The following is a 56,307-nucleotide window of genomic DNA, read 5'->3' as shown; positions in this document are numbered from 1 at the left end:
TCTTTGACCATGCGATCGATCTTCTCGCCGATACCCTTGGCCGCAAGGCCCAGGTGCACTTCGAGGATCTGACCGATGTTCATACGGGATGGTACGCCCAACGGGTTCAGTACGATGTCGACCGGACGGCCGAACTCGTCATGAGGCATATCCTCGACCGGACAGATCTTGGAGATAACACCCTTGTTACCGTGACGGCCCGCCATCTTGTCACCCGGCTGGATGCGACGCTTGACTGCCAGATAAACCTTGACGATTTTCAGTACGCCCGGTGCCAGATCATCACCCTGGATAATCTTGCGACGCTTGTTCTCGAATTTCTTGTCGAACTCGGCTTTCAGCTCAACGTGCTGTTCAGCGATCTGTTCCAGTTCGGTCTGCTTGCCTTCGTCTTCGATGGCCAGTTCAAACCACTTGGAGCGATCGAGCTTGTTCAGACGATCTTCGCTGTAACCGGCGGCCAGCAGCAGGTTGCGGGAACGGCCGAAAATGCCGTCTTCCAGGATCTTGAACTCTTCGGTCAAGTCCTTCTTCGCTTCCTTCAGCTGCATCTCTTCGATTTCTTTGGCGCGCTTGTCTTTTTCCACGCCATCGCGGGTAAAGACTTGCACGTCAACCACGGTACCGTACACACCGTTCGGTACACGCAGGGAGGAGTCCTTCACGTCGGACGCCTTCTCACCGAAGATGGCGCGCAGCAGCTTCTCTTCCGGCGTCAGCTGGGTTTCACCTTTCGGGGTTACCTTACCGACCAGAATGTCGCCGCCCTTCACTTCGGCACCCACGTAGACGATACCGGACTCGTCCAGCTTGGACAGAGCGGCTTCACCCACGTTCGGGATGTCAGCAGTGATCTCTTCCGGACCCAGCTTGGTGTCACGGGAGATACAGGCCAGTTCCTGGATATGGATGGTGGTCAGGCGATCTTCCTGAACAACACGCTCGTTCACCAGGATCGAGTCTTCGAAGTTGTAACCGTTCCACGGCATGAACGCGACGCGCATGTTCTGACCCAGCGCCAGTTCACCCAGATCGGTGGACGGGCCGTCAGCCAGTACGTCGCCAGCCATGACCGGCTCACCCAACATCACGCAAGGACGCTGGTTGATACAGGTGTTCTGGTTGGAACGGGTGTATTTGGTCAGGTTGTAGATGTCGATACCGGCTTCGCCTGGCATCAGCTCATCTTCATTGACCTTCAGGACGATACGGGAGGCATCGACATAGTCGATTACGCCACCACGCTTGGCCACTACGGTTACACCGGAGTCAACGGCCACAGCGCGTTCCATACCGGTACCTACCAGCGGCTTGTCAGCACGCAGAGTCGGTACAGCCTGACGTTGCATGTTTGAACCCATCAATGCGCGGTTCGCGTCATCGTGTTCCAGGAACGGGATCAGAGCCGCTGCCACAGATACGATCTGCTGCGGGCTCACGTCCATATACTGGATCTGGTCGGCGTTCATAAAGGTGGATTCACCTTTGTGACGGCACGGGATCAATTCATCTTTCAGACGGCCATCTTCGGTGGTCGCGGCGTTAGCCTGTGCGATCACGTACTTGCCTTCTTCAATAGCAGACAGGTAGTCCACTTCGTCGGTGATCACACCGTCAATGACCTTGCGGTACGGGGTCTCGAGGAAACCGTACTCGTTGGTACGAGAGTACACGGACAGAGAGTTGATCAGACCGATGTTCGGACCTTCAGGAGTCTCGATAGGGCACAGACGACCGTAGTGAGTCGGGTGTACGTCTCGGACTTCAAAGCCAGCACGCTCACGAGTCAAACCGCCCGGGCCCAGCGCGGAGATACGACGCTTGTGGGTCACTTCGGAGAGCGGGTTGTTCTGGTCCATAAACTGGGACAGCTGGCTGGAACCAAAGAACTCTTTGACTGCGGCGGAGATCGGCTTGGCGTTGATCAGATCCTGCGGCATCAGGGTGTCCAGGTCGCCCAGGGAGAGACGCTCCTTGACCGCACGCTCGACACGCACCAGACCGACGCGGAACTGGTTTTCAGCCATTTCACCGACAGAACGGATACGACGGTTACCCAAGTGGTCGATATCGTCCACTTCGTCGTTACCGTTACGGATGTCGATCAGGCGCTTCATCACATCGACGATGTCGTCTTTGGTCAGTACACCTGCGCCAGTCTCGTCTTCACGACCCAGACGGCGGTTGAACTTCATCCGACCTACGGTAGACAGGTCGTAACGCTCGGCGGAGAAGAACAGGTTTTCGAACAGCTGTTCTGCAGCTTCGCGAGTAGGCGGCTCGCCCGGACGCATCATGCGATAGATCTCGACCAGCGCTTCCAAACGGTTGGAGCTGGAGTCGACACGCAGGGTCTCGGACATGTAGGCACCGTGATCCAGTTCGTTGGTGAACAGAACCTCGAAATGCTTGAAGCCGGCTTGGGACAGGTTGGCGATCGCTTCCAGGCTCAGCGCCTGGTTGGCGGTCACGACCATCTCGCCAGTTTGCGGATGTGCGTAGTCCTTGGCAGCAACTTTGCCAACAACATACTCAACCGGTACCTCAATTTGGGTAACGGCGTCTTTTTCCAACTGACGGATGTGACGCGCAGTCACACGACGACCGGTCTCAACCACCACGGCGCCATTGGCCACGATGTCAAAGGTCGCAGTTTCACCACGCAGACGCTCCGGCACCAGATCCATCATCAACTTGCCATCTTTTACTTCAAAACCGATGGTCTCGAAGAAGGTGGCCAGGATTTGTTCGGAAGTGAAGTCCAGGGCGCGCAGAATAATGGATGCTGGCAGTTTGCGACGACGGTCGATACGGACAAACAGGTTGTCTTTCGCATCGAACTCGAAGTCCAGCCAGGAGCCACGGTAGGGGATAACGCGAGCGTTATACAGTACCTTACCGGATGAATGAGTTTTGCCTTTATCGTGGTCGAAGAAGACGCCCGGGCTGCGGTGCAGCTGGGAGACGATAACCCGCTCGGTACCATTGATAACAAAGGTGCCGTTCTCGGTCATGAGCGGAATTTCGCCCATGTATACTTCTTGTTCCTTGATGTCTTTGACGGTGCCGGCAGCTGCTTCACGGTCGTACAGAACCATACGAAGCTTGACACGCAGCGGCGCGGAGTAGGTCACTCCACGGATCTGGCATTCTTTTACGTCAAATACCGGCTCACCCAGGCGATAGCTGACATACTGAAGCTCAGCACTACCGGAGTAACTGGTGATCGGGAAAACGCTACGGAAAGCGGCCTCTAGGCCATATTCACCTTCCGGGTCAGCCTCGATGAACTGCTTGAAGGAGTCCAGCTGAATGGACAACAGATAAGGCGTGTCCAGTACCTGGTCTCGCTTACCGAAGTCCTTACGAATGCGTTTTTTTTCGGTATAAGAGTAAACCATAGGGTTCCTCAGCTCGCTGATAAGTGACCCACTCTGTCCCGCGGGACAGCTCTGTCTCAACACCGTTTTGTGTTGGCCCGGACGAAAGAAGACAGTCCGGATTGCTGGTGCACCGAGAGTCGTAAACGGTGTGAAATGCTCTCAGTCTACAGCGCAAAAAGGCTGGTGAACAAAAATTCACCAGCCCTAGCCTGTTTTATCAGGCTAATCTACATAAATGCAGATTATTTGATCTCAACAGAAGCACCGGCAGCTTCCAGCTCTTTCTTCAGAGCTTCAGCTTCGTCCTTGGACACGCCTTCCTTCAGGTTAGCCGGAGCAGCTTCTACCAGATCTTTGGCTTCTTTCAGGCCCAGACCGGTAGCGCCACGAACGGCTTTGATAACGGCAACTTTGTTGGCGCCAGCAGCAGTCAGAACTACGTCGAACTCGGTCTTCTCTTCTACTGCTTCAGCAGCAGCCGGGCCAGCCATTACGGCAGCAGCGGCAGAAACACCGAACTTCTCTTCCATAGCTTCGATCAGCTCAACAACTTCCATTACGGACATGGAAGCAACGGCTTCGATGATTTGGTCTTTAGTGATAGACATGACAAAAATTCCTGATGTTGAATAAACTCAAACAGCCTAAATAGGCGAGAATCAAGCAGCAGCTTGTTTCTGGTCGCGAACAGCAGCGATAGTACGAACCAGCTTGCCAGCAGAGGCTTCTTTCATAGTCGCCATCAACTTCGCAATTGCTTCTTCGTAAGTCGGCAGCGTGGCCAGACGATCAATTTGTGCTGCGGCGATAAACTCACCGTTAAAAGCGCCAGCCTTGATTTCGAACTTTTGGTTCGCTTTGGCAAACTCTTTGAACAGACGAGCAGCAGCGCCCGGGTGTTCGTTAGAGAAAGCAATCAAGGTAGGACCGGTAAATGCGTCGTTCAGGCACTCGTATTCGGTACCTTCTACCGCGCGACGCAGCAGGGTGTTACGCACAACGCGCATGTACACACCGGCTTCACGAGCGGTTTTACGCAGGACGGTCATCTTGTCTACAGTTACACCGCGAGAATCGGCAACAACTGCAGAAAGAGCGCCTTTGGCAGCTTCGTTGACTTCAGCAACAATTGCCTTTTTGTCTTCGAGTCCCAATGCCATTGGCTTAACTCCTGGATTGAATCCGGGCCTATTGACCCAGTACTGACACATCCCCCCTACCTTTACAACAGAGGGGAACGATGCGGTAGCAGGATTCCAGAAGAGAAAGAATCTTTCTCGCTGGGTTTCCGGCACCGTCTACGCAGGAAACATTAAGGCTTTGCAGCCTCCTGCGGTCTTGGACGGAGGTCGAAACCCCCAACCAATCAAGGCGCAAAATTATAGATTAAATTTTGCACCTTGTAAAACCCATCAATTAGGCCTGAGCTTCCAGAGAAGCTTGGTCTACGGCAACACCGGCACCCATGGTGGTGGAGATGCTGACTTTCTTGATGAATTGACCTTTGGCGGAAGAGGGCTTGCCTTTTTTCAGGGCAACCAGCAGAGCTTCCAAGTTTTCTTTCAGCTGAACTTCGTTGAAAGAAACCTTACCCAGAGTGGTATGGATGATACCATTCTTGTCGTTACGGTAACGAACCTGACCAGCCTTGGCGTTCTTGACAGCTTCGGCAACGTTAGGAGTTACAGTACCAACTTTCGGGTTCGGCATCAGGCCGCGCGGGCCCAGGATTTGACCCAGTTGACCAACAACGCGCATTGCATCCGGGGATGCGATAACTACGTCGAAGTTCATCTCGCCTTTCTTAACCAGATCGGCCAGGTCATCCATACCTACCAGGTCAGCACCGGCAGCTTTTGCTGCTTCGGCGTTGGCACCTTGAGTAAATACGGCAACGCGTACATCACGACCGGTACCGTGCGGCAGTACAGTAGCACCACGTACGTTCTGGTCAGATTTACGAGCGTCGATACCCAGGTTGACAGCAACGTCAACGCTTTCAACGAACTTGGCGGTAGCCAGTTCTTTCAGCAGGGCAATGGCTTCGTTGATGGAGTACTCTTTGGTACCGTCAACTTTTTCGCGAATAACGCGCATACGCTTGGAAAGTTTAGCCATTGTCTTAATCCTCCACTACCAGACCCATGGAACGAGCGGAGCCTGCGATGCAACGTACTTTTGCATCCAGATCGGCACCAGTCATATCCGGCTCTTTGGTCTTGGCGATTTCTTGCAGCTGGGCAACGGTCACCTTACCAACCTTGTCTTTGTTCGGCTTGGAAGAACCAGACTTGATGCCAGCAGCTTTCTTCAGCAGGAAGGAAGCAGGTGGAGTCTTGGTTTCGAAGGTGAAGGAACGGTCGCTGTAAACGGTGATTACGACCGGAGTCGGTGAACCTTTTTCCAGCTTCTCTGTACGAGCGTTGAACGCCTTACAGAATTCCATGATGTTAACACCGTGTTGACCCAGTGCAGGACCAACGGGAGGAGACGGGTTGGCTGCACCAGCAGCAACCTGCAGCTTGATATAAGCTGTGACTTTCTTAGCCATTAGGAAAATACCTCAAAAATGGGTTCTAGCGCCTCGGAGACTTGCTCCTGCAAACGGCTCCCCAACTAATAAAGGGGCAGCGAATTATAGAGATATTCGCTGCCCCTGACAACCGTTAAACGTACAGAATTCAATCAGCCTTTTTCGACCTGACCAAAATCCAGTTCAACAGGAGTAGAACGACCGAAGATCAGTACAGAGACCTTCACACGGCTCTTCTCATAATCCACCTCTTCAACGGTACCGTTGAAGTCGGCAAACGGACCATCGGCAACTCGCACCATTTCACCCGGTTCAAACAGGGTTTTCGGACGCGGCTTGTCGTGGGCATCCTGCAGACGGTTCAGGATGGCATCGGCCTCTTTGTCGGAGATCGGTGCCGGACGGTCGGAAGTACCGCCGATGAAGCCCATTACACGCGGTACGTTACGCACCAGGTGCCATGTGGTTTCATCCATGATCATCTGGACCAGGACATAACCCGGGAAAAACTTGCGCTCACTCTTGCGCTTCTGGCCAGCACGCATCTCGACCACTTCTTCGGTCGGGACCAGTACTTCACCGAACATGTCTTCCATGCCATGCATCTTGATATGTTCGCGCAGGGACTTGGCTACACGGCCTTCATAGCCGGAAAAAGCCTGCACGACATACCATCTCATACGTTGTTCACGTTGTTCAGTCATGGCTTATCCTTACACACCGGTAATCAGGTTGACCAACCAGACCAAGGCACCGTCCAGAACGAACAGCAGCAGCCCCATCACGGCGGTCACCGCCAGCACAATCAGGGTTGTCTGAATGGCTTCCTGACGGGTCGGCCATACGACCTTGCGGACTTCCAGGCGAGACTCACGGGCGAATGCCAGTGTTGCCTTTCCCTTGGTGGTTTGCAGGGCTACTGCACCGGCAGCAGCAATGACAACGACCACACCCAGGGCGCGGACGGCAGCGACAACATCGTTGAGCAGGTAATTACCCACTACAGCGGCCGCCAGGATAATGAAAACCAGGCCCCAAAGCAGGGTATCCTTGCTTCCGCCCTGGCTCTCAGAACTAACACTCATACAACCCACCTGTATCTGACGTAACCAAAGACACAAAAGCCCCGTACGAGACGAGGTATATGGCAGGGGCGGCAGGACTCGAACCCGCAACCATCGGTTTTGGAGACCGCTGTTCTACCAATTCGAACTACGCCCCTACACAAGAAAGCCCCTATTATAGGGGCTTTGCTTTATTTATGTAAGCCAAAGATTAAGCGATTACGCTGGCTACAACACCGGCACCTACAGTACGGCCACCTTCACGGATAGCGAAACGCAGGCCATCGTCCATTGCGATCGGAGCAATCAGGGTAACAACCATCTTGATGTTGTCGCCCGGCATTACCATCTCTACGCCTTCCGGCAGTTCGATGGTACCGGTCACGTCGGTAGTACGGAAGTAGAACTGCGGACGGTAGCCTTTGAAGAACGGGGTATGACGACCACCTTCTTCTTTGGACAGTACGTACACTTCAGATTCGAACTTGGTGTGCGGCTTGATAGAACCCGGCTTGGCCAGTACCTGACCACGCTCTACGTCTTCACGCTTAACACCACGCAGCAGCGCGCCGATGTTCTCGCCTGCACGACCTTCGTCCAGCAGCTTGCGGAACATTTCAACACCGGTACAGGTGGTAGAAACGGTATCTTTGATACCAACGATTTCTACGGTCTCACCTACTTTAACGATACCGCGCTCTACACGACCGGTAACTACGGTACCACGGCCAGCGATAGAGAATACGTCTTCGATAGGCATCAGGAACGGCTGGTCAATCGCGCGCTCCGGCTCCGGGATGTAGGTATCCAGGTGGCCAGCCAGCTCGATGATCTTCTCTTCCCACTGAGCGTCGCCTTCCAGCGCTTTCAGCGCGGAACCACGAACTACCGGCAGGTCATCACCCGGGAAGTCGTACTCGGTCAGCAGTTCACGAACTTCCATCTCTACCAGTTCGAGCAGCTCTTCGTCATCAACCATGTCACACTTGTTCATGAACACGATCATGTACGGGATACCAACCTGACGACCCAGCAGGATGTGCTCACGAGTCTGCGGCATCGGGCCGTCAGTCGCTGCTACTACCAGGATCGCGCCGTCCATCTGGGCAGCACCGGTGATCATGTTTTTAACGTAGTCGGCGTGACCCGGGCAGTCTACGTGTGCGTAGTGACGGGTAGCGGTGTCGTATTCTACGTGGGAGGTGTTGATGGTGATACCACGCTCACGCTCTTCCGGTGCCTTGTCGATCTGGTCGAAGGCGAAAGCTTTACCACCGAAGTGCTTGGCCAGCACGTTGGTGATAGCTGCAGTCAGGGTGGTTTTACCGTGGTCAACGTGGCCGATGGTACCCACGTTAACGTGCGGTTTATTACGCTCAAATTTTTCTTTAGACATGATCGTCCCTCTAAACTAACGCTGAGTACGCGGTGGCAAGCTAACCACAGAACAGTTTATATGATGGATTTGAATCTGGTGGGGAAGAGAGGCTGGTGCTGACAGACAGGTTCGACTGCCGACTTCACCCTGAGGGCGTAGCTCTTGGTATCGCCTGAGCCATATCAGCATCTTGGAGCGGGCAGCGGGAATCGAACCCGCATCATCAGCTTGGAAGGCTGAGGTAATAGCCATTATACGATGCCCGCATTTCTCTAACCCAAAGAACTCAAACCGCAGAGAAATATGGTGGAGGGAGAAGGATTCGAACCTTCGAAGGCAGAGCCGTCAGATTTACAGTCTGATCCCTTTGGCCGCTCGGGAACCCCTCCAGATGCCAGATTGTCACAGTGGTAATTCTGCTTGCACCCACTGTTTTTTATCGCTTTTGCCGAGCAAACAGGCGACAGACATCCAAGCGTCGCGCATTTTATTGTAAGGATTTGGGGGATGCAACCATTGCACCTTGCAAAATGTGGATTATTGCCGGGATCCGGGCAAAAAAGTGGAGGGATTCAGGCCAATCTGGATGCGTCCCTTGTCGCTCTCCACCCCTTGGTGTATGGTCGCCGTGCCAAAGAAACAGTGATGACACCATGACGACAGAGCATAACCCCTATCTGCAATTCACCCGCGAAAAATGGGCGTTATTGCGCGATTCGGTCCCCCTGACCCTGACCGAACACGATCTGCAAACCCTGCGCGGGATCAACGAAAAGGTGTCATTGAAGGAGGTAGAGGAGATCTATCTGCCCCTCTCCCGCCTGCTCAATCTCTATGTCAAAGCCAAGCAGCGCCGTAGCCGGGTACTGGAACAGTTCCTCGGCCAGTCACGCGGCAAAGGTACTTATATCATCAGCATCGCCGGCAGTGTGGCGGGGGGCAAAAGCACCACGGCTCGCATCCTGCAGGCGTTGCTGGAGCGCTGGCCGGAGCACCCGCGGGTGGAACTGGTGACCACCGACGGCTTCCTCTATCCCAACAAGGTGCTGGAGGAGCGTGGCCTGATGCGCCGCAAGGGGTTCCCGGAATCCTACGACATCCGCCATCTGGTGGAGTTTGTCGCCAATATCCGGGCTGGCCACGAGAAGGTGGAAGCACCGGTCTACTCCCACCTTATCTATGACATCATCCCTGACGAGAAGAAGGTGGTGGAGCAGCCGGACATCCTGATCCTGGAAGGGCTCAATGTACTGCAGAGCGGTATGGATTATCCGCAGGAGCCGCACCGGGTATTTGTCTCCGATTTCGTCGACTTCTCCATCTATGTGGATGCCGAAGCCGACCTGCTGCGCACCTGGTATATCGAACGCTTCCTCAAATTCCGCAGTGGCGCTTTCTCGGATCCGGACTCCTACTTCCACCACTACGCCAAGCTGACCGAGAGCGAAGCGACCCAGATCGCCAACAACATCTGGCAGGATATCAACTATCTCAATCTGCAGGAGAACATCCTGCCGACCCGGGAGCGGGCCAACCTGATCCTGACCAAGGGCAACGAGCACGCCATCGAACAGATCAAGCTGCGCAAATAAACACGGCAGTTCGCACCGTTGCAGATAGCCGGATAACAGAGAGGGGACCCGCAGGTCCCCTCTCTTTTTTGTCGCTAACGGTTATCGCCAGGCGCAACGCTCAATCACCCCGGCGCAGGGAGAGTTCGCCACCCAGATAGAACTTGGTGCCCTCCTCCGTCTCCAGCCGCAGTGCGCCGCGATCGTCGATACCACGGGCGATACCGCGGATCTCCTGCTCCCCCATCAAGAGACGGACAGGGCGACCGGCAAAGTGGTCGAGCCGGTTCCACTGATCGACAAAGCTCGCCAATCCGCTCTGCTCGAAGGTCTGCATCGCCCGCTGCAGATAGGCGATCATCCGGGCAGCGAGCTCATTGCGATCGACCAGCTCGGGATTGATGTGGCGCAGCTCGGCCCAGGCTTGATCGATCTTCTCCCCTTCACGGGCAGGCATCGCCAGATTGAGACCGATGCCGATCACCAGATGACAGCTGGCCCCGGCGCTACCGCTCATCTCCACCAGTATTCCCGCCAACTTGCGGCCCTGATAGTAGAGGTCGTTCGGCCACTTGAGCTCGACGCCTTGATAGCCAAGGGACTCCAGCGCTTCAACCACTGCCACGCCGACCGCCAGACTCAGCCCCATGGCCGCCGCCATGCCTTGTTCGAGTCGCCAGTACATGCTGAGGATCAGCTGGCAACCAAACGGCGAAATCCAGGGTTTGCCACGACGACCGCGCCCGGCGGTCTGACACTCGGCCAGACAGCTCTCGCCAGAGCGCAGCTCATTGACCCGATCCAGCAGGTGTTGGTTGGTCGAGCCAATGACCGGAAAACAGTGCACCGGCGCCATCGGGGCCAGTGCCTGCAAGGTAGCCTGATCATAGAGCGCCATCGGCACCGCCAGCCGGTAGCCCTTGCCGGTCAGGCTAAAGAGATCCAGCCCCAGCTCCTTGAGCGCCGCCATGTGTTTGCTCACCGCCGCCCGGCTGATGCCGAGCTGCTCACCCAGCTGTTCGCCGGAGTGAAACTGGCCGTCGCTAAGCAGGGTGATCAGGGTCTGTCTGATGGGAGTCAACGTCATGAGAGCACCTCGTCAAGCCAGGTTTCACCGTGTGCCCCCATAAAACGCACCTCGTGCTCCAGCACCACGCCAAACATCTGTTCCACGCTGTCGCGGACATGGGCCGCCAGCGCGATCAGCTCCATGGCACTGGCGCCCCCCAGATTGACCAGCACCAGCGCCTGCTCCTGATGAACGGCGGCGCGACCGATGGCGAAACCTTTCAGACCGCACTGATCGATGAGCCAGCCCGCCGCCAGCTTGGCCTGCCCTTCTCCGGCCGGATAGCAGGGCATCTGCGGGTAGCACGCCTTGAGATTCTCCGCCAGCGCGGCAGGCACCACCGGATTCTTGAAGAAGCTGCCCGCATTGCCGAGCACCGCAGGATCCGGCAGTTTGGCCATGCGGGTGGCACAGACGGTATCGAAGATGGCCTGCGCCGAAGGCGCGTCACCGAGCGCCACCAGTGGGCCATAGCCCTGCACCGGTTGCCACGCCTTGGGCAGTTTGAGCCCGACGGCGGTGATCAGGTGGGAATCCTGATACTCGTGTTTGAAGATGCTGTCACGATAACCGAAGCGGCACTCTGCCGCCGCGATCCGTTCAATCTCGCCACTCTGCCAGTTGAACGCCTCGACATAGGCGCAGAAGTCCGCCAGCTCAACGCCATAGGCACCGATGTTCTGCACCGGCGCCGCACCGACCGTGCCGGGAATAAGCGCCAGATTCTCCAGCCCGAACCAGCCCTGTTGCAAGGTATGGCGCACCAGCTGATGCCAATCTTCACCGGCCGCCACATGGAGCAACCAGTGATCGCCACCATCTTCAGCGGTAATCCCCTTGAGCCGGTTGAGCACCACCAGACCGAGAAAATCGGTGGTGAAGAGCATGTTGCTGCCGCCGCCCAGATTGAGGCGTGGCAACTGGTTGAGCTGTGGATCGGCACGCAGGGTCGCCAGATCGGCAACCTGCTCCACCTCGGCCAGCCAGAGGCAGTACGCATCGAGGGCAAGGGTGTTGAGCTTCAACAAGGAGGCGTTGGCATTCAGTTTCATCGGTCTATCCCAGCTTGGTGCAAGGGCGCAGTCTACCTCAAGTTACCCCATGACGAAAAACCCGAGCCCTTTTCGGGGGAATAGCAGTGGTTTAGAGTAGGCGACTTCAACTGCTGAGGAATAACTCATGAACAACCAGTTTGCCGTCATCGGCCTGGGCCTGTTTGGCAGCGCGCTGTGCGAAGAGCTGCAACGGCAAGATGCCGAAGTACTGGCCATCGATATCGACGAGAGCAAGACCCGGCAAATCGCCGCCCTCTGCAATCACGTTATCGTGGCGGATGCCACCGACGAGGCCACCGTGGCCGAGCTGGGGCTGGCCAATTTCGATATCGTCTTCGTTGCCATCGGTGACAACCTGGAGACCAGCATCCTCACCACCCTCGTCTTGAAAGAGGCAGGCGTGAAGAAGGTGTGGGTCAAGGCGCGCGACAAGTTCCACGCCAAGATCCTGCAGAAAGTGGGCGCCGACAAGGTGATCAACCCGGAGTGGGACATGGGCCGCCGGGTCGCCCAGAGCATGCTGGACAACCGGCTGTTCGACTATCTGGAGCTGGGCCACGACATGGTGCTGACCGAGTTCGTGATTGGCCTGCAACAGAACGGCCGGGAACTAGGCGACTTCCATCTGCTGCAACAGAGCGATTTCCAGCTGCTCGCCATCAAGCGTGGTGATGTGCTGCACAACGTGCTGACCGGCAAGATGGAGCTGCAACTAGGCGACATCCTGATCCTGGCGGGCAACAAGCACGCCATCGACCACTGGCTCGAAACCCTATGATCAACTGGCGCAGCAGCTACGCCTTCGCCCTCCATCGGGAGCAGGACTCTCGCTGGAGCGAAGCCCGGCTGATCCTCGGCAGCTTTCTGATCATTCTGCTGATTGGCACCATCTTTCTGGTGCAACCCTCCAGCCACAATGGCGAGGTTACCTTCGTCAACGCCCTGTTTACCGCCACCTCGGCCATCAGCGTGACAGGTCTTGGCGTGGTGGATACCGGCACCGCCTTCACCCTGCAGGGGCAGATTTTTCTGTTGATGCTGATGGAGATCGGCGGTCTGGGCCAGATGACCATGACCCTGCTGCTGATCGCCATCTTCAGCAAGCGGGTCGGCCTGCGCCAACAGGTGCTGGCCAAGGAGGCGCTGGGACAGGAGGGCTCGGTCAACATCATCCAGCTGGTCAAACGGATCGTGCTGTTCGCCTTTATTGCCCAATTGATCGGTACCGGCATCATGGCGATCCGCTGGGTGCCCGAGATGGGTTGGGTGCACGGCCTCTATGTCAGCTTCTTCCACGCGGTCTCGGCCTTCAACAACGCCGGGTTTTCGCTCTTTGCCAACAACCTCATGGACTATAGGGACGATCCCATCATCAGCCTGACCATCGCCGGCCTGCTGATCCTGGGGGGGATTGGCTTTACCGTCATCGTCGATCTGGTGCGCAACCGCCGCTGGCGCAAGCTGAAGCTGCACAGCAAGCTGATGCTGCTGATGACCCCGGCGCTGCTGCTGGCCGGTACCCTGATGTTCTGGCTACTGGAACACAACAACCCCGGCACCCTCGGCAAGGCCGGTGTCGGTGGCCAGCTGCTGGCTGCCTTCTTCCAATCTGCCAGTGCCCGTACCGCCGGTTTCAATACTATCGATATCGGGCTGATGACCCCGGCGGCGTTGCTGTTCCTGATGATGTTGATGTTTATCGGTGCCGGTGCCACCTCAACCGGTGGTGGTATCAAAGTCACCACCTTCGCAGTCGTGCTGCTGGCGACCAAGGCATTTCTGACCAAACGACCCCATGTCACCGCTTTTGGCCGCACCCTGTCGCCCCAGATCGTGACCCGCTCGCTGGCCATCATCATCGTCAGCACCATGGTGCTGATGCTGGCGATGTTCCTGCTGATGGTGACCGAGGATCTGCCGTTCGACAAAATCATGTTCGAGACCATCTCGGCATTTGCTACCGTCGGCCTCTCCACCGGCATCACCGCCTCCCTGAGCGAGCCGGGCAAACTAATCCTGGTGCTGGTGATGATCTGCGGCCGTCTCGGCCCCCTGACCCTGGCCTTTATGCTGGCCCGCCCGGTCGAAACCCGCATCCGTTATCCGGAAGAGAACGTCTATACCGGCTGACCAGCCATGAACACGGGGCAGCCATTGGCTGCCCCGTTTTTTTATTCGGCTTGTTGCTGCGCCTTGAGCCAGCGCCCCGGGCTCATCCCCAGCTCCCGCTCGAATGCCCTTCCAAAGGCAACACTGCTGCTGTATCCCGCACCCAGCGCCACCTGCACCATGGGCTCCCCCGCCAGCAGTTGCTGGCAGGCGCGCGCCATGCGCCAGCGGGTCAGATAACCAAGCGGCGCTTGACCGACCCGCTCCTGAAACCTCGCGGCAAAGCGGGCCCGCGACATGCCAGCCTCCCGCGCCAGCGTGGCCACCGTCCAGGGTTCATCCCCACGCTGATGCATTACCGAGATCGCCTTGGCCAACTGGGGATCGGAAATACCTGCCAGCATCCCCTGCTGACATACTCCTTGCTCGACCAGATGACGCAGCAGCAGGATCAACAGTACCTCCAGCAAGCGGGAGATCAGCGGATCCTGCCCGTAGCGGGGGTGAAACGCCTCGTCAAACAGCTGACTCAGCACCGGCGTCAGGACAGGCAACTCACGTAACGGCAGCACCAGCGAGCCCGGTAATGCCAGTTGCAACGGCGATGATCCCCCCTTGCCGAATGCGACATTGGCGCACACCAAATCACAACCCCCCAGCGTTCTGGGTTCAAGCTTGTGGGGACGTCCCCGAGGGAACAGGATCAGGGTCGGCTCCTCGAGCAGCAAGCTGGTTCCCCCCTCTTCACGCAGCATGACGGCACCGCTGCGCAGCAGATGAAGATGTCCGCCACTCGGATAATCATCACTGGAGGAGTTCTGGCACAGGTTGCCGGCGAAGAAGATCTTGGCTTCGGGGGAGGCATGAACCAACAGGGCAGAGAGCGGATCCATATTTGAGACGAATAGTATTTATTTGCAGATGATGAGTGATAAACCGTATCACGAATGACGGCACACTGTCTCCCGTACCTTCACTACCACAGGAGAAGATCATGAGCCGTATCCAACCCGTATCCCAACCGCAACCAGCTGCCGCCCAGACCCTGGCCACCCTGCACCGCAATCTGGGTATGGTGCCCAACCTCTACGCTACCCTGGCCCACTCGCCAGCCCTGCTCAATGGCTTCCTGGGCTTTGCCGAGGCGCTTGGCAAGGGGCGCCTCACTGCCCCACAACGGGAGTTGCTGGCACTGGCCATAGGTCAAGCCAACGCCTGCCAATACTGTTTGTCTGCCCACACACTACTGGCGGGCAAGGCCGGATTCTCGGCCCAGGAGATCCGGGCAGCCCGACTCGGCCAGGCCTCGGCTCCCGTTGATCACGCCCTGCTGCAACTGGCAACGGCACTGGTCAACCAGCGCGGGGTCATCAGTGACGAGCAGCTTGCTAGCGCCCGTGCCGCAGGCGTAGATGACGAGCTGCAGCTGGAGGTGCTCGGCCAGGTGGTCGTCAATACCCTGACCAACTATGGCAACCACCTGGCAGCGACCGAGATCGACTTCCCGCCCGTCACTCTGACCCCTTAAACAAGGAGCCCCCCATGCAGCAACATGACAAAGGCTTTCTGGTCGCCCTGGCGGGCGTGGTATTGACCCTGCTCTGGATCGGCGTCTTCAAGTTTACCCCGACAGAGGCAGCCGCCATCAAACCACTGGTAGCCAGCCACCCCTTGATGAGCTGGCTCTATGGCCCCCTGTCGGAACAGAGCGTATCGAACCTGATCGGGGTGGTCGAGATAGTGATCGCCATCGGGCTGGTCGTGGGCCTGTGGCAACCTCGCATCGGTTACTGGTGCAGCATGGGGGCTATCGTCACCTTCCTGGCGACGCTGAGCTTCCTGCTGACCCTGACAGGTGTCTGGAAGATGGTTGACGGCGTGCCAGTCACCGAGTTTTTCCTGTTCAAGGATCTGGTGTTTCTCGGTGTGGTGCTGCACTACCAGCACAGGATCCGTGCCAGCTTGTCCACTCAGGCAGCCTGACAACAATGCCTTTGGCGCCCAGGATGGGCGCCTTTTTTCGTTATGCAGCCCTGGTCTGGCGCTTGCTGGTCGTCTTGCGCGGTCGGGGCCCGCCAGTCGTGCTGGCTGCCGGACTCTTGCGTTTGGTAAAACGCCGCTTGCCGGCACCCGGCGCCTCCTTGGGCAGGGCGCTGAAGCTGGCGCCAGAGTCCTGCCGCGCCCCCTCGATCAGACCGTGCAGCTGTTCGGTGAGCGGCCCCATAAACTGCTGGTAACTGCCGTGACGCTCGGCGATCTGGCCGAGGCTCTGCTCCCACAGCGCCGTCATATCCGGCGTGGTGGCGGTGGCTGGCAGCGCCTGCACCAGTGCCCGCCCGGTCGGGGTCGCCTTGATGCTCTTGCCCTGACGCACCAGAAAGCGGCGCTTGAACAGCAGATCGATGATACCGGCCCGGGTCGCCTCGGTGCCGAGGCCGTCGGTCTCGCGCAGGGTTTTGCGGATCTCGGGATCCTGCACATAGCGGGCGATGCCGGTCATGGCCGCCAGCAGGGTGGCATCGGTGAACGACTTGGGAGGCTGGGTCATTTTCTCCTGCAGTTCGCCCCGCTCGCAGAGCAGCTGCTCCCCCTCTTTAAGAGCAGGCAGGGTACCGGCCTTCTCTTCGTCGTCATCCTCCTCCACTCCGAGCAGCGCCTTCCAGCCCGCTTTCAGAATGCGCCGCGCCTTGGCCTGAAACAGGCCACCGGCGATGCGCAGCAGCACCTTGCTGTCGTTGTATTCAAACGGGGGATAGAACTGCAGCAGGTACTGGCGGGCAATCAGGCCATAGAGCTTCGCCTCGTCGGCCCCCAAGGTGGCGGGGTTGCCCTGCTTCTCGGTGGGAATGATGGCGTGGTGGGCATCCACCTTGCTGTCGTTCCACGCCTTGCTGCGGATCTTGCCATCAGCATCGGCAACCGCCCTGGCCAGAGCAGGCGCAGTGGCAGCGATGGCGCCGCGCACCTGCTCGGCCCGCTTGAAATGGTCGGTCGGCAGATAACGGCTGTCGGAGCGCGGATAGGTGATGAGCTTGTGGCGCTCGTAGAGACTCTGGCAGATGTCGAGTACCCGCTTGGCATCCATGCCGAATCGCTTGGCGGCATCGATCTGCAGGCTGGAGAGGTTATAGGGCAGCGGCGCCGCCTGCTTGCGGGCCTGCTCCTCCACCGATTCGACCTGTGCCGGTTGGCCGTTGATCCGGCTCACCACCTTGTCGGCCAACGCCCGGTTGAGCACCCGCCCCTCCTCGTCCTGCCACGGCAGACAAGCTTCCGATGGCAGCCACTTGGCAGTGAAGCGCTCGTTGCTATCGGTCAGCAGATGGGCCAGCACCTCGTAGAAGGGTTTGGGGACAAAGGCCTCGATCTCGAGATCACGCCGAACCACCAGCCCGAGCAGCGGGGTCTGCACCCGACCAACCGAGAGCAGCTCGCTGCAACCGGCCTTGCGTCCGAGCAGGGTGTAGGCGCGGGTCATGTTGATGCCGTAGAGCCAGTCGGCCCGACTGCGAGCCAGCGCCGAGACCGCCAGCGGCACGAACTCCTTGTTATCCCTCAGTTTGTCGAGGGCGCGGCGCACCGCAGGCGGGTTGAGATCGCTGATGAGACAACGCTGCACCGGCCTGGTTTTCGGGTAGCCGAGAAAGTCGATCACCTCGTCCACCAGCAGTTGTCCTTCCCGGTCCGGGTCACCGGCGTTGACCACGCAGTCGGCCTGCTTGATCAGCCGCTTGATGACGGTGAGCTGGGTTTTGGTCTTGGGCTTGGCCACCAGCTGCCACTGGGCGGGGACGATGGGGAGATGCTCCATCCGCCACTGCTTGAAGGCGGTGTCATAGGCATCTGGCTCGGCCTGCTCCAGCAGATGGCCGATGCACCAGGTGACCACATCCCCTTGGGCGGTCTCGATAAAACCGTCGCCCTTCTTGTGTGGCTTGGGCAGGGCATCGGCAATGGCGCGCCCCAGAGTGGGCTTCTCGGCGATGAAGAGTCGCATCGGTGACTACCTGAAACACTGTATATGCAGACAGTATACAGCGCCCACCGATAAAGCCCAACCGCGACTACTCGTCGAACGGATTGTCGTGAATGGCGGCAAACAGCCGCGCCTGATTGAGCACGGGGGCATAGTGGAAGGCATTGTCGCCATCCTCCGTCAGCAGATAGTCGGTCAGCTGCTCGCGCACCGCCTCCTGCAAGCTCTCCAGCTTCCACGGCTTGGCGAGGTAGTAGTGCAATCCGCCGCGATTGACCGCCTCTATGGTCGCCTCCAGCCCCGCCTGCCCGGTCAGCAGCAGCTTGCGGCTGGCCCGGGTCGCTCTACGCCGGTTCAGCTCTACCAGAAAGTCGACCCCCAAGGTTCCCGGCATGATGTGATCGCAGAGGATCAGCGCCAGCCTGCCCCCCTCCCGCTCCCACTCGTGCACCACCTCGCGCGCTTCGTCGACGCTCTCGGCGCCATCCAGCTCGAAATGGCTGCGAAACGGCGCGAGGTCGTGGAGCACCGCCTCCAGCACCTCCCGCTCATCGTCCACGCACAGGATCAGATAGTGTTTGTTCATTGCTCCTCCTTGGCGGCGCACCACGGCACGCCCTCTGTTGGCTGATGCGCCCACTCAGGCCGCATGCTCGTTGTGGCGGGGCTCTCCCCCGTAGTCGGCCATCCCGATATCCCCCAGCGGCAGGCAGACCCGCATCCGGGTGTAGCGTCCAGGCTCGGAGGCCACCTCGATCCGGCCGTGATGCTGCTGCACTATCTGCAGCGAGACGCTCAGGCCAATGCCAAGGCCGAAATGGCCCTCCCGCTTGGTGGTGAAGTTGAGATCGAAGATCCGCTGCCACAGCTCGGGCTCGATGCCGCAGCCGCTATCCTCCACCTCCACCATCACCCAGCCGGGCTCCGGCAGGCCGGTGCGCACCGTCAATCTTCCCGGCTCGCTCATGGCATCCAGACTGTTGGCGATGAGGTTGGTCCACACCTGCTGCAGGGCGGCGGGATGGCAGCGCACCAGCGGCAGGGGTTGGTACTCCTTGCAGAGCTCATGCTGCTTGAGGCGGTTTTCGAACATCAGCAGGGTATCTTCCAGCCCCTCGTGCAGATCCACCAGCGAGGGCTCGTCCCTGTCCTGCCGGGCATACTGCTTGAGGCTCTTGACCAGATCGCCGATGCGGCGGGCACACACTTCGATATTGCGCAGGAAGCTGCCGGTCTGCTGGAACAGCTCCAGCCGGGAGAGCAGGGCCTCCCGCTCGTCGGCAGTGCGGCTGGCAAACCAGCGCTGCCAGTTCAGCTCGTCATCCAGATTCATCTGCACCGCCAGCCGCGCCTGCTGGCGATCACCAAAGCGCCCCTCAGCCTGCCGGGTCTTGTCACGGATCTCGCTGGTCGAGACCGGCTGGGAACTCAACGCCTGACAGAGGGTCTGGTTGCCCAGCCCCTTGATGGGGGCAGGTAGTTCGAGATTGACCAGATCGGGGATGGCGGCCCGCAGGGTCTCGCTGCCACGGATAATGGCCGCTACCGGGTTGTTGAGCTCGTGGGCGACACCGGCCACCAGCTGACCCAGCATCGCCATCTTTTCGCTCTCCACCAGCTGGGCGTGAGCGGCATCGAGTGAGTTGAGGGTCTGTTGCAGCCGCATCTCGGTGCGGATGCTGTTTTGCAGGCGACGGTTGAAGTGGCGCAGCAGCAGGTTGGTAAAGGAGGGGAGCAGTTCGCTGCGCGCCTGCATCACCCGGGAGAATTGCAGCTTGTCGAGCTTGATCACCTCGGCACCGGTCAGGGTCACGCCGGTGGTGAAGGCGGGTTCGCCGGTGACGAAGGACATGCCCCCCACCAGCGAACCGGTACGGTAGTGCACCACCTCCTGATCGATCCCCTGCTCGTCCCGCTTGCGCAGCACCACCTCCCCCTTGGCGATAAACCAGAGGAAGCTGTTTAGCTCCCCCTCGCGGGTCAGCACATGGCCCGGACTGTAGTGGCGGCAGACCCGCTCCTCGTCATTACCCTCGAAAAACTGATAGAGACCGTCGATCACCACCCGCGATAGCTCTTCATCGCTGCAGTGGGTGTAATCCATAAAGCCCTGCCGATAGGCAGCCAACTGGCGATCGACGTGGGCTCGCAGCAGCTTCTGGTTGTCGAGCACGGCGGCATAGCTCAGCAGATCCGCCTCGGGACGTTGCAATACAAAGTGGCTCGCCTGCTCGATCACCGCCCGGCGCAGGCTGCCATCGCGCCAGGGGCGTTGCAGGTAGTAGTCGAGACGACCGAGGTTGACCGCCTCGATGATCGATTTCATCTCCGGCTGGCTGCCCAGCAGGATCTTGCGGCACGCCTCGTGACGGCTGCCGAGGCGGATCAGAAAATCGGCCCCTCGCCCATCCCCCAGCTCGCTGTCACACACCACTACGGCGGGTGGCTGCCCCTTACGATCCAGCTCGTCCAAGGCCAGCTCCGCCGACCCCTGACCGACTACCACCACCAGCGCGAAATGGCCGAGCAGCGGAACCAACTCCTGTTCGAATTCGGCCAGCAGTTGCACGTTGGCGGCGACACACAGCAGTGAGAAAGGGCTCATCAGCGACACTCCGTTGAGGCTCACTGCTCACTATATCAGCGAATCTTGTGGGGTTTTGCGAGGGGGCTAACAGCTGTCGCGGAAAGTGCACAAATAGATAAAACAGAAAACAACTGAATTTAATTCAACAAATATATCAATAACAAAATAAAAGACAAAATATGACAACAATCAAAAATATAAACCATGATGGAGGTCAACGCCTTATCCCTATCATTACTACTACTATTGGACTAGTACTATGTAGGTAATTATTGACCGTAGGAAAACGCCGCCATGATTGGAAAACTGATAAGAAAAACCTGGTTCTGGCTCCTGCTGCTCGGGGCCCTGCTGGGTGTCGCGGCACTGGGTGTCACCGTGACCGTGCTGCACAAGACCAGCTCCACCGAATTCTGCGTCTCCTGCCACTCCATGCAGACTCCGCTCGCCGAGTATCAGGGCAGTGTCCACTTCCAGAACACCAAGGGGATCCGCGCCGAGTGCGCCGACTGCCACATCCCGGGCGACCCCACCTCCTACCTGTGGACCAAGATCCGCGCCGTGAAGGATATCTATCACGAGGCGATCGGCACCCTGGATACCCCGGAAAAGTATGAAGCCCACAAGCTGCGGATGGCCCAGTCCGTCTGGGACGAACTGAAAGCCAACGACTCCGCTACCTGCCGCAGTTGCCACAGCTACGAGGCGATGGACATTCTGGCCCAGCGCCCCAACGCCCGCGCCGAGCACCCCATCGCCATCAAGGATGGCCAGACCTGCATCGACTGCCACCGCGGCGTCGCCCACATCATGCCCGACATGAGCGGTCTGGCCGCCGCCGGTGCCAGCGAACTGGCGCAGGCCGCCGCCCAGACCCCGGCCAGCGTCACCACCCGCTACGCCATCGCCACCACCCCGCTCTATCTGGATGCCAGCGCCAAGACCGATGAAGGCACCCTGATGCCCTCCACTCAGGTTGAGATGATGGGCAAGGAGAATGGCCGCGCCCGGGTGCGCATCGATGGCTGGCAGCAGGATGGCGTGAGCGAAGTGTTCTACGCCGCCCCCGGCAAACGGATCCTCAGCGTGCTGGTCGGCGATGCCGCCAAGAAAGCGCTGGTCACCGGCAAGAGCGAAACCGACAGCGCCACCAACCTCACCTGGCATCAGGTCAGCCTGACCGCCTGGGTAGACGAGAGCCAGCTCATCGGCGATCAGGGCAAGCTGTGGCAGTACGCCTCCACCCTGATGTCCAACAACTGTACCGGCTGCCACGGCCTCACCGCGCTGGATCACTTCAATGCCAACCAGTGGATCGGCGTCATCAAGGGGATGGAATCTCGTACCTCCCTGACCCCGGAACAGGCTCGCATGTTGACCCAGTATGTCCAGAAACACGCCAGTGACATGAGCGCGGCCCACTAAGGCTGGCACAGAGGAAAACCGTTATGACTTTTTTCAATGACAAGAAGACCAATCTGTCCCGCCGCAACCTGCTCAAGGGGCTCGGCGCCTGCGCAGCCCTGCCCCTGCTCGGCGGCATTTTTCCCAAGAGTGCGCTGGCGCAAGCCATCAGCACCGCATTGAGTCAGTTCCCGACCCTGGTGCCCGCCCAGAAGGGTATTCTGACCGGCGCCCACTGGGGTGCTTTCGAGGCGATCGTCGAAGATGGCCGCATGGTGCGCGTCCAGCCGGTGGCCGATGATCCAGCGCCGAACGATCTCATCGATATGGCGCCGTTCCAGGTGCACGCCAAGAACCGCGTCAAATACCCCATGGTACGCAAGAGCTGGCTGGAGCACGGCCCGGGTGCCAAGCCGGAGCTGCGCGGTGCCGACCAGTGGGTACGAGTGAGCTGGGACAAGGCGATCGAACTGGTGGCCGGTGAAATCCAGCGCGTGCAGAGTGACTTCGGTCCGCAGGCGATCCACGCCGGTTCCTACGGCTGGAAGAGTGTCGGCATGTTCCACAACAGCCGCACCCTGCTGCACCGCCTGATGAACCTCTCCGGCGGTTTCACCGGTTATGCCGGTGACTACTCCACGGGCGCGGCCCAGGTGATCATGTCCCACGTGATGGGCTCCATCGAGGTGTACGAGCAGCAGACCGCCTGGCCGAATGTGGTGGAAAACGCCGAACTGGTGGTACTGTGGGGGGTCAACGCTCAAGTAACTCTGAAGAACAGCTGGAACATGCCGGATCACGAAGGGCAGGCCGGCTTCATGGCGCTGAAAGAGAAGGGCACCCGCGTCATCAGCATCGACCCCATCTACAACGAGACCGCCAAGCTGGTCGGTGCCGAGTGGATTGCGCCGAACGCCTACACCGACGTGGCCATGATGCTGGGTGTGGCTCACACCCTCTACAGCGAGAAGAAGCACGATCAAGCTTTCCTCGAGCGCTACACCGTCGGCTTCGACAAGTTCCTGAACTACCTGCTCGGCAAGGATGACGGCCAACCGAAGAGCGCCGAATGGGCGAGCAGCGTCTGCGGCGTCGATGCCAAGGTGATCCGCCAGCTGGCTCTCGACATGGCCGCCAAGCGCACCATGATCATGGCCGGTTGGGGCATGCAGCGTCAGCAGCACGGCGAACAGCCGAACTGGATGCTGGTCACTCTGGCCTCCATGCTGGGCCAGATCGGCCTGCCGGGCGGCGGCTACGGCTTCAGCTACCACTACTCCTCCGGTGGCAGCCCCACCGCCAAGGGCGGCATTCTGGCGGGTATCTCCGCCGGCAACGCACCGAAGAACAGCCCGGCCCCAATCCCGGTGGCCCGCATCGCCGACTGTCTCGCCAACCCGGGCAAGACCATCGACTTCAACGGCCGCAAGGTGACCTATCCGGACATCAAGCTGGTCTACGTGGCGGGCGGCAACCCCTTCCACCACCATCAGGACACCAACAACCTGCTGCAGGCGTGGCGCAAGCCGCAGACCGTGATCGTGCACGAGCCCTACTGGACGGCGACTGCCAAGCACGCCGATATCGTGCTGCCGGTCACCACCAGCTACGAGCGCAACGATCTGGAGATGGGTGGCGACTACTCCCAGCGCTATGTGTTCCCGATGCACCAGTGCGTGCCGCCGCAGTTTGAAGCCCGCAACGACTTCGACATCTTCAGCGCCATCGCCGCCAAGCTGGGCGTGCAGGAGCAGTACACCGAAGGCAAAGACGAGATGCTGTGGCTCAAGCAGATGTACGATGGCATGGCGGCGCAGGCCCGCGGCGCCCGCGTCGCGCTGCCGCCGTTCAACATGTTCTGGGAGTCCAACAACTACATCCGCTTCCCGATCCCCGAGGCCAACCGCCAGTGGATCCGTCACGCCGATTTTCGCGAGAATCCGCTGCTCAACCCACTCGGTACCCCGTCCGGCAAGATCGAGATCTTCTCCAACACGGTGGCGGGGATGGGTTACGCCGACTGTGCCGGCCATCCCAAGTGGTATGAGCCCAAGGAGTGGGTGAAGAGCGAGGTGGCGGCGCGCTATCCGCTGTCGCTCAACACCTCCCACCCGACCCAGCGGCTGCACTCCCAGCTAGACAACACCCCGCTGCGGGACAAGTTCGCCATCGCCGACCGCGAGGCGATCATGCTCCATCCCGCCGACGCCAAGGCCCGTGGCATCGCTCAGGGAGATCTGGTGCGCGCCTTCAACGAGCGCGGCCAGATCCTGGTAGGCGCCCTGCTCTCAGAAGATGTGCGCCAAGGGGTGGTGCGGATCTGTGAAGGGGCCTGGTACGACCCGGCCAAGCCGGGCGAAGCGGGCAGCATCTGCAAGAACGGCAACGTCAACTGCCTCACCTTCGACGAAGGCTCGTCCAGTCTGGCGCAAGGCAACTGCGGCCACATGGCCCAGCTGCAGATCGAGAAGTACACAGGCCCGGTGCTGGCCAACACCGCCCACGCGGTACCGGCCAACGGCTAAGGCGATTGCCACCCAATAAAAACGGCGCTATAAAGGCGCCGTTTCTTTATCTGTCTGCCAAAGCGCAGGCATGGTCGGGACGAGTTTAGAACTCCCCTTCCTCCATATACTCCTGCGCGCACTCCACCAGCTGCGGCCACAGCTCTTCCGGCACCCAGGCGTCCGGATCATCTTCATCGCCATCGTATTGGCTCCAGAAGTAGCGGCGCAGGCCGGAGGCAAACTCGTCGCTGATCTCGGCCAGCTCCGAGAGCGGCCCCAACCAGGCGATGCGACGCAGGCCGGAGGCGAGATCGTTGATGGCATCCATCAGGGTGCGATCGTCGAAGCTCTGCTCCACCAGCAGGGTGAAGCGCTCGCGCGCCTGCTCGGTCTGCTCCTCGTCCAGCTCGCCCACATCGGCCAGCAGGTCGACAAAATCTTCCAGAAGGAACGCGATCAGGCCATCCCTGTCTTCAAACCACTGGATCTGGGCGCCCTTGACCCCCAGCACAGAGGCATCAAACGAATCGTCAAGGTGACACAGTGCCCACGGATCGTCGGTCATGCTTCTCTTCCTCAGGCTAAAACAAATGCCATATGTTATGCCTAGCTCTCGACTCTTGCCACCTTGGGCAACGAGAGGGAGGCGGCCAGACCGCCCAGTTCGGCGCGGCCCATGATGAAACTGCCCCGATAGGCTTCAGCCAGATCGGATACGATGTTGAGACCCAAGCCCGAGCCCGGCACCTTCTCGTCGAGCCGCACCCCGCGCAGCACCGCCTTGGCGATCTGATCCTCGCTCATGCCGGGGCCGTCATCCTCGATACGCAAGGTGATCCAGCCCCCCAGCTCGGCGCTGGAGATGCGTAGCTCGCTGGCTGACCACTTGAAGGCGTTCTCCAGCAGGTTGCCTACCATCTCATCGAAATCCTGCTCCTCCACCCCGACCGCCAGATTGGCGGGCACCTGCAAGTCCACCGTCTTGCCTGGATAGAGGCGGGAGAAGGCGCGGCAGATATACTCCACCCGCGCCCGCACCGGGGTCGAGACCCCGAGGATCTTGGCGGCGCCGGTCACCCGCGCCTTGCCGAGGTGGTAGTCGATATGGCGCTGGATCTGGTCGAGCTGCTCGCCGATGGCGGCCTGATCCTCCGGTGGCAACTGGGCCACCTGATTGCGCATGATGCTGAGCGGCGTCTTGAGGGCGTGGGCCAGATTGCCGGTGTGGGATCGCGCCCGCTGCAGCAGCTCGCCGTAGTGGTGCAGCAGCCGGTTGATATCCTCCACCAGCGGCTGGATCTCCAGCGGATAGCGCAGCCGGAAGCCCTCCTGATGACCCTCGTGAACCCGCCCCAGTTCACGGCGCAGCAGGTGCAGCGGCCGCAAACCGTAGACGATCTGGAACATGAAGCCGAGCACCAGACCGGCGGCAGCAAAGCCGAGACCGAGGAACAGGCTGATCCGGGTCTTGTTGAGGGTCTGGGTCAGGGCGCTGCTGTCCTTGGCCATCACCAGAGTGAACACCCGATCCGAACCGGGCAGCAGCACGGTACGGGTCATGATTAGCAGGGGCTCTTTGTTGGGCCCCTTGCCGACAAAGAGGTCGGGATCGCCAAACGCCGACTTGAGGCCATCGCTCTTCAGGTTGGTATCCCACAGGGAACGGGAGCGCCCCACCACATCGCGGCCCAGCTCCAGCTGCCAGTAGTAGCCGGAGTAGGGTTGATTGAAGCGGGGATCGGAGAGGGAGCCGGTGACCACCGGCAGGCCGGTTTTGGCCACTTCCAGCCGGGAGAGCAGATCATAGAGCTGCAGGCGCAGACCGTCGGCCTCCGCCTCCTGCCAGTAGTTGCGCATCATGGTCTGCAGGCTGAAACCGGTGGCGAACAGAAACAGCCCGCACCACACCAGCGCGATGGCGACCAGTCGCCCCCGCAGGGTTCTCACCAGCCTCATTCGTTGATCCGGTACCCGAGGCCGCGCACTGTCTCAATCAGATCGGGGTTGGTTTTCTTGCGGATCCGGCCGATGAACACCTCCACCGTGTTGGAGTCGCGGTCAAAATCCTGAGCGTAGATGTGGTCGATCAGCTCGCTGCGTGATACCACCTTGCCCCTGTGCTGCATCAGATAACCGAGCACTCGGAACTCGTGGGCGGTCAGCTTGATCGGGGTCCCTTCGTACCACACCTGCGACGCCGCCATGTCGAGCCGCACCCCGCCAATCTCCAGAATTGAGCTGGCGTTGCCCGCTGCCCGGCGCACCAGCGCATGGACCCGCGCTACCAGCTCGGCCACCTGGAACGGCTTGGTAAGGTAGTCATCGGCACCGGCGTTGAGCCCCTCTATCTTCTCGTGCAGCTGACCACGGGCGGTCAGCACCAGCACCGGGGTATCGATCCCCTTGCTGCGCCACTCTTTCAGCACGCTCAGGCCATCGCGCCCAGGCAGGCCGAGGTCGAGAATGATGGCGTCATAGGGTTCGGTCTCACCGAGGAAACCGGCCTCGTTGCCATCGTGGCAGAGGTCGGTGACAAAGCCGGAGAGGCGCAGCTGTTCGGCCAGCTGGCCAGCCAGAATTTTTTCGTCTTCAACAATCAGAATTCGCATGAACAGGCTTCCACACAGGGGTTATTCATCATCCTCGACCGGGGGCTTTAGCGGTTCGAACAACCGCTCCAGATGGTGGCCCTTGGCCCACACCAGCTCAAGGTTGTCGGCCCGATAGGCTACCTTGATCACGCTGTTTTCCCGATCGATGACTCGCAGTTCATAGAGCCAGATACCATCCTCTTCCCCCAGATCCACCCGCAACACCCGCACCGGCAATCTGGCCGCCACCTCCATCATTTCATGGAAGGGCCGAACCCGTCCCTCATGGACAGCTTGCTGCAGCTGGGCTTCATCAGGCGTGACCGCCTGTGCCAGCACCGGCAGCAATAACCCGAGCAGAGGGAGCGCTCTATTCATGGATGATTCATCTCCAAAAACCTAACATAATGGCGTTTATAGTCTGCCAGCCATGAATCCGGAATGAATATGATCCCGCGCAGTTTCCTGCTGATCCTTTGCCTGTTGAGTGCCACAAGCTGGGCGGCCCAGAGCCGTCTCGACATGGCCGGGCTGGTCAAACTCCTGCTGGCGCAAGGGTATCACGACATTCGGGAAGTGGAGCTGGAAGGGGACAAATTCGAGGTCAAAACCCTCAATCGCCAGGATCAGAAGGTGCATCTCATCGTCGATGCCTACACTGGCGAGATCAAACAACAAGAGGCCGATTAGGCCTCTTTTGCATTCCAGCGTCCCCGCATGGGGCGCAGCAGCTTCTCCCGCCTCGGCCAGAGCAAGGCGCAGGCCAGCAGCAGGTAGACGAGGGGCTCCCCCCAACCGCTCTTGAGAGACCACCAGTAATGCACCGGCACCAGCAGGGCGATGGCATAGACCCAGTTGTGCAGCTTCTGCCATGCGGCCCCCATGCGGCGCTGCAATGCGGGCAGCGAGGTGATGCTGAGGGCGCCCAGCAGCAACAGGGCCACCATCCCCACCACGATATAGCTGCGCTTAACCAGCTCGCCGCCAATCAGCCCCCAGTCAAACTGCAGATCCAGCCCCAGCCACGCCATAAAGTGGAGCAGCGCCCAGGCAAAACACCAGAGCCCGAGGGGGCGGCGCAGCTTGATAAGCTGCCCCTGCCGCCAGCGCTTGGCCAGCGGCGACACCAGCAGGGTGAGCAGCAGCAGGTTGAGCGCCCCCTTGCCGAGGTAGTGGATAAGCTCGGGCACCGGATCGCCCCCCAGCAGACCTGCCGGAATGGCAAACCACAGCCAGAGCAGGAAGCCGAGAGCGCCCAGATGCACCAGTGCCCGCAAGCCGCTGATATGGGCCGGTTTCAATCTCAGTACCATTGGCGCAGATCCATCCCCTGATAGAGCGAGGCGACTTCGTCACCATAGCCGTTGAACATCAGGGTCGGCTGACGCTTGGCGCCAAACACTCCACCCTCGCCAATAAAGCGCTCGCTGGCCTGACTCCAGCGCGGGTGATCCACCTGCGGATTGACGTTGGCGTAGAAGCCATATTCGTTGGGAGCCAGCAGGTTCCAGGTGGTCGGCGGCATCTCCTCTACCAGCCGGATCGAGACGATGCTCTTGATGCTCTTGAAGCCATACTTCCACGGCACTACCAGCCGGATCGGCGCGCCATTCTGGGCGGGCAGAGTCTTGCCGTAGAGCCCCATCGCAAGGAAAGAGAGAGGGTGCATCGCCTCGTCGATACGCAACCCCTCCACATAGGGATACTCTATACCGCCCCCCAGACTGGAGGCCTGCCCCGGCAGCTGTTTCGGATCAAACAGGGTTTCGAAGGCAACAAACTTGGCGCGACTGGTGGGCTCGGCACGGCGGATGATCTCTGCCAGCGAGATGCCGTTCCAGGGCAGTACCATGGACCAGGCTTCAACGCAGCGCAGCCGGTAGATCCGCTCCTCCAGCTCGCTCTTGTTGATGAGATCCCACACATCGAGTGTAAAAGGCTTGGCTACCTCCCCCTCCACCTTGAGGGTCCAGGGTTCGGGCTTGAGGTAATGGGCGTTGCGAGCCGGGTCGGACTTGTCGGTGCCCAGCTCATAGAAGTTGTTGTAACTGGTGGCCTTCTCTTCCGGTGTCAGCACCAGATTGGCCGGGCGCTCAGCAGGCTTGCTGTTGAGCGGTTTGGTGGCTAACTGGGGAGCATCCTCTTTACCGCGCAGCAGATCGAGTACACCGGCCTGAGTGGGAAACGCCAGGGTGGCCGCGCCCAGACCCAGCCCTTTGAGAATAAGGCGGCGGTCCTGATAAACGGCTTCCGGGGTGACATCCTGTTCGGTGAGGGGGTGGGCGGTACGACGCTTGATCAACATGAAAAACTCCCGGGGCTGAGTGAGGCAATATGGATAAGACCCGCCCCGGCAGATTTTTATTTCACACAAATTTACATCATGTGGTGCAGGGGCAGTGCCTTGGCCATGGTGCCGACCAGAAACAGGACTACGAACACCAGCAGGGGAACGATCACATTTGGCGCCATCAGACTCACTCCATGAGCAGGACAGGGCCTCTAACTATGGCCGACTGTCAGGCCGGTCACCAATGAATTTTTTTCGCGAGCGCAAGCGTATTCCTGAGTTGAAAAGGGTGATGCAGATCACACACAATTCGGCCCCCGCTTGCCGCCCCGATTGCCGGGGGTAGGCTGCCCATTTTGCGAAGCCAACTGAAGAGTCGCCCTCATGAGCCCACTGATCGCCATCGCCATCACCACTGGAATTCTCTCCGCCGTCTGGGGCTGGATTGCCGTCGCGTTCGGCCTTATCTCCTGGGTCGGCTTTCTCGGCTGCACCAGCTATTTCGCGTCAAGCGGTGGCTACAAGGCGCTGTTGCAGACCATCTTCTGCAACACCAGTGGCATGCTGTGGGCGCTGCTGCTGATCCATGGCGACAGTCTGTGGGGTGCGGGCGTGGGGGGTTATGTGATGACGGGTGTGGTCGCAACCCTGATGTGCGTACAGGCCAAGCAGCAGTGGCTCGGCTACATTCCCGGCACCTTTGCCGGTTGCTGTGCCACCTTCGGGGCGGCTGGCGAGTGGCGGCTGATCCTGCCCTCCCTCATCATTGGCGCCTTGTTCGGTTACCTGATGAAGGCGAGCGGCCTCTGGCTCTCCCATAAAACTCAAAAAGCCGATGCCGCTCCGGCGGTAGTTGATCCCGCCTGATTTATCCCTTCGATTTGAAGTTTGCTGCTTCAATGCCGTGCCGATTCAATAACTTGTAGAAATCGGTACGGTTTCTGCCCGCCATGTTGGCCGCCAGGGTCACGTTGCCCTCGGTGGTGCGCAGCAAACGGATCAGATACTCCTTCTCGAATTCGGCCCGCGCCTCGTTGAACGAGGGGATGCCGCCGCCGCCGCCACTCAGGGCGGACTCCACCATGGAGACTCCGATCACCGGGCTGCAACAGAGGCTGGCGAGCTGCTCCACCACGTTGCAGAGCTGGCGCACGTTACCGGGCCAGGCAGCGGCCGCCAGCATCGCCAGCGACTCGGGCGAAAAACCCATGGCGGCGCAGTCGCTGTGGCGGCTACGGTAATCGTCGAGCGCCTGACGGGCCAGCAGGGGGATATCCTCGCTGCGGGCACTGAGAGACGGCAAGGTGATATTGGCAACGTTGAGACGGTAGAAGAGATCTTCCCGAAAGCGCCCCTCCTCCATCGCCTTGACCAGATCCTGATGGCTGGAGCTGAGCACCCTCACCTCCGGCGTGCCCTGACCATACTCCTCCATCACCTGCAGCAGCTTGGCCTGCAGGGATTCGGAGAGGCTGCCAATCTCGTCGAGAAACAGTGTCGCCCCCTTGGCCTGCTCGAACAGCCCAGACTGACCATCTTCACCAAACAGCTGCAAGTCGAGTGACGCCCACGGAATGGCGGCGCAGTTGATGGTATAAAGCGGCTTGTCGCGCCGCTGGCTGGCCTGATGCAGCGCCTGCGCCATCGCCCCCTTGCCGGAGCCTGACGGCCCCATGATCAGCACCGGCACCTCCATGGTGGCAATGCTGTGGGCCTGGATCAGCAGCTGTTCCAGCTGGGGATTGCGGGTCAGGATCAGCGACTGCCACTCCTGCTGCTGTTTCGGCCGCGTCAAACTCAGCGCATGTTCGATGGTGGCGAACAGCTCATCCTTGTTGATGGGTTTGGTCAGAAAGCTGAAGACCCCGGAGCGGGTCGCCTGAATGGCGTCCGGGATGGTGCCGTGGGCGGTCATGATGATCACCGGCAAACCCAGCCACTGGGCCTGGATCCGCTCGAACAGCGCCAGACCGTCCATGCCGGCCATCCGCAGATCGCTCAGCACCAGATCGGCCCGTTGCTGACGCAACCGGTCGAGAGCCCCTTCCGCACTGTCGGCGGTATCCACTTCATAACCCTGACTGCGCAGCCGCATGCTCATCAGTTTGAGCAGGCTGACGTCGTCATCCACCAACAGGATCCGGCTCATGGTATTACCTCACGATTCTCGTTCAGCTTGCGCTGGTTGAGCTGGTCGTCGATGGCGGTCAGCTGCTCGATCTGGCGGCGCAGCCGCTGGATCTCCTGACTCTGGTCATCGCGACGGCTGTCGCGAGCCAGCAGCTGCTCGCCGAGGGCGATCCAGCTACGTAAAAAGGCCTGCGCATCGAGACCCAGCTCGGGCAGCATCTGCTTCAGGCGCGCCAGACCGACGGTGCGATTGGCCACAGATTCGGCGGGGTGGGAGTCCACCATGGCCAGACTGACCCGGCTCTCCAGATCGTCGGCCCCTTTCAGACGCTGACGCTCCTGCACCCGTTGCTGGGGGTGACTGGCCAGCAGCCAGTCGGAGTATTGCAGACGCACCTGCATCTCCTTGTTGGCAAACTCCATCCGCTTGGCAAAAGCGATATCGGAGGACTCCCGCTCTGCCTGTTGCGGCAGCAAGGAGCAACCCGCGAGCAGCCCTGCCATCAGAGCTGGAAATACGCGTTGTATCTTCATAGTCCTCATTTCAACGTCAACCTGAAACAGACATCAGCCTGTTCATCCTCTACCAGAACCAGTTCCCCCCCCAGGCTGTTGGCAGACTCGCGGGCGATGGAGAGGCCCATGCCCGAGCCTTTCAAGAGACCTTGCCGCACAGTGCTGCCCTGCTCGAAGGGTTCAAAAATGCGTTGCTGATCGGCCACGGGGATCTTGGGTCCCTCGTTGGCCACTTCCAGCCAGCTTATCTGTTCATTCTGCCCTGCCCTGATCCAGATATTGCCCCCGCTGGCGCCGTAACTGACGGCGTTGGAGAAGAGGTTATCGAGGATCAGCCGTAGCCGGTAGGGCTCCGCCCACAGGGTAACCGGCACGGTCGGCAAGTGTACACGGATCTGCTTGGACTCCAATGCCAGCCGGTACTCGGCAGAAAGTTCCGACAACATCGGCAGCAGGGGGACGGGCTCCAGTTCGAAGGCCTCCTGCTGACTGAGCCGGTTGAAGTCGAGCAGCCGCTCGATCAGGGTCTGCAAACGCCGACTGTTCTCGTCGAGCATCTGACAGATCTCCAGCTGATCCGGCGTCAAAGGCCCGACCAGCTGCTCGCAGAGCAGATCCGTCCCCTCCCGCAGCACCGCCAGCGGGGTCTTGAGCTCGTGGGAAACATGACGCAGGAACTGGTATTTCTGCAGCTCCAGCTCCTTGAGTTTGTCGTGCAGCCAGACGATCCGCTCCCCCAGCAATACCAGCTCGGCAGGGCCGTCAACCGGCTTGGGATCGGGTTCGACCCCGGCTCCCAGACTCAAGATGCGCGACTCAATCTGTCGTACCGGGTGGATGATGAGGTAGGTGAAGATAAAGACCATCAGCAGGCTGAGCGCCGCCACCGCTCCGCTCACCCACCAGAGTTCACTGGTCAGTCCGGCGATAGTGAGCTGCACCCGATCCATGTGTTCGTCAACCCGGCTGCGGGTGACTATTTCGAGCTGCTTGTTGGCATCGTTGAACTGCTCAAGCTTGTCCCCCGCTGCCGCCGCCCGGGCCAGCGCGGCATCCTGCAGGCTGTCGAGCCAGGCCAGCCCCTGATCGAGCCCGCTGTAAAGCTGGCCGTCGGTGATGGAGTTGCGGTGTTCCGCCAGCAACACCCGATACCCGTCGAGTTGCTGCTGGTAGCTGGTGAGACTGCGGCGATCCCCCAACACCGCGAAGCGGCGCAAGGTTCGTTCGATATCGATGGCTTGCGCCGTCAGCAGGGTAGCGCGGCGGGTATCCTTGACCGCCCGCTCCATCTCGTCGCTGGTGAGCTGACTGAGGTGGGCAAGGGAGGTGCTGTTGTGCCAGATCATGCCGCCCAGCGGCATCAATACCAGCACAAATCCCATCAATACCACCTGCAGCAGGGAGCGTGGGCGAACCTTGGTCATCATCTCTTCTCTTGCATTCTCACCGGTGCGCCAGCATAGCCGCACCGCCCCAAAAAACAAAACCGGCCAACAGGCCGGTTTGTATTATCTGGATTGTGGTGATTCACGCCAACGCGACAGAGGCCAGACAGATAATCATGATCATCGCCAGCGCGCCCGAGGCGGTCAACAGCGCCCATTTCAGCTCCACACTCATGCAAACCTCCTTTCTGCCAATCAGTGCCGGATCACAATAGATAAGACAATGTTAAGCCATAGTTAATCCGATAACCGTGAGCTGCGTATACATTTCAGATGAGCCCAACCCCGGGAAGGTGAGCATGTTCTATCTGTGTAGCATTGGTTCCAATATTGACCCGCATATCCATGTCAGCCGCGCGCTGGCCGAGCTGCTTGCGAACGTCGGCCCCCTGCGGCTGAGTTCGGTGATCCGCACCAAGCCGGTGGGAATGCACTCCTGCCACGACTTTCTCAACTGCCTGCTGGTGGTGGAGAGCCCGCTCGATGCCGCCAGCCTCAAGCAGTACTTTGTCTCCCTTGAGGTAGCTCACGGCCGGGATCGCAGCGATCCACTCTGCAAGGTGCACGATCGGCCGCTCGACATCGATATTCTGGCCAGCAACAGGAGCGGTGACTTTGCCTCGGCAGAGGTCGATTCCTATCTGGCGGAGCTGCTGGCCGAGCTCTATGGCCATGGCGAGGTGCATGACCCCAAGGTGGCGCTGCAAGTGACGCTCCCTGCCCCGTCGGGCAAGCTCAAACCCGGCAAGGGCTTGCTGACCCGGCAGGTCGGGCTGGAGCCGCTGGTGCTTGGCAAATCTTCAGAGAGTGGCCAGCGCGCGCCCACCATCTACCTTGATGCTGGCCCCCGTCATATAACTGTTCCCCATCAGTAACTGCACCGCCTGCCAGATAGGCTCAAGTCCCCCCTCCCGCGCCAGCGGTGTTTTCGCCAACACCTGCTGGCGCCATGCCTCGTCATGCTCGTCGAGAAACAGGATTGGCCCCGGCTCTATGGTGTTGACCCGCACCGCAGGCGCCAGCTCCCGGGCAAAGCTCATGGCCAGCGAATGGGCCCCTGCCTTGGTGGCCACATAGCTGGCAAAACGGGGGGCCGGGGCATGGATATAGATATCGGTGATATGAATGATGCTTGCGTTGGGATTGCTGGCCAGCCGGGAGGCCAGCGCCCGGTTTAGCTGGAAGGGGGCCGCCATGTGTACCCGGTAGAACTGCTCGAACTGGGCCAGTTGCGCCGCCGGATCAGTTGCCTGCGGCTCGAAGGCAGAGGCGTTGTGGATCACCAGCGCCAGATCCTGATGGGTCGCCAGCACATCGATCAGCTTGCCAACGTCCGCTTCCCGACCAAAATCCGCCTGCACCAGCTCGACCCCCAGTGCCGCCAGCGTGGCCAGCTCCGGCCGCTCGCTGCGATAACTGCCCGTCACCTGCCAACCCGCCGCCACCAGCTGTTCACAGAGATAAAATCCGAGTCGACGGCCGCAGCCCGTAACCAATGCACGCATACGATCTCCTTTCCCTTTCATGGTCTTGCATGAACGAAGCCCGCCTGCCAGCGGATCACCGCCGATGGCCGGTGCCTATCAATCTCTGCGGCACAAGCCATTGGTCGCGGGCCACCCACCCGCGTCATAGTGGCGGCATCCCCCTCTTGCGGAGTCACCACCATGCTGAAAGTACACCACCACATGGGTCGCCTGACCCACTCCCTCACTGCCGGACTCGGCCTGGCCGAGGCGCTGGATCGACTGCATCAATCGGGTCTTGGCGGCCTGCCGGTGCTGGATGAGCAAAAACGGCTTATCGGCTTTCTTTCCGAACAAGACTGCATTCCCAGCCTGCTTACCGGCAGCTACCACTGCGATACCCGCACCAGGGTGGAGGATCTGATGAACCGCTCGCCCCTCTCGGTCGGGCCGGATGAGAGCATTCTGGAGCTGGCCCGCCAGATGGCCGATGCCAAGCCCAAGATCTACCCGGTGCTGCAACAGGGCAAGGTGGTCGGCATCATCAGCCGCCGTCAGGTGATGCAGGCCCTCAACCAGCAGATGAAGGTGTGCCAGCAGACCTAGATCTGGTAACGCCCCTTGTCACCGATATCGAAGTGCAGGGGCATCCGCCACTTGGCCAGCGCCAGCAAGGTCAACAGGGCCCCGCAGACCAGCGCCACCAGTGCGGCGGCCCACTCCACCCGCAACCACTCCAGCAGCCATAACGCCGGCAGCAATACGGGCACCAGCTTGATGCCGGGAATGGCAAAACAAAACTGCTCCTTGAACGCCAGCCCGGAGAGGGTCGCCAACGCCGCCCCCAGCACTAGCGCATCCGGCGCCCCCACCGCTGCCAGGGCCAACGCGCCCCACCCAAATCCCTGCAGAATCAGGCGAATCCGCTTGTCGTAGATATGCAGCGAGAAGCCGCAGATTGCGCTTGCCACTGCCAGCGACATCAACCATTGTGCCGACGGGAGCAGTGCCATCCCGCTCAGCAGCGCCGCACCGCGGCAAAGCAGCAACAGGGCAGCCGCACTCAAGCCAAGGCGGTAGAGCGAGACGGTCAACTTGTCGATCCCGTCCAGCGGGCTCTCGATTTCAGGATTTGCCATTAACAGTCGCTTCTAACGGATCAGGTGCCATCCAATATACTGGAATCAGGTCTTGGAATATCTTCAAACGGGCTCAGGAGACGTAGTTTGCGTGTGATCCCCCTGTTTTGGTTGCTGTTTCCACTCGGATTGCCCGCCAAAGAGCTGGTGATCTGCGGCACCATGGAGCCCCCGCTCAAGTATCTCGATGCCGATCAGAAACCCCGCGGACTCGATATAGACATAGTCACCGCCATCTTCGACAAGCTGGAGACGCCCTTTCGGATCGAGCTGGCCGACTCCGGCGCCCGCCTCACCCGCAATGCCGAAACCGGCGCCTGCGATCTGGTGATGACCCACTCCTACAAGGCAGAGCGGGAGAGTTATCTCATCTATCCCCAACAGGCCCATCTTCGCCACAGCTGGCACTTCTTCGTGCGCAAGGCGGACCTGCTGAAGATCCGCTACGAAACGCTGGCCGATCTCAAACCCTGGCGCATCGGCGTGACCAAGGATTTCTCCTATACCCCTGAACTGGAAGCGGCCATGACCGACCCGGCCTATCAGTTCCAGGAGATCACCATGAACCAGCTGCAACTGCGCAAACTGCTGGCCGGACGGATCGATACCGTGCCGATGCCGCTGGTCACCGCCTTCACCCAGATCAAGGAGGAGGGGCTGACGGGAAAGATCGATTACCTGCCCAAACCGCTCAAGAGCAGCCCCTACTTCAACACCTGGGCCCGCGCACGAGCGGATGCACAGACCCCAGCCCTGATGGCGGCCTACGATGCCGAACTGCTGCGCATGAAACGCAACGGCAGCCTCAAGGCCCTCTACGACAAGTACGCCATCCCCTATATCGAACCCTGATCAAGGGGTCAGGGTTTCACATCCCGCAGGATAGGGTTTTGCAGCGAGATCAGGGTTTCAGTGGACTGGATCTCGTCGATGGTCTGGATCTTGTTGATCAGCACTATCTGCAGCTCGTCGATGGAGCGGGTCATCACCTTCATGAAGATGCTGTAATGGCCGGTGGTGTAGTAGGCTTCCACCACTTCGTCCAGCGCCTGCAGCTTGGCCAGTGCCGAGGGGTAATCCTTGGCACTCTTCAGATTGATCCCGATAAAGCAGCAGACGTCGTAACCCAGCTTCTTGGGGTTAACCTGCACCCGTGTCCCCTCGATGATCCCCGCCTGTTTCATCTTCTCCACCCGCACATGAATGGTGCCCGGGCTGACCGCCAGTTGTTTCGCAAGTTCGGCGTAAGGGATCCGCGCATTTTCCATCAGAGCGGTGAGGATGGCCTGATCGAGATTATCGATCCGGTAATTTTCCGGCATTTTTTTGCACTCCTGTTGACGATACCTCATTAAATAACGGCTTATTTTGAAGAAAAAAATATATAAAGCCTATTTCTATTATAGAATATTGAATTTAGTTGGCAATCCGTTGAAGAATCACCACATCCAACGGGGTTTGAAACAGGAATTCAGCATGAAACAGCACTACATTCGCAGCCAACAGCAGATCAGCTTCGTCAAAGAGATGTTCTCCCGCCAACTCGCCCAGCAGCTGGGTCTGATGGAGGTGCAAGCCCCCATTCTGAGCCGGGTCGGTGATGGCACTCAGGACAACCTCTCTGGCCATGAGAATGCAGTGCAGGTCAAAGTAAAAACCCTGCCGGAGCACAGCTACGAAGTGGTTCATTCACTGGCCAAATGGAAGCGTCAGACTCTCGGTCGCTTCGGGTTCGGCCCTGGCGAAGGGATCTACACCCACATGAAGGCGCTGCGTCCGGATGAAGACAAGCTCACCCCCATCCACTCCGTCTACGTGGATCAGTGGGACTGGGAGAAGGTGATGCCGAGCGAGCGCCGCGATCTGGCCTATCTGCAGGAAACCGTGCGCGGCATCTGGGCCGCCATCAAGGCCACCGAGCGCGCAGTCTGCGCCGAACATGAGCTGACCCCCTTCCTGCCGGCCGAGATCCAGTTCCTGCACAGCGAAGAGCTGCTGGCCCGTTACCCGGACCTCGATGCCAAGGGGCGCGAGCGTGCCATCGCCAAAGAGCTGGGCGCCGTGTTCCTGATCGGCATCGGCGGTGCCCTCTCCCACGGCGAGCGCCACGATGTGCGTGCCCCGGACTACGACGACTGGAGCAGCCACAGCGAGCTGGGACTGGCAGGCCTGAACGGTGACATTCTGGTGTGGAACCCGGTGCTGCAAGACAGCTTCGAGATCTCCTCCATGGGGATCCGGGTCGATGCCGAGGCGCTGCGCCGCCAGCTGGCTATCACAGGCGATGAGGATCGCCTGCAGTACGACTGGCATCAGGATCTGCTGGCCGCACGGATGCCGCAGACCATAGGCGGCGGCATAGGCCAATCCCGTCTGGCCATGTTGCTGCTGCAAAAAGAGCATATCGGGCAGGTTCAGGTTGGTGTCTGGCCAGCCGAGATGAAAGCTGCCGTGCAAGGCATGCTGTAACGCGAGATGAAAGCTGCCGTGCAAGGCATGCTGTAACGAATGAAGGCCATGCCGGCACCATCACAGTCGGCATGGCAACAGGCAAGTGGCCGTCGGGGTTGAGCGAGCGCATCCCCGGCAGGCTGTAAGACGCAAGGCCGTTAGCGGCTTTGTTTCGAAATCGGGGGCTTGCCCCTGCGACCCGCTCAACCCACGTCAGGTCGCTTCACTACATTCCTCCCGGCAATCTTCGGATTGCCGTTTTTTTATTTTCCATCGCCCAGATATGGCAACGCCAGCCTGAGGGCTGGCGTTGCAAACATAGATACGAGACTAGTTACTGGGTCATGGTCAGGCCGTTGCTGTCGGCCCCCAGCACCAGTTTTTTGCCCGGAACGATGCGACCGGAGAGCAGCGCCTGCGCCAGCGGGTTCTCCACCTTCTGCTGGATCGCCCGTTTGAGAGGCCGCGCCCCGTAGACGGGGTCGAACCCGGCATGCACCAGCTTCTCGAGCAGCGCTTCGCTCACCTCCACCTCGTAACCCTGAGCCTCGAGACGGCCCATCAGGCTCTTGAGCTGGATCCGGGCAATGGACTTGATGTGATCCTCGCCGAGCGGATGGAACACCACCGTCTCGTCGATCCGGTTGATAAACTCCGGCCGGAAACTGCGGGTCAGCACATCCATCAGCATGGCCTTCATCTCGTCGTAATCCTTCTCGGAGTGGTGCTCCTGAATCAGATCCGACCCGAGGTTGGAGGTCATGATCACCACCGAGTTACGGAAATCGACGGTGCGACCCTGACCATCGGTCAGGCGGCCATCATCAAGCACCTGCAACAGGATGTTGAACACATCCGGATGCGCTTTCTCCACCTCGTCCAGCAGGATCACCGAGTAGGGACGACGGCGCACAGCCTCGGTCAGATAACCACCCTCTTCATAACCCACGTATCCGGGAGGCGCCCCCACCAGACGGGCCACGCTGTGTTTCTCCATGAACTCGGACATATCGATCCGCACCATGGCATCCTGGGTATCGAACAGGAACTCCGCCAGCGCCTTGCACAGCTCGGTCTTGCCCACCCCGGTGGGCCCCAGGAACAGGAAGGAGCCGATGGGGCGATTCGGGTCGGAGAGACCGGCACGGGAGCGACGAATGGCGTTGGAGACCGCATCGACCGCCTCCTCCTGACCAATCACCCGGCTGTGCAGCTGATCTTCCATCCGCAGCAGCTTGTCGCGCTCCCCTTCCAGCATGCGGGCGACCGGAATACCGGTCCAGCGGGCCAGCACGTCTGCAATCTCCACGTCGGTGACCCGGTTGCGCAGCAGACTGGTCTCCTGCATCTCGGCCTGAGTGGCGAGATCCAGCTGTTTCTCCAGCTCCGGAATGCGGCCGTACTGCAGCTCGGACATCCGGCCCAGGTCGCCTGCGCGGCGCGCCACATCGAGATCCTGACGGGCCTGCTCCAGCGCAGCCTTGATATGCTGGGTGCCGGCAAGGGCGGCCTTCTCGGCCTTCCACACTTCGTCCAGCTCGTTGTATTCCCGATCCTTCTCACCAATCTCCTGATTGATCAGCTCCAGACGCTTGCGGCTGGCGTCATCGTCCTCCTTCATCAGCGCCTGCTGCTCCAGCTTGAGCTGGATGATGCGCCGCTCGAGACGATCGAGCGCCTCGGGCTTGGAGTCGATCTGCAACCGGATGCTGGCTGCCGCCTCGTCGATAAGGTCGATAGCCTTGTCCGGCAACTGGCGATCCGCGATATAGCGGTGCGACAGCTGGGCCGCCGCCACGATGGCGGGGTCGGTGATCTGCACATGGTGGTGCAGCTCGTAACGCTCTTTCAGGCCGCGCAGGATGGCGATGGTGTCTTCCACGCTCGGCTCTTCTACCAGCACCTTCTGGAAGCGACGCTCAAGCGCTGCATCTTTCTCGATGTACTGACGGTACTCATCCAGGGTGGTGGCACCGACGCAGTGCAGGTCGCCACGGGCCAGCGCAGGTTTCAGCATGTTGCCCGCGTCCATGGCCCCTTCGCCCTTGCCGGCGCCGACCATGGTGTGCAACTCGTCGATAAAGAGGATGACATTGCCCTCCTCCTTGGCGAGATCGGTCAGTACAGCCTTGAGCCGCTCTTCAAACTCGCCGCGATACTTGGCTCCGGCCACCAGCGCCCCCATGTCCAGCGACAGCACCCGCTTGTTCTTGAGCCCTTCCGGCACTTCGCCGTTGATGATGCGCTGGGCCAGCCCCTCCACGATGGCGGTTTTACCGACACCGGGAGCACCGATCAGCACAGGGTTGTTCTTGGTACGGCGTTGCAGCACCTGGATGGTGCGGCGGATCTCGTCATCACGGCCGATCACCGGGTCGAGCTTGCCGATTTCGGCCCGCTCGGTCAGATCGATGGTGTACTTCTCCAGCGCCTGACGGTTCTCCTCGGCGTTGGCATCTTCCACCTTCTTGCCGCCACGCACCTTGTCGATGGCCGCTTCGAGTTTTTCCTTGGTCAGCCCCTGGGCGCGCAGCAGCTCACCCAGCGTTCCCTTGTCGTCGAGGGCAGCCAGCACGAACAGTTCGGAGGAGATGAACTGATCCTTGCGCTGCTGGGCCAGTTTGTCGCAGACGTTGAGCAGGCGGCCGAGGCCGTTGGAGAGCTGCACGTCCCCTTCCACGCCGCTGACGCGCGGCAGGCGATCCAGCTCCTCACCGAGACGGGAGCGCAGGGCGTTGATATCCATCCCGGTCAGGGTGAGCAACGGACGGATGGAGCCGCCATCCTGATTGACCAGTGCGGTCATCAGGTGAACGGGTTCGATGAATTGGTGGTCACGACCCAGCGCAAGAGACTGGGCATCGGAAATAGCAATCTGGAATTTGCTGGTAAGGCGATCGAGGCGCATTGCACTCCCCCTTCAAACAGGCAGACGCCGCTTGCGCGGCAAACAACATAACTTTCTGAGATGAAAGATGAGGCCCGTACGGGCTATTTCAAGGGCTGTGACTGGTTATTTTTTCTGCAAAGAGGGAATGGGGCAGGATCCCCGCCTCTCTCATACGGATCTGTTCTTGAGAGAGACGGGGTATTAGTTGGCGGGTGATTGCTTAGCGGGCCAACCAGATGAGAGAGGCCATACGGCCGGTCTGGCCGTCGCGACGATAAGAGTAGAACTGCTCGCTATCGCTGAAGGTGCAGTATTCACCACCATAGACGGCGGTGACGCCAGCGCGGGCAAGGCGCAACCGCGCCAGCTGGTAGATATCCGCCAACCATTTGCCGTCGTTGGACGAAGGGACGAACGCCGCTTCTGCTTCAGCCTGCTCAGCCATAAAGGCCTCGCGCACCTCTCCCCCCACTTCAAATGCGGTAGGGCCAATGGCCGGGCCCATCCAGGCCAGGAGCTCGCCCGGCTCGCAGCCCATGGCGACGATGCTCGCCTCCAGCACGCCCTCTTTCAGTCCACGCCAGCCTGCGTGGGCGGCGGCCACCACGGTACCGGCCCGATCGCAGAACAGCACCGGCAGACAGTCCGCAGTCATCACGATGCAGGCCAGCTCCGCCTCATGGGCGCAGGCGGCATCGGCATCCGGTGCTTGCTGATAATGGCTGCTGACCGGATGAACCACGGTGCCGTGCACCTGATTGAGCCAGTTGAGGGGCCCCGGGATGGCGGCCACCTGCTGCAAGCGGGCGCGATTGGCCTCGACTCGCGCCGGTTCGTCATCCACGTGGGCGCCCAGATTGAGACCGGCAAAGACCCCTTCACTGACGCCGCCATCCCGGGTGGTCGACAACGCCCTGACACACGCCGGGGCTGGCCAGTCGGGTTCGATCCATTTCATCTGTGACTCCTTCAATTCACCGATATAAAAACGGGGCTCCTGCAAGGGAACCCCGATTGGCATCTATTCGGGCCGGATGACGCCAGAAACCGACGCAGCAGGCCCTATCACATCAGTTCCAGACCAGATCGTCCGGCTTGGCGAGGGTGCCCTTGACTGCAGCACCTCTTTCAGCCCATCAATTCCAGACTAAATCATCCGGATTGGCGAGAGTATCCGCGCGCAGCACTTCCATCAGCTCCACCATGTCTTGCGGTGTAGCTGAGTGCCACTGCATCACTTCCCCCGTGATGGGGTGAGCCAGTTGCAGCATGGTGGCATGCAGCGCCTGACGGTTGAAGTTACGCAGTGCCTGGGTCAGCTCGGGGGTCGCGTTGCGCAGCGGGCGCAGACGGCCACCGTAAGCGGGATCACCCACCAGCGGGTGTTTGATGTGAGCCATGTGGACACGGATCTGGTGGGTACGGCCGGTCTCCAGACGCAGACGCAGGCGGGTGTGACCACGGAACTTCTCGTGAACTCGGTAGTGGGTCACGGAGGGGCGGCCATTGGGCACCACGGCCATATGGGTACGCTGGGTCGGGTGACGGCCGATGGGCGCATCGACGGTGCCACCTGCGGTCATGTGACCGATGGCGATCGCTTCGTACTCACGGGTGATCTGGCGCGCCTGCAACGCTTCCACCAGATGGGTCTGGGCGGGTACGGTTTTGGCAACCACCATCAAACCTGTGGTGTCTTTATCCAGACGGTGCACGATACCGGCGCGGGGCACCTCGGCAATGCCGGGGTAGCGGTGCAGCAGGGCGTTGAGGATGGTGCCATCCGGCGTACCTGCGCCCGGGTGAACCACCAGACCGGCCGGTTTGTCGATCACCAGAATGTGTTCATCTTCATAAACGATGTTGAGCTCGATATCCTGGGCATCCCAGCGAGTATCATCTTCCAGCTCGACATTCACATGCACCTGCTGCCCGGCCAGAATCTTCTCGCGCGGGGTGTTGGCAACCTGACCGTCCAGGGTCACTCTGTCCTGTAAAATCCACTCCTTGATGCGGGTGCGGGAGTAGTCTGGAAACAATTCGGCCAGGGCCTGGTCGAGTCGCTGCCCGAATTGGTGATCCTGGAATTCGCCTGTCAGTTCAATATGCTGGCTCATGTATGGTCTCTTGAGCGGGGGGTATCAATTCGAAATAATCCGGGTATTCTAGCTTTTCTTTTAGCCAAGCATAACGGATACTTTGCCAATTTCGTGGAAATGGACCGGATGTTGTTGATGGGAAAGAAGTCTCACCTGCTGATGTCGCTCGCCTTGGTCGCTACCTTGATCACAGGCTGTTCCAGCACCAAACCCAAGGTACCCGACGAACCGCCGGAGACCCTGTACCAGAAAGCACGCCTCAAACTGGACGTTGGCAATTACGTGCAAGCCACTGAATTGCTGGAGGCTTTGGACTCTCGCTACCCGTTCGGTGCCTACTCCAACCAGGTGCAGCTTGACCTCATCTATGCCTACTACAAGCAGGATGATACCGCTCAGGCGATCGCCAATATCGACCGTTTTATCCGCCTCAATCCGGCGCATAAAAATATCGATTACGTCTTCTATATGCGCGGCCTGACCAACATGGCGGCGGATTACAATTTCTTCCAGAGCCTGTTCGGCATCGGTCGTGACGACAAAGACCCGGCTTATGCCCGTCAGGCATTCCAGGATTTCAAGACCCTGTTGCAGAACTACCCCAACAGCGTCTATGCCGCCGATGCCCGCGCCCGCATGATTGGCCTGAAGAATCGTCTGGCCCGATATGACCTGAGCGTGGCCGAGTATTACGTGAAGCGTGATGCACTGGTCGCTGCCGCCAACCGGGCCAAGCTGATCGTCGAAACCTACCCCGACACAGCCGAAACCGAGAAGGCGCTGGAGATCATGGTCGAGTCTTACGACGCTCTGAAGATGCCGCAGTTGGCCAAGCATGCCCGCGAAGTGCTGGCCAAGAACTACCCGGAGAACCGCCTCGGCCGTGGCTGAGTGATACGGATAAACCGGTAACAAAAAACCGATGCCTTGGCATCGGTTTTTTTATCGCTGCAATTTACCCTCAGCTGTTACCCGCAGATTGCTCTGCAGAGCTGGGGCAACGTAACGGCGCCTTCCCAGCGCCGTCCGTCATCGCAACGCTTACTTCGCGACATTACCCGCCACGTTCAGGGCATCCCAGGTACGGGAGAAGGGCGGCGCGTAAGCAAAGTCCAGCATGCCGAGCTGCTCGGTGGTCACCCCCATGGTGATGGCCACTGCCAGCGCGTCGATGCGGTGGACCGCCCCCTTGCGACCGAGGATCTGACCACCCAGCAGCCGTTTGCTGCCCGCCTCGTAGACCAGCTTGACGTGGATGTCGGACTGACCCGGGCAGTAGTTGGTGTGGCACTTGTCCTTGATCACCACGGTGCGATAGTCGATACCCATCGCCTTGGCTTCCTGCTCGGAGAGGCCGGTACGGCCCGCCTCCAGCCCCAGCACCTTGAGCGCCGCAGAACCGAGGGTACCCGGGAACTCCTGCTCGGCCCCGGCCAGGTTCTCGCCCACCATGCGCCCCAGCTTGTTGGCGATGGTGGCGAGCGGCACATAGACCTGCTGCTGCTTCACGCTGTGCCAGACGCTGGCACAGTCACCGGCTGACCAGACGTTGGCCAGCGAGCTGCGCCCCTGACGGTCCACCTTGATAGCACCATTGCCGAGCCGCTCGATGCCGGTGTCGGCCAGAAACTCGGTGTTGGGCTTGACCCCGGTGCAAACCACCACAATATCGGCCTCGTACTCGCCATGGCTGGTTCGCACGCCGGTCACCCGACCATCCCCCAGCAGTGCTTCAACTCGCTCACCCAGATGGAGAGAGACCCCCTGCTCGCACAGTTCGGTTTCAATGTGCTGGGTGATCTCGCCATCAAACGCGTCGGGGATGACCCGCTCCGCCAGCTCGATGAGACGCACCTCTTTGCCCTGATGGACCAGCGCCTCGACCACCTCCAGCCCGATAAAGCCGGAGCCGATCACCACAGCGCGGCGATTATGCTTGTCTTGCACCGCAGCTTTGAGCGCCAGCCCGTCGGCCATCCGGCGCAGACCGAATACCCCTTGCTGCAGCAAACCGGGGATGGGGGGCATCACTTCGCGGGCACCGGTGGCGATCATCAGCCGATCGTAGCGATCGGTGAAGGTGTCGCCGTTGTGCTCCACCACCAGAGTCTGGGCTACCGCATCGACGCTCAGCACCCGATGGCCAATCTTGACCTCGATCCCCTTGGCGGCGAACTGCTCGGGGGTGAACTCGGCCATGTAACCGGGCTCCTGAAACTCGTCACCGACGAAGTAAGGCAGGCCGCAAGCACCGAAAGAGATCACTTCGGAGGCCTCATACACCACGATGTCGGCATCTTTGGCCAGACGGCGTGCCTTGGCCGCCGCACTCATACCGGCGGCTTCGCCACCGATGATCAGAATTCTCATAGTTTTTCCTCTCAATGGCACAGGGAGGGCATGCCCTCCCTGTGGTCTATGACGGGAAAGGGTCACCCCTTTCCACGGGCAGATCAACCGACGCAAATCAGACGGTGGACTCTTCGCCGTCCAGACTCACTTCGTGATCGCTGTTGAACACATGCATGTCGGTCTCGCCCATCAGGCGGCTGGTGACCGTCCCTGCGGTGATGGAGCCGGAGACGTTCAGCGCGGTACGGCCCATGTCGATCAGCGGCTCGATAGAGATGAGCAGACCGGCCAGCGCCACCGGGAAGTCCAGTGCGGAGAGCACGATCAGCGCGGCAAAGGTGGCGCCGCCGCCAATGCCGGCCACCCCGAAGGAGCTGACGGTGATGATGGCGATCAGGGTCATGATGAAGCCGGGATCCATCGGGTTGACCCCAACGGTCGGGGCAATCATCACGGCCAGCATGGCCGGATAGATACCGGCACAGCCGTTCTGGCCGATGGTGGAACCGAAGGAGGCGGCGAAGTTGGCGATCCCCTCAGGAATACCCAGCGACTTGGTCTGGGTCTGCACGTTCATCGGGATGGAGCCCGCACTGGTGCGCGAGGTGAAGGCAAACGCCAGCACCGGAGTGATCTTCTTGAGAAAGCGCAGCGGGTTGATGCCGACCATGCTCACCAGCAGCAGGTGCACGACAAACATGATGGCGATGGCGCCGTAAGAGGCCATCACAAAGCTGAGCAGGTTGAGGATGTCAGCATAGTTGGAACCGGAGACCACCTTGGTCATCAGCGCCAGCACGCCGAACGGGGTCAGGCGCAGCACCAGAGTCACCATCCGCATTACGATGGCATGCGCCACGGCAACGAAGTGGCTGAAGCTGGCGAAGATCTCCGGCTTCTTGCGGGCGATGCCGGTAGCGGAGAGGCCAATGAAGATGGAGAAGATCACCACGGCGATGGTGGAGGTCTTGCGCGCCCCGGTCATGTCGAGGAAGGGGTTGGCGGGAATGAACTCCAGCATCATCTTGGCGAACGACATGCTCTCTACGCTACCGAGGGTGGTCTGCAGCGCAGCGCCACGGGCGCTCTCGGCGGCACCGGAGGTGAGCCCTTCAGCAGTCAGGCCAAACAGGTTGGACATCAGGATGCCCGCCCCGGCGGCGATGGCGGTGGTGAAGATCAACACGCCTATGGTCATGGCGCTGATCTTGCCCAGCGCGGTGCCGCCATTGAGCTTCAAGATAGCGCTGATGATGGAGACCATGATGAGCGGGATGATGATCATCTGCAGCAGCTTCACATAGCCGCTACCCACGATATCCAGATAGTCGATGGTCTGAACAATGACGGGCGAACCTGCGCCGTAAAGCAGTTGCAACGCGGCGCCGAACAGAATACCGAGCCCCAGACCGGCAAATACCCGGCGGGTGAAGCTCACATGTTTTTCCTGTAACCGGTAGAGAAAGAACAGCAAGATGGCGGCGATGGCCAGATTGCCGATAACGCTAAATGTCATGGTATGACTCCCCAAAAAGCGGGCTTGCGCCCGAGAAACAAGAGCAAGCGCCATGCTTGCCCTGGCAACCGTGTCAGACGGTCTGCGCCGTCGTGACAAGAACAAGGGGGTCTATCGCCCCCTTGTCACAGATTCACTGCTTCTGCTGTTTCGCTCGCATGATGTTGATGATTTCGATGTCGGTATCCAGCATCCCCTCTTTCGAGAGGCGGCCCAGATTGGCGATGGTCTGGTCCACATCGTCGGAGACGATCCCCTCGCTCTGGGGGACATGCAGGTTGTTGATAGCCATCAGCGAAGACTTAACCGCCGCCGAGGTGGAAGTGGAGACCTTCATGGAGCAGGCGCTGCCCGCGCCGTCGCAGATGATGCCGGAGACATCGCCAATCATGTTGTTGATGCAGTGGCTGATCTGCTGATACTGGCCGCCCAGCAGCCAGGTGATGGCGGCACCGGCCCCCATAGCGGCGGTACTGGCGGCGCAGAGGGCCGACAACTTGTTCTGATAGGTCTTGATGTAGATGGCCACCAGATGGCTCATCACCAGTGCCCGGGTCAGCTGCTCGTCGCTCGCCTTGAGGAAGCGGGCGGCCGCGACCACCGGCATGGTGGCGGCAATGCCCTGATTGCCGGAACCGGAGTTGGACATGGCGGGCAGCATGGCGCCATCCATCCGCGCATCGGAGGCAGCGGAGGAGAGGCGCATCGCCAGGGTCATCAGGTCATCGGAGAGCAGCTTGCGCTCCACCTGCTCGGTGAGGATCTTGCCGATCTTCAGGCCGTAGCCCTGTAACCCTTCGTCCGCCAGCGCCTGATTCATGGTGGCGGCCTCGCGGATAAAGTCGATCTCCGCCAGCGGCACTTCCAATGCAAAATCGACGATCTCCCGCAGGGTCATGGCCGGTTTGGCGGATTTGGCTGGCTGGATCTGCACGCCGGGGGCACTGGCCTGCTCCATCAGCACCTCGCCATCCTTCTCCATCAGGATGATGCGGGTGTGGTCGGTGCAGATCACCACCCGGGCACTATGACCCCTCACTTCGGCCAGCACCTCGGCGTAGAGCACATCCGGTACATCCTTCACATCCACCTTGATGACCGGCAGCAACACCTTGGCCGCTTCCACTTGTTCTGGTGTGAGGGTCTTGAGCACCTCCAGCCCGGCATCGGGATTACCCCCTGTGATGCCGACCGCAGCGGCCACCGGCAGGCCGATCATGCCGGTGCCCGGTACTCCGACCCCCATGCCGTTCTTGAACAGATTGCCACTGACCCAAACGCTGATGCGGGTCGGGGTCTCCCCCAGCAACTTGCGGCAGTTGGCCGCTGCCAGCGCCACCGACATCGGCTCGGTACAGCCCAGGGCCGGCACCACTTCACGCTTGAGCAGGGTAATAAAGTCGGTCCATTGTGCTTTCATCGCAGTGTTTCTCATGTTCAGGGTGCCCGCAGGCAGTTATTGCTTGTTCAGATCCGCCTTGTGGTTGCGGATATGCAGATAAACAGTATGACGGGAGATACCGAGCATCCGGGCAACCAGCTGGGCCGCCTCCTTGATCTCGAAGATCCCCATGTCGAAGAGCCGGGTCACTATCTCCTTGTTGCGCACCGTGCAGGAGAGCGAATCGTCCCGATCCACCTTCTCAATCACCTGGGTCACCAGATCGTCCACCGAGCTGGCAAAAGTCTCGTTGTTGAGCGGCGCTGGTGCCGCTGGCAACGCAAAAGTATCGAGCAGGCTGCCAAGGGAGGTATCCAGACTGAAGTTCACGCAGAGCATGCCGATGGGCTTGCCCTGCCGGTTGCTGATGGTGATGGAGGAGGACTTCATCAGCGTCCCGTCGCGGGTACGTCTGAAGTAGCTGCTCCACTGGCTGCCCGCCTCCCCCTGCAAGCGGTTGAGGGCAAAGTCGGTGACCGGCGCCCCCTCCCGACGACCGGTGACATGGCCGTTGGCAATCTTGATGACCGATGCATCCAGCGTATCGAACGCATGCAACACCACCTCGCACCCTGCGCCAAACAGCGCGGCCAGCGCATCGACTGCGGGCTCGAAACTGGCGATCAGATGACGTTCTTCATCCGTTAACGAATTGATCTGGTCAGTGGTGGCTGCTGTGGACATATATGAGTAACTCTGAGTAAACCGCAGTTGATTCTACTATCAACAAGATCAACTAATGTTGAGCGGCATCCCCTTTTTGTTCGCCATTATGCCCACCTTTTAACAAAGTGCGACAAATTGTGAAGCGGCGCACAGCAGGGCGGCAACTCAGAGGTGATAGCGGGCCAGCAGTTGCTTGTAGGCAGGGGTCTGTTTGAACGCCTTGAGGGCAGAGGAGAAGCGGATAGCCAGCTGGTCGTGGCCGGGCTTGTGGGTAAACGCGAGGAAGTTGCGGTTGTCGTCGGTCAGCAGGCGCGAGCCGTGGTTCACCTGATCTTGCAGCCCCTGGGTATGCAGCAAGTAGCGACCGACCCGCTCGTTGAGCACCACCCCGTCCAGCCGACCGGCCATCATCAAATGCAGCTGTTTGATGGCATTCCCCTCCCCCGTCATCGGCATCCGGATCACCCCGGGATCGGTCAGAAAATCGGGGCTGTAGGCATAATCTTCCTGAATACCTATCCGCAGACCCTTGAGGTCGGAGAGCTGCTTGAAATCCACCGGCCGAGCCGATGGATAGAAGAGCACTTCACCGCTGTAAGAGAGCGGCTCTTCGGGATAGTGAAGCCAGTGCTGGCGGGAAGGTTCAAAGAATACGTCGACTACCGCATCCCCCTGCTTGAGACGGGCCTGCTGCAGAACCCGCTTCCAGGGCAGCACCCTGATTTCAGTGCGATAACCCATCTGGCGCAACACGGTACAGGCCAGATCGAGATCGGCGCCGGCCAGCTCGCCATTGTCACCACGCATCACATAAGGGGGCCACAGCTCGGTCAGCAGCGTCAGAGTCGGCGGCTCGTCCGCCGCCACTGCCGAACCAGTACCAAACAGGGAGGCCAGCAGCCAGCCGTACAACCCGATCCTTCGCCAACCCTGACACCACATCATGGAGATCCCTCATGGTCCGTATGGATTGAGGATATACAAGGGATGGGCAATAAAAAAGGAGGCCGAAGCCTCCTTGATATTCACTCTCTGAATGGCACTTACAGTGCTTTCAGGATTGCCTCGACGCTGGCCTTGGCATCGCCAAACAGCATCTGGGTATTTTCCTTGAAGAACAGCGGGTTCTGGACACCGGCGTAGCCAGTATTCATGGAACGCTTGAAGCCGATGACGTTCTGCGCTTTCCACACTTCCAGTACCGGCATACCGGCGATCGGGCTGCCCGGATCTTCCATCGCGGCTGGGTTAACGGTGTCGTTGGCACCAATCACCAGCACGGTGTCGGTATCGGCGAAGTCGTCGTTGATCTCGTCCATTTCCAGAACGATGTCATACGGGACTTTCGCTTCCGCCAGCAGCACGTTCATGTGGCCAGGCAGACGACCGGCAACCGGGTGGATACCGAAGCGCACCTTGACGCCGCGATCACGCAGCTTCTGGGTGATTTCAGCCACCGGATACTGGGCCTGCGCCACCGCCATGCCGTAGCCCGGGGTGATGATGACGGAGCTGGAGTTTTTCAGCAGGTCAGCCACTTCCTCGGCGCTGGTTTCGCGGTATTCGCCCATCTCCTGATCAGCCGTGGAGGCCACGCCATCGGAGCCGAAGCCACCGGCGATCACGGAGATGAAGGAGCGGTTCATCGCCTTACACATGATGTAAGAGAGGATCGCACCGGAGGAGCCCACCAGGGCACCGGTGACGATCAGCAGGTCGTTGGAGAGCATGAAGCCCGCCGCCGCCGCCGCCCAACCGGAGTAGGAGTTCAGCATGGAGACCACCACCGGCATGTCTGCACCACCGATGGAGGCAACCAGGTGCCAGCCGAAGGCGAAGGCGATCAGGGTCATCACCAGCAGGGCGAAGGTAGAGCCGCCCGCGTTGACGAAGTAGACCATCAGCGCCAGAGAAGCGACCACGGCCAGCAGGTTCAGCTTGTGGCGGTGTGGCAGCATCAGCGGCTTGGAGGAGATCAGACCGCGCAGTTTGCCGAAGGCAACCACGGAACCGGTAAAGGTTACGGCACCGATGAAGACGCCCAGGAAGATCTCGACCAGGTGGATGTTCAGCATGGCGCCGGTCAGGTGCTCGACCTGAGCAACGCTGTTGGCCTGCTCGAACGCCGCACGAGCGGCTGCCAGAGTGGCATCCAGGTTGGAACCGACGGAGACGACCACCTCAGCAGGTGCAGAGGGGTGCAGATCGATGAAGCTGTTGAAGCCCACCAGCACTGCCGCCATACCCACGAAGCTGTGCAGCACGGCCACCAGCTCGGGCATCTCGGTCATCTCGACCTTGAGTGCCAGACGCACGCCGATGGCACCGCCAATCACCATGGCCAGGATGATCCAGTGAACGCCACTGGTCTCCGGGTTGAATACGGTGGCGAGTAGGGCGATAGCCATACCCGCGATACCGAACAGGTTGCCATGCTTGGCCGTTTCTTGCTTCGACAGTCCCGCGAGACTGAGGATGAAGAGCACGGCGGCAACGATATAGGATGCTGTTACCAGTCCTTGAGACACGTTAAACCCCCTTAATCCTTACGGAACATCTTCAGCATGCGCTGAGTGACGGTGAAACCGCCGAAGATGTTGATACTGGCAATCAGCACGGCGATGAAGGCCAATGCGGTAACCAGAGTCGACCCTTGCCCGATCTGCAGCAGGGCACCGACCACGATAATGCCGGAGATGGCATTGGTGACCGACATCAGCGGCGTGTGCAGGGCGTGAGAGACGTTCCACACCACGTAGTAACCGACCACACAGGCCAGGATGAATACGGTGAAGTGGGAGAGGAAGGCTGCCGGGGCAACGGAGGCGATCCAGCCGAAGGCGGCGATGCCGAGGGCACCGAACACGAACTTCTTGTTGGAAGGCTTGGCCTCTTCCTTCTTGGCGGCCGGTTTGGCGGCGGCCGGTTTCTGCGGAGCGGCAGAGACGGAGATGGCGGGCGGCGGGAAGGTCACTTCACCGGCCTGGATCACCGTCATGTTACGCTGAACCACGTCTTCGAAGTCGATGGCAACGTTGCCGTCCTTCTCCTTGCACATCAGCTTCATCAGGTTGACCAGGTTGGTACCGTAGAGCTGGGAGGATTGGGCAGGCAGGCGACCCGGCAGATCGGTGTAACCGATCACCTTGACGCCGTTGTCGGTGACATGCAGTTCGCCCGGCACTGTGTATTCACAGTTACCGCCAGCCTGAGCGGCCATGTCCACGATGACGGAGCCCGGCTTCATGCTGTCGACCATCTCTTTGGTGATCAGCTTGGGAGCCGGTTTGCCCGGGATCAGGGCAGTGGTGATGATGATGTCCACCTCTTTGGCCTGCTGGGCGAACAGCTCCATCTCGGCCTTGATGAACTCATCGGACATGACTTTGGCGTAACCATCGCTGGATGCGCCGTCTTCGCCACCGAAGTCCAGCTTGAGGAATTCCCCACCCATGGATTCGATCTGCTCGGCCACTTCCAGACGGGTATCGAAGGCACGCACGATGGCACCGAGGGAACCGGCCGTACCGATGGCAGCCAGACCGGCTACGCCGGCACCGATCACCAGTACCTTGGCAGGCGGCACTTTACCGGCAGCAGTGATTTGGCCGGTGAAGAAGCGACCGAACTGGTGCGCAGCTTCAACCACGGCACGATAGCCACCGATGTTGGCCATGGAGGAGAGGGCATCGAGGGACTGGGCACGGGAGATCCGCGGCACCATATCCATCGCCATCACATTGATGTTGCGCTCGGACAGCTTCTTGACCAGCTCAGGGTTCTGGGCAGGCCAGATGAAGCTCACCAGAGTGGCGCCATCTTTAATTTGTGCGATCTCGGCATCGGTCGGCGCATTGACCTTGAAGATAAGGTCGGCTTGCCAGACATTCGGCACCACGCTGGCACCGGCAGCCTCGAAGGCGGCATCATCGAAGCTGGCCGACAGGCCTGCGCCGGTCTCGATGGCGACCTCGAAGCCGAGCTTTTTCAGCTGCTCGACGGTAGCCGGGGTCGCTGCGACCCGGGTCTCACCGGCGAGACTCTCTCTCGGTATTCCAATCTGCATGACTATTCCCTGATGGTTAATAAACAATCGCTGCCCAGTGTCTCACTTCTGGCGAAACAAGACATGACCAAAGTGCAGGTCCAGGGCTCTTTGTTATGAAAATCAGTAGGCTTTACCTCAACCTCCTGTCATGGTCAGGCCCCCGCTTTTCAGGCGCGAAGATGATTAGTATCAAATTTTGGAGTTTTATTACAACCGCAGTCCCGACGGCACTCGTACAGAATTCAGCCCATCCCTGGCTACGATTAAAAAAAACAAACCAAATTAGAGGCTTATACCAGTAAAAACGGCTGAAAAAAGTGATCCAACCAGTCAAAAAAAATGTTTTACCGGCCCTCTATCTTAGCGTTTTTTGTTCTTACGAAATCCGCTTTCGTCGCACTTCTCGCAGCGAAACGCCGAAAAGTAACATTTTCCCAACAAAAGCGGGGCCGCTCAGCCGCCAGATGGCGGGAGAGGGCCCCGGCAATTCAATCGTTTCGCCCGTTTGGCGCCGATTGGCGGCCCTTACCAGGCCGCTTCATAAATATGCTGGCTCTGCACCAGATCGATATCGCCGTGCTCGCCCAGACGGCTCATGCCGTGCTCACCCAGCTTGCCGATCAGGGTGTCGATACCCAGATCTTTCAGACCGTAGTCACGCAGTCGGGTCTTGACCCCCATCCGCTCGAAGAAGTCACGGGTCGCGGCGATGGCATCGTCGATGCGCTCCGCTTCGCTGCCGCTGTGCAGACCCCACACCCGCTCTGCGTATTGCAGCAGCTTGGCATGTTTCTGTTTGCGCTTGGCCTGCAGCAGGGCAGGCAGCACGGCTGCCAGAGTCTGGGCGTGGTCGAGGCCGTGCAGGGCAGTCAGCTCGTGACCCAGCATGTGGGTCGCCCAATCCTGCGGCACACCGGCACCGATCAGGCCGTTCAACGCCATGGTGGCGCTCCACATGATGTTGGCGCGCACCTCGTAGTTGTGCGGCTCGGCCAGCGCCTTGGGGCCATCTTCGATCAGGGTCAGCAGCAAGCCTTCAGCGAAGCGATCCTGCACCTTGGCATTGACCGGATAGGTGAGGTACTGCTCAACGATATGAACAAAGGCATCCACCACCCCGTTCGCCACCTGACGCTCGGGCAGGGTGTAGGTGAGCACCGGATCCAGCACGGCGAAGCGCGGCATCACGAACGGCGAGAAGAAGTGCACCTTGTCGCCACTGCTGCGACGGGTGATGACGGCGCCCATGTTCATTTCGGAACCGGTCGCCGGCAGGGTCAGCACCGAACCAAGCGGGATGGCGGAACGCACTTCGCTGCCGACGGTTTCGAGAATGTGCCAGGGATCCTTGGCCGGATCGTAGTGCGCGGCAGCGGCGATAAACTTGGTGCCATCGAGCACGGAGCCACCGCCAACGGCGAGCAGGAAGTCGACCCGCTCGGCACGGGCCAGCTCCACGGCCCCCATCAGGGTCTCGTAGGCCGGGTTCGGCTCGATGCCGCCAAATTCAAACAGGGTCATACCGGCCAGCTCGTTGCGGATCTGCTCCAGCAAGCCGCTGCGTACCACGCTGCCGCCACCGTAGGTGATCATGACGCGGGCGCCGCTCGGAAGCTGCTCGCGCAGCTGGGCGATCTGCCCTTGGCCGAACAGGATTTTGGTCGGGGTATGGAGAGTAAAGTTGTTCATCGACATTGCCTTCTTCTGATAGTCAGGGCGGCCAGGCCGCGAAATCGTGATTGCATTTTTCTCCAGAACCACCCTACCATCAAGACAACATCCTGCTTGATTCTTGCCTATTTCTACAAAGCAGCGAAAACCGGAACAGTCGAATCAAAGAGCACCCATGCAAAACCGTTACAGCGACCTCGCCGCCAGATTGACCCGCCACGTCACTGCACCCGGCATCACCCCATCACCGGTGAAACAGGTCAACCTCATCTATACCACCGAGCACCATGGCCGCACCCCGGTGCTCTACCAACCGCGGATGATCGTTATCCTGCAGGGACACAAGGTGGGTTATCTGGCGGATCAGGTGTTTCGCTACGACCCCAACCACTATCTGCTGATGACCCTGCCGCTGCCCTGCGAGTGCGAGTGCTTCGCCTCCCCCGAGCAGCCGCTTATCGGTTTTACCATCGAGATCGATCTGGTCACCCTGCAAGAGCTGCTGCTGGAGCTGGGCGATGCCTTGCCCGCCCCCGCGCCACAAAAGAGCGGTGTCCACTCGGTCCCCCTGTCGGAAACCATGTTCTGCGCCGCCGAGCGACTGATCGAGCTGATGGATAACCCGTTGCACGCCAGGGTGCTGGGGCCTCAGACGGTGCGGGAAATGCTGTTCCACGCCCTCACCGAGGGGGGCGGCCCGGCGCTGCAGGCGCTCGCCAATCGCCACAACCATGTGGGCCAGATCGCCCGGGTGCTGCGTATGATAGAGTCCCGTTATGCTGACAACCTCACCATGGAGGAGCTGGCGCGGGAGGTGAACATGAGCGTCTCCGCCTTTCACCACCACTTCAAGGCGGTCACTGCCACCTCGCCGCTGCAGTACATCAAGTCATTTCGCCTGCACAAGGCGCGGATGATGATGCTGCATGACGGCATCAAAGCGGGCACCGCGGCGGCCAG

53 protein-coding genes and 3 tRNA genes (2 of these 56 only partly in view) are annotated in these 56,307 nt (G+C 60.0%); 15 read left to right on the top strand and 41 right to left on the bottom strand.

Annotation, left to right across the window (positions count from 1 at the left end; translation table 11 throughout):
• From rpoB to VF684_RS09430, 11 genes are all read right to left on the bottom strand, one after another.
• Positions 1-3,401 carry the 5' portion of a DNA-directed RNA polymerase subunit beta gene (rpoB, locus tag VF684_RS09480; protein WP_005339897.1) on the bottom strand. Its footprint begins 628 nt before the window's first position, so 3,401 of the gene's 4,029 nt are visible here — the first part of the coding sequence; the start codon lies at positions 3,399-3,401; its stop codon lies beyond the left edge, outside the window.
• 224 nt (positions 3,402-3,625) lie between these two features.
• Positions 3,626-3,991 carry a 50S ribosomal protein L7/L12 gene (gene rplL / locus VF684_RS09475; protein WP_005306304.1) on the bottom strand — a complete coding sequence of 122 codons (366 nt, stop codon included), beginning with the start codon at positions 3,989-3,991 and terminating at the stop codon, positions 3,626-3,628.
• A 51-nt stretch (positions 3,992-4,042) separates the two neighbouring features.
• Positions 4,043-4,543: a 50S ribosomal protein L10 gene (gene rplJ / locus VF684_RS09470; RefSeq protein ID WP_005339895.1), complete on the bottom strand. Its 501-nt coding sequence runs from the start codon at positions 4,541-4,543 to the stop codon at positions 4,043-4,045.
• 256 nt (positions 4,544-4,799) lie between these two features.
• On the bottom strand, positions 4,800-5,501 hold the full coding sequence (gene rplA, locus VF684_RS09465) for a 50S ribosomal protein L1 (RefSeq protein ID WP_005339888.1): 702 nt from the start codon (positions 5,499-5,501) through the stop codon (positions 4,800-4,802).
• 4 nt (positions 5,502-5,505) lie between these two features.
• Positions 5,506-5,934, bottom strand: a complete 429-nt coding sequence (rplK, locus tag VF684_RS09460) for a 50S ribosomal protein L11 (RefSeq protein WP_005339887.1) — start codon at positions 5,932-5,934, stop codon at positions 5,506-5,508.
• 134 nt (positions 5,935-6,068) lie between these two features.
• Complete coding sequence (gene nusG / locus VF684_RS09455; protein ID WP_005306318.1) at positions 6,069-6,620, bottom strand: transcription termination/antitermination protein NusG; 552 nt, start codon at positions 6,618-6,620, stop codon at positions 6,069-6,071.
• 9 nt (positions 6,621-6,629) lie between these two features.
• Positions 6,630-7,001, bottom strand: a complete 372-nt coding sequence (gene secE / locus VF684_RS09450; RefSeq protein ID WP_005306322.1) for a preprotein translocase subunit SecE — start codon at positions 6,999-7,001, stop codon at positions 6,630-6,632.
• Positions 7,002-7,061: 60 nt separating this feature from the next.
• A tRNA-Trp gene (locus VF684_RS09445) sits at positions 7,062-7,138 on the bottom strand.
• A 53-nt stretch (positions 7,139-7,191) separates the two neighbouring features.
• Positions 7,192-8,376 carry an elongation factor Tu gene (gene tuf / locus VF684_RS09440; protein ID WP_005339879.1) on the bottom strand — a complete coding sequence of 395 codons (1,185 nt, stop codon included), beginning with the start codon at positions 8,374-8,376 and terminating at the stop codon, positions 7,192-7,194.
• A gap of 173 nt (positions 8,377-8,549) precedes the next feature.
• Positions 8,550-8,624, bottom strand: a tRNA-Gly gene (locus tag VF684_RS09435).
• Between the two features lie 38 nt (positions 8,625-8,662).
• Positions 8,663-8,747: transfer RNA gene (locus VF684_RS09430), tRNA-Tyr, on the bottom strand.
• A gap of 264 nt (positions 8,748-9,011) precedes the next feature.
• On the opposite strand from VF684_RS09430, the gene coaA reads away from it, so the two are divergent.
• On the top strand, positions 9,012-9,950 hold the full coding sequence (coaA, locus tag VF684_RS09425; RefSeq protein ID WP_033114855.1) for a type I pantothenate kinase: 939 nt from the start codon (positions 9,012-9,014) through the stop codon (positions 9,948-9,950).
• A 100-nt stretch (positions 9,951-10,050) separates the two neighbouring features.
• Here coaA and birA read toward each other — a convergent pair whose 3' ends face one another.
• On the bottom strand, positions 10,051-11,016 hold the full coding sequence (birA, locus tag VF684_RS09420; RefSeq protein WP_128816132.1) for a bifunctional biotin--[acetyl-CoA-carboxylase] ligase/biotin operon repressor BirA: 966 nt from the start codon (positions 11,014-11,016) through the stop codon (positions 10,051-10,053).
• Positions 11,013-12,050, bottom strand: coding sequence for a UDP-N-acetylmuramate dehydrogenase (gene murB / locus VF684_RS09415; protein WP_128816131.1), 1,038 nt, complete (start codon positions 12,048-12,050; stop codon positions 11,013-11,015). The genes birA and murB overlap by 4 nt, the downstream gene beginning before the upstream one ends.
• Positions 12,051-12,177: 127 nt before the next feature.
• On the opposite strand from murB, the gene VF684_RS09410 reads away from it, so the two are divergent.
• Both VF684_RS09410 and VF684_RS09405 read left to right on the top strand, forming a co-directional pair.
• Positions 12,178-12,831, top strand: a complete 654-nt coding sequence (locus VF684_RS09410) for a potassium channel family protein (protein ID WP_005339863.1) — start codon at positions 12,178-12,180, stop codon at positions 12,829-12,831.
• A complete protein-coding gene (locus VF684_RS09405) occupies positions 12,828-14,183 on the top strand; it encodes a TrkH family potassium uptake protein (RefSeq protein ID WP_042082855.1) in 1,356 nt (451 codons plus the stop codon). Before VF684_RS09410 ends, VF684_RS09405 begins: the two co-directional genes overlap by 4 nt.
• A gap of 41 nt (positions 14,184-14,224) precedes the next feature.
• Here VF684_RS09405 and VF684_RS09400 read toward each other — a convergent pair whose 3' ends face one another.
• Positions 14,225-15,055 carry an AraC family transcriptional regulator gene (locus VF684_RS09400; protein WP_128816130.1) on the bottom strand — a complete coding sequence of 277 codons (831 nt, stop codon included), beginning with the start codon at positions 15,053-15,055 and terminating at the stop codon, positions 14,225-14,227.
• 101 nt (positions 15,056-15,156) lie between these two features.
• Between VF684_RS09400 and VF684_RS09395 the strand changes: the two genes are divergently transcribed.
• Positions 15,157-15,690, top strand: coding sequence for a carboxymuconolactone decarboxylase family protein (locus tag VF684_RS09395; protein ID WP_128816129.1), 534 nt, complete (start codon positions 15,157-15,159; stop codon positions 15,688-15,690).
• A 14-nt stretch (positions 15,691-15,704) separates the two neighbouring features.
• Positions 15,705-16,145 carry a DUF417 family protein gene (locus VF684_RS09390; protein WP_005357613.1) on the top strand — a complete coding sequence of 147 codons (441 nt, stop codon included), beginning with the start codon at positions 15,705-15,707 and terminating at the stop codon, positions 16,143-16,145.
• 40 nt (positions 16,146-16,185) lie between these two features.
• On the opposite strand, the gene VF684_RS09385 is transcribed toward VF684_RS09390, so the two are convergent.
• From VF684_RS09385 to VF684_RS09375, 3 genes are all read right to left on the bottom strand, one after another.
• On the bottom strand, positions 16,186-18,159 hold the full coding sequence (locus tag VF684_RS09385; RefSeq protein ID WP_376899200.1) for a DNA topoisomerase III: 1,974 nt from the start codon (positions 18,157-18,159) through the stop codon (positions 16,186-16,188).
• 67 nt (positions 18,160-18,226) lie between these two features.
• The gene (locus tag VF684_RS09380; RefSeq protein ID WP_376899202.1) at positions 18,227-18,724 is read right to left on the bottom strand and encodes a response regulator; all 498 of its coding nucleotides are present in this window, start codon (positions 18,722-18,724) and stop codon (positions 18,227-18,229) included.
• A gap of 54 nt (positions 18,725-18,778) precedes the next feature.
• Positions 18,779-20,743 (bottom strand): ATP-binding protein, encoded by a 1,965-nt coding sequence (locus VF684_RS09375; RefSeq protein ID WP_376899204.1) that lies wholly within the window; start codon positions 20,741-20,743, stop codon positions 18,779-18,781.
• 276 nt (positions 20,744-21,019) lie between these two features.
• Between VF684_RS09375 and VF684_RS09370 the strand changes: the two genes are divergently transcribed.
• A complete protein-coding gene (locus tag VF684_RS09370; RefSeq protein ID WP_376899206.1) occupies positions 21,020-22,150 on the top strand; it encodes a NapC/NirT family cytochrome c in 1,131 nt (376 codons plus the stop codon).
• Between the two features lie 23 nt (positions 22,151-22,173).
• On the top strand, positions 22,174-24,654 hold the full coding sequence (gene torA / locus VF684_RS09365) for a trimethylamine-N-oxide reductase TorA (RefSeq protein ID WP_376899208.1): 2,481 nt from the start codon (positions 22,174-22,176) through the stop codon (positions 24,652-24,654).
• An 85-nt stretch (positions 24,655-24,739) separates the two neighbouring features.
• Here torA and VF684_RS09360 read toward each other — a convergent pair whose 3' ends face one another.
• From VF684_RS09360 to VF684_RS09345, 4 genes are read right to left on the bottom strand one after another with little or no spacing between them, the layout of a single operon-like run.
• Positions 24,740-25,201 (bottom strand): hypothetical protein, encoded by a 462-nt coding sequence (locus VF684_RS09360; RefSeq protein WP_005339830.1) that lies wholly within the window; start codon positions 25,199-25,201, stop codon positions 24,740-24,742.
• A gap of 41 nt (positions 25,202-25,242) precedes the next feature.
• The gene (locus tag VF684_RS09355; protein WP_005339828.1) at positions 25,243-26,592 is read right to left on the bottom strand and encodes a sensor histidine kinase; all 1,350 of its coding nucleotides are present in this window, start codon (positions 26,590-26,592) and stop codon (positions 25,243-25,245) included.
• On the bottom strand, positions 26,589-27,245 hold the full coding sequence (locus VF684_RS09350; protein ID WP_005339826.1) for a response regulator transcription factor: 657 nt from the start codon (positions 27,243-27,245) through the stop codon (positions 26,589-26,591). The genes VF684_RS09355 and VF684_RS09350 overlap by 4 nt, the downstream gene beginning before the upstream one ends.
• 21 nt (positions 27,246-27,266) lie before the next feature.
• The gene (locus VF684_RS09345) at positions 27,267-27,605 is read right to left on the bottom strand and encodes a PepSY domain-containing protein (RefSeq protein ID WP_376899210.1); all 339 of its coding nucleotides are present in this window, start codon (positions 27,603-27,605) and stop codon (positions 27,267-27,269) included.
• 63 nt (positions 27,606-27,668) lie between these two features.
• On the opposite strand from VF684_RS09345, the gene VF684_RS09340 reads away from it, so the two are divergent.
• Positions 27,669-27,917, top strand: a complete 249-nt coding sequence (locus VF684_RS09340; RefSeq protein ID WP_013724184.1) for a PepSY domain-containing protein — start codon at positions 27,669-27,671, stop codon at positions 27,915-27,917.
• Here the strand turns inward: VF684_RS09340 and msrQ are convergent.
• On the bottom strand, positions 27,914-28,540 hold the full coding sequence (gene msrQ, locus VF684_RS09335; protein WP_376899212.1) for a protein-methionine-sulfoxide reductase heme-binding subunit MsrQ: 627 nt from the start codon (positions 28,538-28,540) through the stop codon (positions 27,914-27,916). The two genes, VF684_RS09340 and msrQ, sit on opposite strands and share 4 nt — an antisense overlap.
• Positions 28,531-29,532: a protein-methionine-sulfoxide reductase catalytic subunit MsrP gene (gene msrP / locus VF684_RS09330; protein WP_184236585.1), complete on the bottom strand. Its 1,002-nt coding sequence runs from the start codon at positions 29,530-29,532 to the stop codon at positions 28,531-28,533. The genes msrQ and msrP overlap by 10 nt, the downstream gene beginning before the upstream one ends.
• A 369-nt stretch (positions 29,533-29,901) precedes the next feature.
• On the opposite strand from msrP, the gene VF684_RS09325 reads away from it, so the two are divergent.
• Positions 29,902-30,384, top strand: coding sequence for a DUF1097 domain-containing protein (locus VF684_RS09325; RefSeq protein ID WP_128815775.1), 483 nt, complete (start codon positions 29,902-29,904; stop codon positions 30,382-30,384).
• 1 nt (position 30,385) lies between these two features.
• On the opposite strand, the gene VF684_RS09320 is transcribed toward VF684_RS09325, so the two are convergent.
• The 4 genes from VF684_RS09320 to cydH all read right to left on the bottom strand — a co-directional run bounded on the left by VF684_RS09320 (position 30,386) and on the right by cydH (position 33,783).
• Positions 30,386-31,666 carry a sigma 54-interacting transcriptional regulator gene (locus tag VF684_RS09320; RefSeq protein WP_376899215.1) on the bottom strand — a complete coding sequence of 427 codons (1,281 nt, stop codon included), beginning with the start codon at positions 31,664-31,666 and terminating at the stop codon, positions 30,386-30,388.
• A complete protein-coding gene (locus VF684_RS09315) occupies positions 31,663-32,190 on the bottom strand; it encodes a hypothetical protein (RefSeq protein ID WP_374884394.1) in 528 nt (175 codons plus the stop codon). Before VF684_RS09315 ends, VF684_RS09320 begins: the two co-directional genes overlap by 4 nt.
• Complete coding sequence (locus tag VF684_RS09310; protein ID WP_031227888.1) at positions 32,187-33,587, bottom strand: sensor histidine kinase; 1,401 nt, start codon at positions 33,585-33,587, stop codon at positions 32,187-32,189. The genes VF684_RS09315 and VF684_RS09310 overlap by 4 nt, the downstream gene beginning before the upstream one ends.
• 103 nt (positions 33,588-33,690) lie before the next feature.
• On the bottom strand, positions 33,691-33,783 hold the full coding sequence (gene cydH / locus VF684_RS09305; RefSeq protein ID WP_005339800.1) for a cytochrome bd-I oxidase subunit CydH: 93 nt from the start codon (positions 33,781-33,783) through the stop codon (positions 33,691-33,693).
• A 124-nt stretch (positions 33,784-33,907) separates the two neighbouring features.
• Between cydH and VF684_RS09300 the strand changes: the two genes are divergently transcribed.
• Positions 33,908-34,483 carry a 2-amino-4-hydroxy-6-hydroxymethyldihydropteridine diphosphokinase gene (locus tag VF684_RS09300; RefSeq protein ID WP_376899217.1) on the top strand — a complete coding sequence of 192 codons (576 nt, stop codon included), beginning with the start codon at positions 33,908-33,910 and terminating at the stop codon, positions 34,481-34,483.
• Here the strand turns inward: VF684_RS09300 and VF684_RS09295 are convergent.
• A complete protein-coding gene (locus VF684_RS09295; protein ID WP_376899219.1) occupies positions 34,409-35,113 on the bottom strand; it encodes an SDR family oxidoreductase in 705 nt (234 codons plus the stop codon). The two genes, VF684_RS09300 and VF684_RS09295, sit on opposite strands and share 75 nt — an antisense overlap.
• Positions 35,114-35,275: 162 nt before the next feature.
• On the opposite strand from VF684_RS09295, the gene VF684_RS09290 reads away from it, so the two are divergent.
• Positions 35,276-35,680, top strand: coding sequence for a CBS domain-containing protein (locus VF684_RS09290; RefSeq protein WP_139742491.1), 405 nt, complete (start codon positions 35,276-35,278; stop codon positions 35,678-35,680).
• Here VF684_RS09290 and VF684_RS09285 read toward each other — a convergent pair.
• The gene (locus VF684_RS09285; RefSeq protein ID WP_005357578.1) at positions 35,677-36,213 is read right to left on the bottom strand and encodes a DUF2301 domain-containing membrane protein; all 537 of its coding nucleotides are present in this window, start codon (positions 36,211-36,213) and stop codon (positions 35,677-35,679) included. The genes VF684_RS09290 and VF684_RS09285 overlap by 4 nt on opposite strands.
• Positions 36,214-36,300: 87 nt before the next feature.
• Here VF684_RS09285 and VF684_RS09280 point away from each other — a divergent pair, with 87 nt between their 5' ends.
• The gene (locus VF684_RS09280; protein ID WP_376899221.1) at positions 36,301-37,065 is read left to right on the top strand and encodes a substrate-binding periplasmic protein; all 765 of its coding nucleotides are present in this window, start codon (positions 36,301-36,303) and stop codon (positions 37,063-37,065) included.
• Positions 37,066-37,073: 8 nt separating this feature from the next.
• Here VF684_RS09280 and asnC read toward each other — a convergent pair whose 3' ends face one another.
• Positions 37,074-37,535 carry a transcriptional regulator AsnC gene (asnC, locus tag VF684_RS09275; RefSeq protein WP_005339783.1) on the bottom strand — a complete coding sequence of 154 codons (462 nt, stop codon included), beginning with the start codon at positions 37,533-37,535 and terminating at the stop codon, positions 37,074-37,076.
• A 154-nt stretch (positions 37,536-37,689) separates the two neighbouring features.
• On the opposite strand from asnC, the gene asnA reads away from it, so the two are divergent.
• Positions 37,690-38,682 (top strand): aspartate--ammonia ligase, encoded by a 993-nt coding sequence (gene asnA, locus VF684_RS09270; RefSeq protein ID WP_021231465.1) that lies wholly within the window; start codon positions 37,690-37,692, stop codon positions 38,680-38,682.
• A 316-nt stretch (positions 38,683-38,998) separates the two neighbouring features.
• Here asnA and clpB read toward each other — a convergent pair whose 3' ends face one another.
• From clpB to rluD, 3 genes are all read right to left on the bottom strand, one after another.
• A complete protein-coding gene (clpB, locus tag VF684_RS09265; RefSeq protein ID WP_005339779.1) occupies positions 38,999-41,572 on the bottom strand; it encodes an ATP-dependent chaperone ClpB in 2,574 nt (857 codons plus the stop codon).
• Between the two features lie 202 nt (positions 41,573-41,774).
• Positions 41,775-42,512 carry a peptidoglycan editing factor PgeF gene (pgeF, locus tag VF684_RS09260; RefSeq protein ID WP_139441162.1) on the bottom strand — a complete coding sequence of 246 codons (738 nt, stop codon included), beginning with the start codon at positions 42,510-42,512 and terminating at the stop codon, positions 41,775-41,777.
• A 178-nt stretch (positions 42,513-42,690) separates the two neighbouring features.
• Positions 42,691-43,671, bottom strand: coding sequence for a 23S rRNA pseudouridine(1911/1915/1917) synthase RluD (rluD, locus tag VF684_RS09255; RefSeq protein ID WP_005339771.1), 981 nt, complete (start codon positions 43,669-43,671; stop codon positions 42,691-42,693).
• Between the two features lie 117 nt (positions 43,672-43,788).
• Between rluD and VF684_RS09250 the strand changes: the two genes are divergently transcribed.
• Entirely contained in the window at positions 43,789-44,544 is a 756-nt protein-coding gene (locus VF684_RS09250) for an outer membrane protein assembly factor BamD (RefSeq protein WP_005339769.1), read from the top strand.
• A 150-nt stretch (positions 44,545-44,694) separates the two neighbouring features.
• Here the strand turns inward: VF684_RS09250 and VF684_RS09245 are convergent, their stop codons facing one another.
• The 8 genes from VF684_RS09245 to yqhD all read right to left on the bottom strand — a co-directional run bounded on the left by VF684_RS09245 (position 44,695) and on the right by yqhD (position 55,365).
• Complete coding sequence (locus tag VF684_RS09245; RefSeq protein ID WP_376899224.1) at positions 44,695-46,023, bottom strand: CoA-disulfide reductase; 1,329 nt, start codon at positions 46,021-46,023, stop codon at positions 44,695-44,697.
• A gap of 97 nt (positions 46,024-46,120) precedes the next feature.
• Complete coding sequence (locus tag VF684_RS09240) at positions 46,121-47,521, bottom strand: L-cystine transporter (protein WP_005341918.1); 1,401 nt, start codon at positions 47,519-47,521, stop codon at positions 46,121-46,123.
• A 133-nt stretch (positions 47,522-47,654) separates the two neighbouring features.
• Complete coding sequence (locus tag VF684_RS09235) at positions 47,655-48,956, bottom strand: L-cysteine desulfidase family protein (protein WP_376899226.1); 1,302 nt, start codon at positions 48,954-48,956, stop codon at positions 47,655-47,657.
• Between the two features lie 21 nt (positions 48,957-48,977).
• Complete coding sequence (locus tag VF684_RS09230) at positions 48,978-49,646, bottom strand: helix-turn-helix transcriptional regulator (protein WP_376899228.1); 669 nt, start codon at positions 49,644-49,646, stop codon at positions 48,978-48,980.
• Positions 49,647-49,793: 147 nt separating this feature from the next.
• A complete protein-coding gene (locus VF684_RS09225; RefSeq protein ID WP_323918165.1) occupies positions 49,794-50,573 on the bottom strand; it encodes a substrate-binding periplasmic protein in 780 nt (259 codons plus the stop codon).
• 98 nt (positions 50,574-50,671) lie between these two features.
• Complete coding sequence (gene pntB / locus VF684_RS09220) at positions 50,672-52,156, bottom strand: Re/Si-specific NAD(P)(+) transhydrogenase subunit beta (RefSeq protein ID WP_005339759.1); 1,485 nt, start codon at positions 52,154-52,156, stop codon at positions 50,672-50,674.
• An 11-nt stretch (positions 52,157-52,167) separates the two neighbouring features.
• Positions 52,168-53,694 (bottom strand): Re/Si-specific NAD(P)(+) transhydrogenase subunit alpha, encoded by a 1,527-nt coding sequence (gene pntA / locus VF684_RS09215; RefSeq protein WP_019446577.1) that lies wholly within the window; start codon positions 53,692-53,694, stop codon positions 52,168-52,170.
• 507 nt (positions 53,695-54,201) lie between these two features.
• Positions 54,202-55,365: an alcohol dehydrogenase gene (yqhD, locus tag VF684_RS09210; protein WP_376899231.1), complete on the bottom strand. Its 1,164-nt coding sequence runs from the start codon at positions 55,363-55,365 to the stop codon at positions 54,202-54,204.
• Between the two features lie 157 nt (positions 55,366-55,522).
• Here yqhD and VF684_RS09205 point away from each other — a divergent pair, with 157 nt between their 5' ends.
• Positions 55,523-56,307 carry the 5' portion of an AraC family transcriptional regulator gene (locus tag VF684_RS09205; RefSeq protein ID WP_019446575.1) on the top strand. The gene runs 118 nt beyond the window's last position, so 785 of the gene's 903 nt are visible here — the first part of the coding sequence; its start codon is at positions 55,523-55,525; its stop codon lies off the right edge, out of view.

The sequence above is a fragment of the Aeromonas sp. Lyrl_2 genome, from assembly GCF_051948815.1.
Classification (GTDB): Bacteria; Pseudomonadota; Gammaproteobacteria; order Enterobacterales; family Aeromonadaceae; genus Aeromonas; species Aeromonas veronii.
Note: the sequence above shows the minus strand (reverse complement) of the source record. Positions and strands in the feature narration are given on the sequence as shown.

Bases quoted from the DNA above. Each gene is read 5' to 3' on its own strand.
- pgeF (WP_139441162.1), bottom strand. From the start codon at position 42,512: ATGAAATGGATCGAACCCGACTGGCCAGCCCCGGCGTGTGTCAGGGCG.
- murB (WP_128816131.1), bottom strand. From the start codon at position 12,050: ATGAAACTGAATGCCAACGCCTCCTTGTTGAAGCTCAACACCCTTGCC.
- VF684_RS09380 (WP_376899202.1), bottom strand. From the start codon at position 18,724: ATGAACAAACACTATCTGATCCTGTGCGTGGACGATGAGCGGGAGGTG.
- coaA (WP_033114855.1), top strand. From the start codon at position 9,012: ATGACGACAGAGCATAACCCCTATCTGCAATTCACCCGCGAAAAATGG.
- VF684_RS09350 (WP_005339826.1), bottom strand. From the start codon at position 27,245: ATGCGAATTCTGATTGTTGAAGACGAAAAAATTCTGGCTGGCCAGCTG.
- VF684_RS09295 (WP_376899219.1), bottom strand. From the start codon at position 35,113: ATGCGTGCATTGGTTACGGGCTGCGGCCGTCGACTCGGATTTTATCTC.
- VF684_RS09240 (WP_005341918.1), bottom strand. From the start codon at position 47,521: ATGACATTTAGCGTTATCGGCAATCTGGCCATCGCCGCCATCTTGCTG.
- VF684_RS09400 (WP_128816130.1), bottom strand. From the start codon at position 15,055: ATGGATCCGCTCTCTGCCCTGTTGGTTCATGCCTCCCCCGAAGCCAAG.
- asnA (WP_021231465.1), top strand. From the start codon at position 37,690: ATGAAACAGCACTACATTCGCAGCCAACAGCAGATCAGCTTCGTCAAA.
- rplK (WP_005339887.1), bottom strand. From the start codon at position 5,934: ATGGCTAAGAAAGTCACAGCTTATATCAAGCTGCAGGTTGCTGCTGGT.
- VF684_RS09230 (WP_376899228.1), bottom strand. From the start codon at position 49,646: ATGTCCACAGCAGCCACCACTGACCAGATCAATTCGTTAACGGATGAA.
- VF684_RS09360 (WP_005339830.1), bottom strand. From the start codon at position 25,201: ATGACCGACGATCCGTGGGCACTGTGTCACCTTGACGATTCGTTTGAT.
- VF684_RS09405 (WP_042082855.1), top strand. From the start codon at position 12,828: ATGATCAACTGGCGCAGCAGCTACGCCTTCGCCCTCCATCGGGAGCAG.
- VF684_RS09315 (WP_374884394.1), bottom strand. From the start codon at position 32,190: ATGAGGACTATGAAGATACAACGCGTATTTCCAGCTCTGATGGCAGGG.
- VF684_RS09385 (WP_376899200.1), bottom strand. From the start codon at position 18,159: ATGCGACTCTTCATCGCCGAGAAGCCCACTCTGGGGCGCGCCATTGCC.
- cydH (WP_005339800.1), bottom strand. From the start codon at position 33,783: ATGAGTGTGGAGCTGAAATGGGCGCTGTTGACCGCCTCGGGCGCGCTG.
- VF684_RS09245 (WP_376899224.1), bottom strand. From the start codon at position 46,023: ATGAGAATTCTGATCATCGGTGGCGAAGCCGCCGGTATGAGTGCGGCG.
- rluD (WP_005339771.1), bottom strand. From the start codon at position 43,671: ATGAGCCAGCATATTGAACTGACAGGCGAATTCCAGGATCACCAATTC.
- msrQ (WP_376899212.1), bottom strand. From the start codon at position 28,540: ATGGTACTGAGATTGAAACCGGCCCATATCAGCGGCTTGCGGGCACTG.
- VF684_RS09300 (WP_376899217.1), top strand. From the start codon at position 33,908: ATGTTCTATCTGTGTAGCATTGGTTCCAATATTGACCCGCATATCCAT.
- birA (WP_128816132.1), bottom strand. From the start codon at position 11,016: ATGACGTTGACTCCCATCAGACAGACCCTGATCACCCTGCTTAGCGAC.
- rplL (WP_005306304.1), bottom strand. From the start codon at position 3,991: ATGTCTATCACTAAAGACCAAATCATCGAAGCCGTTGCTTCCATGTCC.
- VF684_RS09320 (WP_376899215.1), bottom strand. From the start codon at position 31,666: ATGAGCCGGATCCTGTTGGTGGATGACGACGTCAGCCTGCTCAAACTG.
- rplJ (WP_005339895.1), bottom strand. From the start codon at position 4,543: ATGGCATTGGGACTCGAAGACAAAAAGGCAATTGTTGCTGAAGTCAAC.
- pntA (WP_019446577.1), bottom strand. From the start codon at position 53,694: ATGCAGATTGGAATACCGAGAGAGAGTCTCGCCGGTGAGACCCGGGTC.
- VF684_RS09310 (WP_031227888.1), bottom strand. From the start codon at position 33,587: ATGACCAAGGTTCGCCCACGCTCCCTGCTGCAGGTGGTATTGATGGGA.
- VF684_RS09340 (WP_013724184.1), top strand. From the start codon at position 27,669: ATGAATATGATCCCGCGCAGTTTCCTGCTGATCCTTTGCCTGTTGAGT.
- VF684_RS09325 (WP_128815775.1), top strand. From the start codon at position 29,902: ATGAGCCCACTGATCGCCATCGCCATCACCACTGGAATTCTCTCCGCC.
- clpB (WP_005339779.1), bottom strand. From the start codon at position 41,572: ATGCGCCTCGATCGCCTTACCAGCAAATTCCAGATTGCTATTTCCGAT.
- rplA (WP_005339888.1), bottom strand. From the start codon at position 5,501: ATGGCTAAACTTTCCAAGCGTATGCGCGTTATTCGCGAAAAAGTTGAC.
- VF684_RS09370 (WP_376899206.1), top strand. From the start codon at position 21,020: ATGATTGGAAAACTGATAAGAAAAACCTGGTTCTGGCTCCTGCTGCTC.
- VF684_RS09235 (WP_376899226.1), bottom strand. From the start codon at position 48,956: ATGAGAAACACTGCGATGAAAGCACAATGGACCGACTTTATTACCCTG.
- VF684_RS09345 (WP_376899210.1), bottom strand. From the start codon at position 27,605: ATGAATAGAGCGCTCCCTCTGCTCGGGTTATTGCTGCCGGTGCTGGCA.
- VF684_RS09225 (WP_323918165.1), bottom strand. From the start codon at position 50,573: ATGATGTGGTGTCAGGGTTGGCGAAGGATCGGGTTGTACGGCTGGCTG.
- VF684_RS09375 (WP_376899204.1), bottom strand. From the start codon at position 20,743: ATGAGCCCTTTCTCACTGCTGTGTGTCGCCGCCAACGTGCAACTGCTG.
- secE (WP_005306322.1), bottom strand. From the start codon at position 7,001: ATGAGTGTTAGTTCTGAGAGCCAGGGCGGAAGCAAGGATACCCTGCTT.
- tuf (WP_005339879.1), bottom strand. From the start codon at position 8,376: ATGTCTAAAGAAAAATTTGAGCGTAATAAACCGCACGTTAACGTGGGT.
- VF684_RS09390 (WP_005357613.1), top strand. From the start codon at position 15,705: ATGCAGCAACATGACAAAGGCTTTCTGGTCGCCCTGGCGGGCGTGGTA.
- VF684_RS09285 (WP_005357578.1), bottom strand. From the start codon at position 36,213: ATGGCAAATCCTGAAATCGAGAGCCCGCTGGACGGGATCGACAAGTTG.
- VF684_RS09355 (WP_005339828.1), bottom strand. From the start codon at position 26,592: ATGAGGCTGGTGAGAACCCTGCGGGGGCGACTGGTCGCCATCGCGCTG.
- VF684_RS09410 (WP_005339863.1), top strand. From the start codon at position 12,178: ATGAACAACCAGTTTGCCGTCATCGGCCTGGGCCTGTTTGGCAGCGCG.
- VF684_RS09395 (WP_128816129.1), top strand. From the start codon at position 15,157: ATGAGCCGTATCCAACCCGTATCCCAACCGCAACCAGCTGCCGCCCAG.
- asnC (WP_005339783.1), bottom strand. From the start codon at position 37,535: ATGCCGGAAAATTACCGGATCGATAATCTCGATCAGGCCATCCTCACC.
- nusG (WP_005306318.1), bottom strand. From the start codon at position 6,620: ATGACTGAACAACGTGAACAACGTATGAGATGGTATGTCGTGCAGGCT.
- VF684_RS09250 (WP_005339769.1), top strand. From the start codon at position 43,789: ATGGGAAAGAAGTCTCACCTGCTGATGTCGCTCGCCTTGGTCGCTACC.
- VF684_RS09290 (WP_139742491.1), top strand. From the start codon at position 35,276: ATGCTGAAAGTACACCACCACATGGGTCGCCTGACCCACTCCCTCACT.
- torA (WP_376899208.1), top strand. From the start codon at position 22,174: ATGACTTTTTTCAATGACAAGAAGACCAATCTGTCCCGCCGCAACCTG.
- yqhD (WP_376899231.1), bottom strand. From the start codon at position 55,365: ATGAACAACTTTACTCTCCATACCCCGACCAAAATCCTGTTCGGCCAA.
- msrP (WP_184236585.1), bottom strand. From the start codon at position 29,532: ATGTTGATCAAGCGTCGTACCGCCCACCCCCTCACCGAACAGGATGTC.